Consider the following 57,671-nt stretch of genomic DNA (forward strand, 5'->3'; position numbering starts at 1 on the left):
TTTGCAGCCTTTGTAAAAGGCGTAGTTACGTAAGATGTTCAGGTCACGAGTCGTTTGTTTTGTTTCGGTTTTCCACTCGTACAAGCCCTCAGGAATCTCTGAACGCATAAATAGAGTTAAGCTCATACCTTGGTCAATGTGTTGTTGGGCCGTAGCATAGACATCGATTACTTTACGCATATCCATATCATAAGCAGACGTATAGTAAGGCAAAGTTTCATTGTTCAAGTAAGGTGCTGGATAATAAATTTTCCCGATTTTCTTTTCTTGCCGTTCTTCAATCAAGCGAGTGATTGGATGCAAGCTAGCACTCGTATCGTTAATATAAGAGATCGATCCATTTGGCGCAACAGCTAAACGGTTTTGGTGATACAAGCCGTCTTTTTGAACAGCTGCTTTCAAATTTGCCCAATCTTCAGCAGAAGGGACGAAGATTTCTTTAAATATTTCTTTGACCTTGTCAGTTTTTGGTGCAAATTCGCCGGTCATGTATTTATCAAAATAAGAACCGTTGGCGTAATCAGATTTTTCAAAGTTATGGAAGACGGTCTTGCGTTCTTTCGCCATCGCGTTACTTTCCATTAAGGTCCAATAGTTTAACAACGTGAAATAAACATTGGTGAAGTCGATTGATTCTTCAGAACCATATTCCATCAAATGTTTGGCAAAGAAGCTGTGTAAGCCCATTGCACCAAGGCCGATGGTATGATTCAAGTGATTGCCGTTTTGAATTGAAGGTACTACTTCAATATCGGATTCATCAGTAACAAAAGTTAACGCCCGAGTCATCGTCCGAACTGATTGTCCAAAGTCAGGACTCTCCATTAAGTTAACGATGTTGGTAGAGCCTAGATTACAAGAAATATCCGTTCCTAATACATCGTACTCTTGACGGCCATTAATGGTAGAAGGCGTTTGTACTTGTAAAATTTCGGAACAAAGGTTACTCATCACGATCTTTCCATCGATTGGGTTGGCACGATTGGCGGTATCGATGTTGATGATATATGGATAACCAGATTCTTGCTGCAATTTAGACAGTTCATTTTCTAAATCACGTGCACGAATTTTTTTCTTGCGAATATTAGGGTTCGCTACTAAATTATCATACTCTTTAGTGATGTCTACGTAAGAAAAGGGCACGCCGTATTCACGCTCAACTCCATAAGGGCTGAACAAATACATGTCTTCATTGTTACGGGCCAATTCATAAAATTTATCCGGTACAGTTACACCAAGTGAAAGAGTCTTCACGCGAATTTTTTCATCGGCGTTTTCTTTTTTTGCTGATAAAAACATTTCAATATCAGGATGGAAGACATCTAAATAGACGACACCAGCACCTTGACGTTGACCAAGTTGGTTAGAATAAGAGAAACTGTCTTCGAATAATTTCATGACCGGTACAACCCCACTGGCTGCACCATCATAACCTTTAATGGGGGCGCCAGCTTCGCGTAGATTAGAAAGATTGATTCCAACTCCACCGCCAATCCGAGACAGTTGAAGGGCTGAGTTAATCGAACGGCCGATGCTGTTCATATCATCGGTAACTTGGATCAAGAAACAAGAGACTAATTCGCCACGGCGTTTGCGTCCGGCATTTAAAAATGAAGGGGTTGCTGGTTGGTAACGTTGGTGGATCATTTCATCGGCTAAGGATAAGGCTAATTTTTCATCGCCATCCGCAAAATATAGCGCATTGAAGGCCACTCGATCTTCATAACTTTCTAAATACTCAGTGCCGTCATTACTTTTTAGAGCATACTGAGAATAAAACTTATAAGCCGCCATAAAAGATTTGAAGGTAAAATTCTGCTCCGCTAAATAAGCGTACAACTTCTCGATAAAAGCAGAGGTGTATTTTGCGATAAAGGCTTCTTCTAAAAAATCTTCTTCTATTAAATAGTCGATTTTTTCTTGCACGGAAGCAAATTTATGTGTATTTGGTTCAACATTCTCTTTAAAAAAAGCTGCTAACGCGTCTTTGTCTTTATTTAGTGGAATCTGTCCATTGACTGGACGATTGATTTCATTGTTTAGCTTGAAGTAAGATACTTCACCGAGGTCTTTTAAACTCATTTCGTCACATCTTTCTATTTTATCTTTTGCTATTCATGTTTGGCTTCACGAACGAGATTTTTCAGTCTTGGTCTTCGGCTAATCCCAATTTAGGAAACTCGTTTTTCAAAAAAACGCGAAAAATGAGTTTGATTGTCATAGCGCCAACCAGTCTATTAATCACGCTAAAGCGCGGAATGGAGCTGGTAAAAAGCTGAAGGCGTTCGCTTCCGCCTCTTTTCTATCTATAAAAGAAGAAAACTTTGCAATCGTGGGACCGCAAAGTTTCGAGTTAGGCTAATGCTTTCAATTGATCTGGACGGAAACCGATGATGGCTTGCTGTCCGCCGAAAATAACTGGGACACTTTGGAAACCTTGATCTTTTAAAAAACCTATTGCTTCGGGTTCATTGTCGATATTGACTTCTTCAAATGAAATTTGGTTCTCAGTTAAATAACGTTTTGTCATCTTGCACTGCATGCAATTATTTTTAGAATAGACTTTTACCATAAGACTACCTCCCTTGATTTCTACAATTACTAGTATAAAAGATGTGGGCTAAAAGTCAACGGTTAAACACCATATATTGTGTTGGTCAAATGTTGGTATACTACGTTTTGTGTTTTTTGCAAAAACCTTGAAAGCAGACTGTTTCAAAGGAAAATACCGTTGTGGAATTGAAAAAAGCAATCAACGATGTTTTTTTTCGAGGAAAAAGTTTTTTTAATAACTAATAAATAGCTTTAAAATCAAATGAATCAGTGATTGTCAAACAAACTGCTCGCCAAACTAGAAAATCTTCGACCAATTATTGACTTTGTTGCCAAATGAAGCTATTCTTAGTGAGAAAGATTCTCATTATTGATTAGAGTTAGGTGGAGGGTATATGACGACTTTAGCAGATGTTTCGTTGAACCAAGTAGTTCAAATTGATGAAATGGCACTAGATAATGATCTAAAGCACCGCATGCAAGATCTAGGTATGATTGTGGGTTCGAAGGTTGCGGTTGTAAATCATTCTGGCGATAACGGGATTATTCTGCTACACAATACCCGCTTAGCCTTATCTCAATCTTTATTAAAGAAAATACTTGTGAAAGACCTAACGGAAGCTCAGCAATCGTGGATCTCACTTGACCAATTGAAGGTTGGGGAACAAGGAACTGTTGTGAATGTTCATGGCAGCGGCGCAATTAAACGGCGCTTAATGGACATGGGCTTGACGAAAGGAACGGAGATCAAGGTTGTAAAATTAGCTCCTTTAGGCGATCCGATGGAATTACGGATCCGCGGATATGAATTAAGTTTACGGAAAAATGAATCAGAGATGATTGTTGTCGCGAAGGAGGCGGAATAGATGGCAAAAGTCCATATTGCATTGGCGGGGAATCCTAACAGCGGGAAGACCAGCACCTTTAACGTCTTAACTGGAACGAATCAATTTGTCGGCAATTGGCCAGGGGTAACAGTAGAGCGCAAAGAAGGTATCTACAAAAAGAATTCTGATGTTACTATCGATGATCTGCCAGGTATTTATTCATTGTCACCTTATTCGCCAGAAGAAGTAGTGGCTCGGGATTATTTACTATCTGGGACGCCCAATGCCATCATTAATATTATTGACGGGACCAATCTTGAACGCAATCTTTATTTGACGACGCAATTGATCGAGACCGGTATTCCAGTCGTTGTAGCAGTCAACATGATGGATATCATCAAAAAAAGTGGCAAGCAAATCAATTTGGAAAAACTTTCTTATGCCTTAGGGGTGCCCGTAGTGGGAATCAGCGCATTAAAAAATTGGGGCATTGATAAAGCTGTTAATGAGGCGTTGCATTTAATCAAAAAAGGTGTCGAAGAAGTTAATTTCCCGCACTATGATAAGAAGCTGGAAGCAGCACTTAGCGAGATTGAAGAAGTTTTAGGCAGTACCGTGTTGGAAAAATACAGCCGCTGGTATAGCCTAAAATTATTTGAGCGAGACGAACGAGCACAAAAAGAATTAGATTTAAGTTCAATCCAGCAGAAGGACTTAGCGGAGATTACTAAGATCACGGAAAAGATCTTCGGTGAGGATGCTGAAAGCCTAGTCATCAACGAACGTTATAATTTTATTACCGATTTAAAAACATTATGCGTAGTGGACGAGGATCAATTTAAATTATCTCTTTCAGATAAAATCGACCGAGTCGTAACGAATCGTTTCCTAGCGTTGCCAATTTTTATGTTGGTGATGTGGTTGATTTATTATATTGCGATTCAGACGGTTGGAGCGATGGGAACGGATTGGGTGAATGACAATCTCTTCGGCGATATCGTACCTAATTTTGTCGGCTCTACCTTACAGTCATGGCATGTGGCTGGTTGGATGCAAAGCTTAATCTTAGATGGAATCATTGCCGGTGTCGGAGCCGTATTAGGCTTCTTGCCGCAATTGATGGTGTTGTTCCTTTGTTTGGCATTATTGGAAGACTGCGGCTATATGGCGCGAATCGCTTTTGTAATGGACCGGATCTTTCGCAAGTTCGGCTTGTCAGGTAAATCTTTTATCCCGATGCTGATTGCCACTGGTTGTGGTGTGCCGGGTGTGATGGCAAGTCGCACGATCGAGAATGAAAAGGATCGGCGAATGACGGCGATGCTGACGACCTTTATGCCGTGTTCGGCAAAGTTGCCAATCATTGCGCTAGTAGCTGGAGCCTTTTTCCCAAATAGTAGTTGGGTAGCCCCATCGGCTTATTTTATTGGTATGGGAGCGATTGTTTTATCGGGAATCGCTTTGAAGAAAACCAAACTTTTTGCTGGTGACCCATCGCCCTTTATTATGGAATTGCCGCTGTATCATATGCCTAGAATCGGTAATACGATCCGTTATACGTATGATCACAGTAAAGCCTTTATTAAACGGGCTGGGACGATCATCTTTGTTTCTAGTATCGTGATCTGGTTTATTTCCAGCTATAATTTCTCCTTACAATCAGTCAATGAAAATGACAGTATTTTAGCGGCTTTAGGTGGGTTGATCGCGCCGATTTTTGCGCCATTAGGTTGGGGTGATTGGCGGGGAGCAGTTGCCGCGATCACTGGTTTAGTAGCCAAGGAAAATGTTATCGGAACCTTTGGGATTTTATATCGGCATGCCGAAGTAGCGGAAGACGGAGTAGAAATTTGGAAGTCCTTGCAAGCGGCCTATACACCTGTCGCTGGCTATTCTTTCTTAGTCTTTAATTTATTGTGCGCGCCATGTTTTGCTGCGATGGGTGCGATCCATCGTGAAATGGGCGATATCAAATGGACTTGGCGGGCGATTGGCTACCAATGTGGCTTGGCCTACGTGGTTAGTTTTATTATTTACCAAATCGGTCATGTAGTCTTTGAAGGCGGAGCACTTGGCGTTGGCTTTATCCTTGCAATCGGTTTGATTGTCGCAATGCTGTACTTCATCTTGAGAAAACCAGTGAAACAATCACCGACGATTACGATTGAAGAAATCAAAGAGGTGAAAGAATGGCAACTATAATTTTAAGCGTCTTAATCTTTGGCGGGGCCGGAGTGGTTATTTATCGCAGGATCAAAAATGGCAGCTCCTGTGAAGATTGCGAATGCGGCTGTCCAGTCAAAGAAGAGCAGAATAAAGAATAAAATCAAACACCGACTTTTAAAGCAGATTGCTTTAGAGTCGGTGTTTTTGCGTTTTTAAAAAAAGTTCAACATAATTGTTGACAATAGTTCGGCACCGAACTATAATAGCAAACGAAATGAAGTTAGGTACCGAACTTTAAATGGAAAAGATGAAGGAGTGCTTGATAATGAGTGATTTTACGAAAGATTTGATGCGACAATTACGTTTTATTAGTTCAGCTAGTAATGCGTTCATGAGTAAACGACAAAAATTAAATGGGCAGCAACGTGTCTTAGCCGTTTTGGCAAAAGAAGACGGATTAATTCAAAGCCAATTAGCCGAGATTTTAGATATTCGTCCTAGTTCACTGGCGGAATTGATGAAAAAAATGGAAAAAAGTGGGGATGTTCTGCGGAAAGAAGAAGAGCAGGACAAACGCATCAAACGTGTTTTCTTAACACAACAGGGCCAACAAAAAGCGCAGAAATTTAGTCATGTTAGTGAAGACATGAGTGAAGCTTTTTTTGCCGGTTTAACAGAAGAAGAGCAGGAAAATTTCAGTGCCTACATGCAAAAGATTTCAGCTGGCTGGCAAGAAGAATTTCAAAAGCAAGCGGGGCGCTTCGTTGATCCAATGGATCGTTTACGGCAGATGCAGGCAATGCGTGAACAATTTGCGGAAAATTGGCAGGAAGACTGGCGAAATCTTTCGCGGGAAGAGCAGCACCGAATGCGTAATCAAATGAAGCGAGAAATGCGCAAGGCTTCTCGTGATTTTTCAAGAGACTTCAAACATGATTTTCGTCAGGATTTCTGGGGGAGCCGTGATTTTCCCGAAACACCAGATGAAAAGCAAACAACTAAAGAGACAGAATGGGAAGATTTTTAGCAAAAAATTTTGCTAAAAGAGGAGGAATCGCACATGGATCGCGGAATGGACATGGCAGAGGAAAGACCTGCTGCTAAAAGTAACTATAAATTAAAGGATTTTATTCGATTGATCACGAGTGTTAATCCAAAGAAAGCGTTGTTTATGATCGGCTTATTTTTGAGCTTGTTGACTAGCGGTGCCAGTTTGATCGTACCGCAATTAACCAAAGGCTTGATCGATACGAGTAAATTGGCCCAGATCGATAAGAAGATGTTGATTGTGTTAGTTTTGGCTTTCGTGGCGCAATTAGCTTTTGGTGCAATCGGCAGCTTTTTATTGCGTTTTGTAGGAGAAAGTGCGGTTAAAACACTGCGGGAAAAATTATGGGGTCATTTACTGCAAATGCCCGTTGGTTATTTTGATGACCATAAATCAGGGGAAAGCAGCTCACGGTTAGTCAATGATACAACGGTCATCAAAGATTTGGTGGCAACCCAATTTCCTAACTTTATAACTGGGGCAATCCAGCTAGTCGGCTCCATGGTGATTTTATTCGTAATGGACTGGAAGATGGCGTCACTGATGTTTTTGGCGGTGCCTGTGATGGCTTTGATCATGATGCCGATCGGCCGGGTGATGTCTCGGTTAGGTCGTCAATTACAAGCGGCGACTGCAGACTTCAATGCGGAAGCTAGTGAAAAATTATCGGAGATTCGTTTGATTAAAGCTAGCAACGGTGAAACCTTTGAAAAAGAAAGCGGCGGGTCTTTCATTAACAAAATTTTCAGCTTAGGGATCAAGGATGCTAAAGTCGAGGCTTTGTTGCAACCGATTATTACGACGGTTATGTTAGGTTTATTCGTAGGGATTTTAGGGTATGGTGCAGTTCGCGTTCAAGCTGGCACCTTAACGAGTGGAGAGTTAGTCGCTTTCCTATTATATCTATTTAACATCATGATGCCGGCAGCTAGTTTTGCCATGTTCTTCTCTCAAGTTCAAAAGGCGATGGGCGCAACCGAACGGATCGAACAAATTCTCAAGACGGATTTAGAACCAATTGAAATGGGTAAACGGATCGATGTCACTGGACAAACGATTAAGGCAGAAAATTTATCCTTCCAATATACCGAAGATCATCCGATTTTGAAAAATGTTTCTTTTGAAGCGAAACCTAATACAGTGATCGCTTTTGCTGGACCAAGCGGCGGCGGGAAATCGACTATTTTCGCCTTGCTGGAACGTTTCTACAATCCGGTCAATGGCACGATCAAGATCGGTGCTGAAACCATCGAAGATATCAGTCTAACGAATTGGCGCTCCCAAATCGGTTATGTTTCTCAAGATAGTGCGGTCTTTGCCGGAAGCATTCGCGAAAACTTGCAGTATGGATTAGAACGCACCTTAACGGAAGCCGAATTGTGGCATGGGTTGGAATTAGCCTACGCTGATCAATTTGTTCGTGATTTTCCAGAGCAATTGGAAACAGAGTTAGGCGAACGAGGCGTGAAACTTTCTGGTGGACAAAAACAACGGATCGCCATCGCTCGTGCTTTCTTGCGAGATCCTAAGATTTTAATGCTAGATGAAGCGACAGCCAGCTTGGATTCCCAATCTGAAGAAAAGGTCCAACGGGCATTGGATCAATTGATGGAAGGGCGGACGACGTTGGTAATTGCTCACCGATTGTCCACCATCGTGGATGCCGATCATATTTATTTCATTGAAAAAGGGGAAGTGACCGGACACGGTTCTCATAGTGAATTGATTGCCACGCATCCGCTTTATGCCCAATATGTACAAGAACAGGTGTTAAATTAAAAAAAACTCTTCGAAATTTTTTTCGAAGAGTTTTTTGCTGCTTTAGAAAAAGATTTAATGAGCTCGTGTTGGCTTTAATAAGTTGGCATCTTTTTTTCGTAGGACGTGATCTCGTCTTCATAGCCTAAAGTGATACTGATATCATCCAAGCCTTCCACCAGTTTTTCTTTCCAAGTCGGGTCGATTGAAAAACCATAGCAGGCGTCTTGGGTGCGGACTTCTTGTTTTGGTAGATCAATCGTGATGCTTTGATCAGCTGGTAATTGACTTAGCGTGTCTCGCACAGATTGGGACAATTGAATTGGCAGCAGGCCATTTTTTAAAGCGTTCATGTAAAAAATATCGCTGTAGCTGCCGGCGATCACTGCTTTGAAGCCATAGTCTTGGATCGCCCAAGCTGCATGTTCCCGGGAAGAGCCGGAACCAAAGTTTTCGCCAGAGATCAAAATCGTCGCTTCCTTGCGCTCTGATGCATTTAGAATAAACGCGGGATTCTCTGAACAATCCTCTAAGTAACGCCACTCATCAAAAAGATGTTTACCAAAGCCAGCTTTATCGACTTGCTTCAGGAAACCTTTAGGAATGATTTGATCGGTATCAATATTGTCGTTTATCAACGGAACGGTCTTTCCAGTATAGACGGTAAATTTTTCCATTAGATAACCTCCTTACGACTATCGACAAAGTTTCCGTTAATGGCGGCGAGGGCGGCCATCGCGGGGCTGCACAGATGTGTACGGGCATCTTTTCCTTGGCGTCCTTGGAAGTTTCGATTAGAAGTAGAGGCACAATGAACGCCTGCTGGGACACGGTCCGGATTCATTCCGAGACACATCGAGCAACCCGGCTCACGCCATTCAAAGCCCGCCGCTTTAAAGATTTTATCCAAGCCGATTTCTTCTGCCGCTTTACGAACAGGGCGGGAACCGGGAACCACGATCGCGGTAACTTGGTCATTGACTTTTTTTCCGGCAACGATTTTGGCCGCTTCTTGCAAATCTGAAAGCCGTCCGTTGGTGCAAGAACCAATAAAGACATAGCCAATCGGAATATCCGCCGGGGTTTGTCCGGGCTTCAAACCCATATAATCGTAGGCTTGTTGAATATCCGGCGAGGTGATCGCAGGAAATGTTCCGTCAAAAGGCACCCCCATTTCGGGATTAGTGCCCCAAGTAACGAAAGGAACCAGCTCACCGACTTCTAGCGTCAAGACTTTATCGTATTGTGCGTCTTCGTCTGTGTATAATTGTTTCCAATCTTCAATTGCAGCAGTCATGTTTTTAGGCGCGTATTGGCGATCCGCGACGTATTCAAAGGTTTTTTCATCGGGAGCGATCAAGCCGATCTTGGCGCCTCCTTCAATCGCCATATTGCAAATCGTCATGCGTTCTTCCATCGAGAGACTTTCAATGGTCTCTCCGCAAAATTCAGCAGCATAACCAACTCCAAAATTAGTTCCGTATTTAGCAATCAAGGCTAAAATAATATCTTTGGCATAGACACCTTTTGGCAATGTGCCAGTAATTTTGATGCCCATATTTTTTGGTTTATTTTGCCAAAGGGTTTGAGTCGCAAAAACGTGTTCTACTTCGCTAGTTCCAATTCCAAAGGCTAAGGCACCGAACGCACCGTGAGTAGCTGTATGAGAATCGCCACAAACGATCGTTTTTCCTGGTTGGGTCAAGCCGGTTTCCGGTCCCACCATGTGGACGATCCCTTGTCGTTGACTACCATTATCACAAAGTTGAACGTCGAATTCGTCACAATTAGCTCGCAACGTATCGATCTGTTTTTTCGCGACGAGGTCCGTGAAATTGAAAATATCGACTGTCGGAGTGTTGTGATCCATTGTCGCGAAGGTTCTTTCGGGATGACGCAAGGTTCGTCCCGCTTCACGAATACCAGCAAAGGCTTGCGGTGACGTAACTTCGTGAATCAAATGTAAGTCAATATAAAGCAGTTGTGGTGCGCCTGCTTCACCATGAACAACATGTCGCTGCCAAAGTTTATCAAATAATGTCTGTCTCATCGTTTGTACTCCTTATCGGCTATTTTTTGCTATCTGATTAGCCAGTTTTATTTTTTCGTTAGTTCTTTAACTACAGCGTCGGTAAATTCTGTCGTGGAGGCTTGTCCCCCAAGATCACTAGTAAATACCCCTTGTTTTAAGACGGTATCGCAAGCAGCTTCGATCGCGGCTGCCGCAGCTTCTTCTTGAAAGGACTGACGCAGCATCATGGCTACCGATAAAATCATTGAGATCGGATTGGCAATTCCTTTGCCGGCGATATCAGGGGCAGAGCCATGGATTGGCTCGTAAAGGGAAGGGCCATCAGAGCTATGACTCGCACTTGGTAAGACGCCAAGCGAGCCAGGTAAGACCGAGGCTTCATCACTTAAAATATCCCCAAAAAGATTTTCCGTAACGATCACATCGAAGGCTTTGGGATTTTGAATCAACTTCATCGCTGCGGAGTCTACATATTGATGCTCTAATTGGCAATCAGGATAGTCTTTTGCGACCTCCTCGGCGGTTGCCCGCCACAGTTTACTGGAGGCCAAAACGTTGGCCTTATCAACCGAGGTGACCTTTTTACTGCGGCCCTGAGCGATCGTAAAAGCCGCATGTAAGATCCGCTTAATTTCTGATTTTTGGTACCGAGCAGTATCGAAGGCCATCGTTTCACCTAATTCACGTGGTTCGCCAAAATAAATGCCACTGCTTAATTCCCGAACGATAATCAAATCCGTGCCTTCAATAATTTCTGGCTTCAAAGGTGAGAGGTGCAGCAAAGCAGAAGAAACGGAGACTGGCCGGATATTAGCGAATAAGTTCAGGGCTTTACGTAAAGCCAATAGACCTTTTTCTGGTGTATCGGTCATTTTTTCCCACTTCGGTCCACCGATGGCACCAAGAAGGATTGCATCGGCTGTTTGACAAGCGGCAAGCGTTGCTTCAGGCAAGGAGGCACCCGCATCATCGATTCCGGCACCGCCAAAAGGCTGTTTTTCGATGGTAAATTCGTGAGAACACTGTGCCTTGATCGCGGCTAAGACCGTTAACCCGCTGTCCATGATTTCTGGCCCGATCCCATCACCGGCTAAAATAACAATTTTACTATTCATAAATGCATCTCCTTATTCGATTATCGTTTGAATTAAATGATTACTGGCTTGTACATAAGCTTTAGCTGAGGCATGAAGCACATCGAAATCGACCCCGATCCCGCGGACCTCACGATTGGTTTTTTCATCAAACAGTGTAACTCGAACTTCAGCTTGCGCATCTTCACCACCAGTTAATGCTTGAATTTCATATTCCGTCAGCCGAGGTTCTTGCTGGAACAGCTCATCAATGGCGTTGTAGATCGCTTGAATACTTCCTGATCCGATCCGTGAAGCCACTTTGATATCGCTCTCCTCACTTGAGATAGAAACGATAGCTCCTTGATAACCATTAGAGCTGTATTGGACTTGGACGTCGGCTAGTTTCCATTTTTCAATTTCTTCTCGATATTGGTCGGCTAATAGTGCAACTAAATCTTTATCCGTGATTTGTTTCTTCTTATCCGCTAAATTTTTAAATCGTTTAAAGGCTTCTTTGCTATCTGTCTCGTTCATTTGATAGCCAAGCTCTTCAAGTTTCGTATTAAAAGCATGACGGCCGGACAATTTTCCAAGGGGCAGGGAATTTTGGCTGACACCAACCAAAGTCGGGGTGATGATCTCATACGTCTCGGGATTTTTTAGCACACCGTCTTGATGAATACCTGATTCGTGAGCATAGGCATTTTCGCCAATGATTGCCTTATTTTTTGGAACTGGAATGCCTGAAAGGCGGGAAACTAATTCACTGGTCCGTTTGGTTTCATTTAAAACGATACTTGCTTCACATTGATAAAAATCTTTGCGAATGAATAATGCTAAAGCGACTTCTTCCAAAGCCGTATTGCCGGCCCGTTCACCAATCCCATTAATTGCACCTTCGACTCGATTGGCACCGTTCTCGATCGCTGCCAGGGCATTGGCGGTAGCCATGCCTAGATCGTCATGACAATGGGAAGAAAAGCTGATCTCTGTCTCGCTTTGAATATTTTCGATTAGATAGCGGAAGATCCCGCCATATTCTGTGGGATTCGAATAGCCCACCGTATCCGGTACATTAATAATCGTCGCGCCGGCATCGATCGCCGTTTGGACTGCCTCTAATAGGAAGTCTTTTTCCGTTCGCGAAGCATCTTCTGGTGAAAACTGAACTTTTTTAAATAAGCTGCGGGCATAGCTGACATGCTCTTTAATCGAGGCGAGAACTTCTGCTTTAGTCATTTTCAATTTGTATTGCATATGGACCTCACTTGTAGCTAGGAAAACATGGATTTGCGGATCGACTGCTTCTTTTAGGGCTTCATAGGCGCGATCAATGTCTTTTTTCTGGCAACGTGCCAAACCGGTGACAGTCATTTTTTTTATTTGACGCGCGATACTTTGAACCGCTTCAAAGTCTCCCGGCGAGGCGATCGGAAAGCCAGCTTCGATGACATCAACGCCCCATTTTTCTAATTGCAGGGCAATTTGAATTTTTTCTTTGACATTAAAATTGACTCCTGGTGTTTGTTCGCCATCCCTCAATGTAGTGTCGAAAAATTGGATCTTTCTCATCTTTTTTCCTCCTTAGTCAAAAGCGGGTATAAAAAAAGCACTCCATCGGAGAAGAACCTCTTTCTTCTCCGATGCAATGCTAATAGGGACTCTTTGAAAAAATTTCAAGAAAGAGTCCCTGCTATAATAATAAAGTTGCGTTGAAAGCTGTTTTTGTATTCGTCATTGCAACCACCCGTTTATTGTCAGAATTTTTATAAAATTTGTTGTTAACATCGTATAAGAAAACAAAAAGAATGTCAATGGTATTTATGAAAAAAAGGTGAGAAAGTATTTTAATTTTTAAAGTCTATGATTGCGTTTTAAAAATGAAAAAATGAAAGTTTGCTCTAAAATAGTGGTTATTATTTTTATCTTTAAAAAAGAAGTTAGTTTACATCTTGATGGAAATCAACTAGGAAATAAGCGACATTTAATTGGTTAAGTTAGCTAAGAAAAAAATTTTTCTTAATTAATTGTTGATTTAACAAGATTTATTTGGATTTTTTGCTGAAATTAAAAAAAGTTTAAGCAAATGTATTGATTTATTAAAAAGAAATGATTAAACTACTGCTTAACTCAGAAAAACATAATTATTCTGAAAATTGAAACAAAGGGGAAGAAGATATGAGGAATAAATTTGCTTATGGGATTATCGCAATATGTGGTCTAGTTTTAGCGGGTTGCTATGGCGGAGGGTCGTCATCGGACAGCGAGAGTAGTTCTAGCAGCGGTTCGAAAGACAACAACGGCACCTTCAATTTAGTTGTTCAACAAGAAATGCCTACCGCTGACTTATCAGTTGCTACAGATACAATCAGCTTCACTGCATTAAATAATGTTTATGAAGGAATTTATCGTTTAGACAAAGACAATAAGCCTCAGCCTGCTGGTGCTAGCGAAAAAGTCAAAGTCAGTGATGATGGTAAAACCTATACTGTTAAATTAAGAGAAGATGCAAAATGGTCGAATGGCGATCCTGTAACAGCAAAAGATTATGTCTTTGGATGGCAACGGACAGTGAAACCAGAAACAGCTTCAGAATATGCCTATCTCTTTGAACCAGTTGAAAACGCGGCGGATATCACTGCTGGAAAAAAATCACCTGATGAATTAGGGATCAAAGCAGTGAATGATCACGAATTGGAAATCAAATTAGCAAAGGCAACACCTTATTTTGATTATCTATTGGCTTTTCCTTCATTCTTCCCACAAAACCAAAAAGTGGTTGATGAAAATGGAAAAGACTATGCGACTAAGAGTGACAAATCCGTTTATAACGGACCATTTACCTTAGAAGGCTTCGATGGACCGGGGACGGACACGGAGTGGGAATATAAGAAAAATGATACGTATTGGGACAAAGACGAAGTCAAATTATCGAATATCAAAGTTAATGTCGTGAAAGAATCTTCGACCTCTTTGAACTTATTTAAAGACGGTGAAGCCGATGATATTATCCTTTCAGGTGAATTAGCACAGCAAAATGCCAATGATCCAGCCTACAAATCATTTAAAGAAGCCCGTACTAGCTACCTTGAATTCAATCAACGTAAAGCGGACTCACCATTTAAAAATGAAAACTTGCGTAAAGCAATTTCTTACGCAGTTAATCGTAAATCTTTAGTCAACCAAGTATTAGGTGATGGCTCAGTTGTTTCGACTGGTCTAGTACCATCAGGAATGTCAAAAGATCCTAAGACAGACGAAGATTTCGCGAAAGAAGCGGGTAATTTAGCTCCTTATGATAAAGAAAAAGCCAAAGAATATTGGGATAAAGCCAAAAAGGAATTGAATATCGATTCACTTTCATTCGAATTAATGGCATCAGATACCGATTCATCGAAAAAGGTGATCGAATATATGCAAAGTGCTTTAGAAGAAACCTTGCCAGGTATCACAGTTAAACCGACACCAGTACCATTCTCTGTTCGTTTAGATCGTTCGAATAACGGCGACTTCGATGTTCTTTTAGGCGGGTGGGGAGCTGACTATGCAGACCCATCTAGCTTCACTGATTTATTCGTTACAGGGAATTCATACAACCGTGGACGTTGGAGCAACGAAGAGTATGATAAAGCAGTCGATGATTCTGGCAACAAAGATGCTAGTGATGAAGAAGCTCGTTGGGATGATCTGCAAAAGGCTAACGAAATCATCTCTAAGGAATCAGGGATTGCGCCGCTTTACCAATTATCAGAAGCTCATTTAGTAAACGAGAAAGTCAAAGGCATCGTACATCACCCAGCTGGCGCTTCTTGGGATTACAAATGGACTTACGTAGAAAAATAGTAGAGAAGTAAAAGAACCTGTGGAAAATCAATCGGGAAAGGCTGGTTGATGGGCAAACGGGGGATGATGACTAAAAAAGAAGTTGGAACGTTCCTTGTTCCAACTTCCTTTTAGATCATTGCTAGAATGACACAAAAGATTGATGCGACGATTAAGATCGCTGCAATGATCAACCAAAAGAAATAGCGTCCTTGTCCCACTTCGGAGAGGGTCAAGCCTTCTGATTTTTTCTTTTGTTTTCTATTAACGGCTTGTTTCATAGAATGCTGAAAATAGTCAAAGAAGCCTGAAGAAAAAATCCATAACAAAATGCCGATAATCAAAAAGGGCAGACTAACTAAAAAGAATCGGTTGGATAAGGCTACGGCCGTCAAATCATTCTGAAAAGCAGAATAGACGACAGTCAAGATTAACAGCCCACTACCGATACTGATGGGAAATAATTTATTTTTCATACATACAACTCCAATTTTTAAGTTAAGGACAGCTATTGATACTGTAAAACAAAATGATCTTTAAAGTCAAAGAACAGGCTGTTAAATTCAGTGGGGCTTTTGCTCTATTCATAAAAGTTAGTAAAACAATTCAATGATATTCGATGTATTTAAAATACATATCACGATAGAAATTAGGAGGCACCAGATGAGCGGCTATGTTAAGTATTTATTAAAGCGTGTCTTTTTTATGTTGATTACATTATGGCTGATTGCGACCATCACTTTCTTCTTGATGCAATTATTACCAGGGACACCATATACCAATCAGGAACGTCTAAGTCCAGAAACGATTGCGATGTTAAACAAGCAGGTGGGATTAGACAAACCGGTGATCGTTCAATACGGTATTTATTTATCCAATCTAGTCCAAGGAGACTTTGGGATTTCCTTCCAGTTTAAAAACCAAGCGGTAGCGACTTTATTAGCTGGACGAATCGGACCTTCCTTACAACTTGGGTTACAAGCAATTATCTTTGGTACCCTTGTGGGGATCATTTTAGGAACGGTAGCAGCAATGCGCCAAAACTCTTGGGTGGATACATCCTCAACGCTAGTAGCAATTTTGGGACGTTCAATCCCGAACTTTGTCTTTGCTGTTTTACTACAGTATATCTTTGCCATGAAGCTGCAAGTTCTACCGATCGCCAAATGGGAAGGCTTCGCCTATACCATCTTGCCGACGATCGCCTTGGCGATGTCACCATTAGCCGATTCGGCCCGTTTTATTCGAACCGAGATGGTGGAAGTCCTTCATAGTGATTATGTGGAGTTGGCACGGGCTAAAGGATTAAGTCGTTGGGAAATCGCCTTTAAGCATGGTTTACGAAATAGTTTGATTCCTCTAATGACCTTATTAGGACCTCTAGCAGTGGCCTTGATGACCGGTTCGTTGGTAGTTGAAAATATTTTCGCAATTCCTGGGATCGGCGAACAATTCGTTAAGTCCATTACCACCAATGACTATCCAACAATCATGGCGGTGACGATCCTTTATTCCTTTATGCTAGTCTTCGTTATTTTAGTTGTAGACTTGTTATATGGGCTTGTTGATCCGCGGATTCGTTTATCAGAAGGGAGTAAGAGCTGATGGAAACAATCAAATATTCTTCGATCGTTGATATTCCTGCTGATGAATTTCAACCGTTACAAAAAAATACCGAGAAGGAACGGGAAGAAATTGCTGCGCCTTCCTTGAATTTCTTACAAGATTCTTGGCGCCGTTTGAAAAAAAATAAAGCAGCCGTGATTTCTATGAGTTTACTGGTCGTGATCATCGCGGTTTCAATTTTAACGATTTTTATTTCACCCCAAGATCCTACGAAGCAAAATGTGGATTACAGCAATCTGCCACCACGAATTCCCGGTCTGAACATTAACGGTTTGAACGGAAAAACAATGGTGGCCGGTGAATTGGTCAATAAATACGCTCAAGCGGATGTCCCCAGCAACGTGAATTATTTATTAGGAACAGATAGCTTAGGCCGAGACGTGTTGAGCCGACTATTCATGGGAACACGGATCTCACTATTGATCGCCTTTATCGCCGCTCTCTTTGATATTACGATCGGTGTGGCTTATGGCTTGATCTCAGGTCTTTTAGGCGGAAAAGTCGATAATGCGATGCAGCGTTTCTTGGAAATTCTTTCAGGGATTCCCAACTTAGTGGTAATGATTTTGATGCTGGTAGTTTTTGAACCAGGGATCTTCTCAATCGTAGCTGCGATGGCGATTACCAACTGGATACCGATGGCGCGGATTGTTCGAGCCCAGACGTTGAAATTGAAAGATCAAGAATATGTTTTAGCTGGGATGACCTTAGGAGAATCTAAATGGAAGATTGCCTTCAAGCATATCGTCCCGAATATCTCCAGTGTCATTATTATTCAAATGATGTTCAGTATTCCAACGGCGATCTTCTTTGAAGCTTTCTTGAGTTTCATCGGTCTAGGCTTGATGCCGCCGAATGCTTCTTTAGGTACATTGTTGAACGACGGGTACAAAACCTTCTTATACTTGCCATACTTATTATGGATTCCAGCGGTGACGATTTCCGTCATTATGATCTGTTTTAATCTATTGGCAGACGGTTTGCGAGATGCCTTCGATCCGAAAATGAAAGAGTGACGAGCGTATGACAAAAATTCTGGAAGTAAACAACTTACAAATATCTTTTGATACTTATGCGGGAAAAGTTCGCGCGATTCGCGGTGTCGATTTTGAATTAAATAAAGGTGAGACCTTAGCCATTGTGGGAGAATCTGGTAGCGGGAAATCCGTAACCACCCGGACAATCATGCGGCTACTTTCTAGTAATGCGAATATCGATCAGGGAGAAATAGTATTCAAAGGTGATAATTTAGTCAACAAAACAGAAAAAGAAATGCAAAAAATTCGTGGACGAGAAATCGCTATGATTTTCCAAGATCCTATGACTTCTTTAGATCCAACGATGCCGATCGGCAAACAAGTGGCCGAGTCTTTAAGAAAGCACAAAAAAGTTTCGAAAAAAGAAGGCTTAAAAGCGGCCTTGGATTTGTTGAACTTAGTTGGCATTCCCGATGCCGAGAAACGGTTAAAAAGTTATCCCCATCAATTTTCCGGCGGGCAGCGTCAACGGATCGTGATTGCGATTGCGCTGATTTGTAATCCAGAAATCCTGATTGCCGATGAACCGACGACAGCGTTAGACGTGACGATCCAAGCCCAAATTTTAGAATTACTAAAAGAAATCCAAACAAAGATCGAAACATCGATTATTTTCATTACCCATGATTTAGGGGTAGTAGCCAATGTGGCTGATCGAGTAGCGGTGATGTATGCAGGTAAAATTATTGAAGTTGGGACAGCGGAAGAGATTTTCTACAATCCGCAGCATCCTTATACATGGGGCTTACTAGGCTCAATGCCGACATTAGAAAGTGAAAATGATCGCTTGTATGCGATCCCTGGTTCGCCGCCCGATTTACTAGACCCGCCAAAAGGCGATGCCTTTTATCCTCGAAATGAGTTTGCATTAAAAATCGACGCTGAGCAAGAGCCTCCGTTTTTCGAGCTCTCAGCAACGCATAAAGCCGCGACTTGGTTATTGGCGCCGCAAGCACCTGCAGTTACTCCTCCTGCCGAGATTCAACGGCGCTGGGATATCTTTGCAAAAAAACAAAAACAACATTCTGCGTAACACGAGGAGGATCACTATGACAAAACGGCTGTTAGAAGTCAATAATCTAAAACAATATTTCAATGCCGGCCGAAAAGATGAAGTTCGTGCCGTGAATGATGTCAGTTTTTATATCGAAGAGGGTGAGACCTTTGGATTAGTTGGTGAGTCCGGCAGTGGGAAATCCACGACGGGACGAACAATTATTCGTTTGAACCAGCAGACGGCGGGTGAAGTCTTATTTGATGGACAAGATGTTACTAAAATCCACGGCAAAGAAGCCTCAAAACAATTTCGACGGGATGTTCAAATGATCTTCCAAGATCCGTATGCTTCCTTGAATCCTCGCATGAAAGTCAAAGATATCATTGCAGAAGGGATCGATGTCAACGGATTGGCCAGCACTAGCAAAGAGCGTGATAAAATTGTGAATGATCTGTTGGAGACAGTTGGACTGAATCCAAGTCATGGAACACGTTATCCTCATGAATTTTCTGGTGGACAGCGTCAGCGGATCGGGATTGCCCGAGCGTTGGCGGTGCGTCCTCGCTTTATTATTTGTGATGAACCGATCTCGGCTTTAGACGTATCGATTCAAGCTCAAGTAGTCAATCTATTGCAAGACTTGCAAAAGGAACACAATTTGACTTATTTGTTTATTGCTCATGATCTTTCGATGGTAAAACACATCAGCGATCGGATCGGCGTAATGAATAATGGTCACTTACTAGAAGTAGGTAGCAGTGATGAAATTTATCACTTCGGCGTGCATCCTTATACAGAAAGTCTCTTATCGGCAATTCCGATGCCAGACCCTGATCATGAGCGGCAACGTCGCCGGATCAAATATCAAACCGAGCCACACGATGGCAAAGAACGTTCGTTGCGAGAGATCGGACCGGGACATTTTATTTATGCAGCGGAAGACGAAGTAGCCTACTATAAGAAAAAATTGCAGCATTTAAAAAGTGAAAAAGCTGTAGAAGTTTAATTAAAAAAAACAGCCCAAACAATCGTTGTTTGGGCTGTTTTTGTATGAAGTTAAGAGTTGTTTATAAAAAAGCATCAGCTTATTTTTTTTAGGAATAATCAATGTTCTTTTTATATTTAAATTATTTTTAATAAAAATAAAAAGTGCCACATCAAGCGTCTTTTTCTAAACTACCGAAGTAGCCAAAGACACTTATGTGGCGTGGGTTTGGCACCCAATGGGCCGTGAGGGGCTCGAACCCGCGACCCGCTGATTAAGAGTCAGCTGCTCTACCAACTGAGCTAACGGCCCAAACAAAGTACTTTCATATGTTAGCACTGAGAAAATAAAAATGCAAGAAGAAAAACTAAAATTTTTTTATGAAAGCAATTCAATTATCTGGTCTTAGAAACCACGTTGTATAATTATGATGATTTTGTTAAAATAAGAATGAAAGGAGTTGGACGTTCATGGAAAAAACCAAACTCAAAGCTTGGGCGGAGGAGTTAAAAACAATTCAACTACCTCGCTGGGATGAGTTGCCAGAATTAGAATTGTATATGGATCAAGTGATCACACTTGTTGATCGTTATTTGTCGCCACTGATAGAAGACGAGAAGCATCCGTTGTTATCAAGTGCGATGGTCAACAACTATGTTAAACATAAATTAGTCCCAGCACCTGTTAAAAAGCGTTATAATCGCAATCACTTAGCCTATTTGATAGCGATTACTTTATTAAAGCAGGTGTTCTCTATTCCTGATATCAACGAGCTAATTCGGATGCAGTTGGCTCTATATGAACCACAAGAGGCCTACAACAATTTTTGCATCGTTCAGGAAGAAAAACTGTTACAAATCGCCAAAATCGTTTTAGGCGAAGAGGTCAGCTTAACGAGAAATAGCAATGATTTTTATTATTTGGCGATGGAAGGCGCTGTCGCTTCCTTCACCCAAAAAATGTTAACCGAAAAAATTATCCAATTAGATAAAGAACAGGAGGGCGAAAAGAATGAGTGAGAAAATTGCGATTTTAGTTGATTCGGGAACAGATGTACCGAAAGAAGTCGTGGATAATGGTCCATTCTTTATGGTGCCGTTACGAATTATTTTTAGTGATCGAGAATATAAGGATGGGGTGGATATCAGCTCCGATACGATCTTTCCTTTAATTAAAAAGGAATTGCCAACAACTTCTTTACCAGACGGCGAATTGATCCATGAAGTCTTTGACCAAATCAAGGCGGAAGGCTATACTCACGTAATCATTGTGACGATCTCCAGTGGATTAAGCGGCACGTATAACGCGTTACGTGTTTTAGGAGAGCACTATGAAGGATTGACCTTCCAATCAATCGATACAAAAAATGTCGGGATTGGCGCGGGAATCTTGGCGATTTACGCTGGGGATCTAGTGAAACAAGGAAAATCATTTACCGAGGTTATCCAAGAAGTGGAAAGCAAGATTCCTACTACTAAGATCTATTTCAATGTAGATACCTTAGAATACCTGCAAAAGGGCGGAAGAATTGGGCTAGTTGCTTCATTACTAGGGAGCGCCTTGAAATTAAAACCGATTATTTCCTGCAACCCAGAAGGCATTTATTATACGGTTGCCAAAGTACGGGGATTAAATAAAAGTATTGATAAGACGATCCAATTAGTCAAAGAGCAAATCGGCACTCACAAACGTTTCAATTTAGCCATTACCCAAGCAGATGCGATGGAAACAGCCGAAAAAATGCGTCAGCGGCTGCAGGAATTATTTCCGACTGCCGAAAATATTTACTTTGGAAAAGTTTCACCTGCGCTGTCAGTTCATACTGGTCCAGGTTCATTAGGTGTCGTGTGCCAAGTCTTAGATTAAATATTAAGGAGCGCAGCATTGTTCTGGATTCTTTGTGAATTTTTAATATGAAATACAATAAGTCTATTCTGATTATGATGCAAATTCAATCAGAATAGACTTATTTTTGTGTGCTCAAACTTACACGGTTCAACATCATTAAAGGTAAATAAAAGCTTCTGTGCTGAAATTATTCTTGGCGTCTTCTTCAATACTGGTGTGTGTTTATTAAACTTTTCTTTTTTTCTTGCTTAAAAGCCTGTAAATAAATGGTCATCTAATTGAAAAGATGAAACGCTATTGAAATTATTGTATAATAGTAAAGCGTACATACAATCCTATGAAGGTATGAGGTGACTCTTAGTGAAAAAAATTCTAGTTGTAGATGATGAAAAACCGATCTCGGAGATCGTGAAATTTAATTTAACCAAAGAGGGCTATGAAGTCTTCACTGCATTTGATGGTGAAGAAGCTTTGGAAAAAGTCGAAGAAGTCAATCCAGATTTAATTTTATTGGATCTAATGCTGCCTAAAAAAGACGGTTTGGAAGTGGCTCGTGAAGTACGCAAGACCCATGAGATGCCGATCATTATGGTGACAGCTAAAGATTCTGAAATCGATAAGGTTTTAGGCTTGGAGCTAGGCGCCGATGATTATGTAACGAAACCTTTTTCTAATCGTGAATTAGTTGCACGGGTGAAAGCCAACCTAAGACGTGGCGGTCAAGCGCCGAAGGAAGAAGAATCAACGACTCAAAGCGATTTGACGATCGGTGATTTGACGATTCATCCAGACGCTTACATGGTAACAAAACACGGTCAGACCATCGAGTTGACTCATCGTGAGTTTGAATTATTGCATTATTTAGCGAAGCACATCGGGCAAGTAATGACCCGCGAACATTTATTGCAAACGGTTTGGGGCTACGATTATTTTGGCGATGTTCGTACCGTGGACGTGACGGTTCGTCGTCTCCGTGAGAAAATCGAAGACAACCCGAGTCATCCGACTTATTTAGTAACACGACGTGGCGTAGGCTATTATCTACGCAACCCTGAACAGGAGTAATTATGGAAAAAAAAGTCCGTTTTTATCGTTCAGTCAATTTCAAGATTGCTTTTTCTTTTATCTTGATTTTGTTGATTTCGATTGAAATCATCGGCGCGTATTTTATTCGTGGACTTGAAAAATCAACGATCGATACTTTTACCAAAGATATGAATCAACGAGTGGCTAATTTGAGTACGACATTAGGTGCCACTATGACAGAAGATAGTGACAATGAATCGGATCAGATTCAGCGCATTCTTGAGAACAACAACGCTTCCGATATTACCGATATGTGGGTTGTTGATGACAAGGGAATCGTTCTAGCCACCAATGATGTGGGGCAAAAGGATTCGATTGTCGGTAAAAAGAATGAGTACAGTGATATCGATGATTTTTCAATGAAGCAATATGTAACGCTTGATGACAATAATAAACGGGTATATATCAATGTCCAACCTATTCAGTCCCCGACCGGCGATTCGGCTGTGATCGGGGCTCTTTATGTTAAGAGTGACATTGAACAAAAATATACCGAAATTAGCAACACTGCGTTGATCTTCTTTACCGCCTCGATGATCGCCGGCTTGATTTCCATCGTAGTGGCTTTATTAGTGGCCCGATCGATTACCAAACCAATCAAAGAGATGCAGAAGCAAGCCGTGCGAATCGCCCAAGGGGACTATTCCGAAAAGGTTGAGGTCCACGGGCATGATGAATTGAGTCAATTGGCAGAGACCTTTAACAAGTTGTCCGATCGAATCGAAGACGCTCAAGATACGATGGAAGCCGAGCGGAACCGTTTGGACAGCGTTTTGACCCATATGACTGACGGTGTTATTGCCACGGATCGTCGCGGCAAGGTCATTACGATCAACGAGATGGCGTTGTCTTTATTAGATGTCACGAGTGAATCAGCGATCGGTCAATCGATTTTGACTTTGTTGGAGCTAGATGAAGAATATACCTTGCGGAAATTACTAGAGACACCGGAAGAGATTTTGATCAACCGTTCTAAATCTGAGGCTGATGAAGACCGCATGACCTTGCGTTCTGATTTCGCGATGATTCGTCGTGAATCAGGATTTATTAGTGGATTAGTTGTCGTTTTACACGATGTTACTGAACAGGAGAAGACGGCAGAGGAACGGCGTCATTTCGTATCGAATGTCTCTCATGAATTACGGACCCCATTAACGAGTGTGCGGAGCTATTTGGAAGCCTTAGAAGAAGGCGCTTGGCAAGACGAAAAGATCGCACCTGATTTTATTCGTGTGACCTTAGGCGAGACTGATCGGATGATTCGGATGATTAACGATCTATTGAATCTTTCTCGGATGGATTCCGGTGCACAGCAAATGGATTTGGAATTAGTCAATTTCAATGAGCTAGTCGATTATATTTTAGATCGTTTTGACATGATGGTGACGAGTCAAGAGAAAAAATATCGAATTATTCGTGAGTTTACGGAACGTGACTTATGGGTAGAAATCGATACTGATAAGATCATGCAAGTCATCGATAATATCATGAACAACGCGATTAAGTATTCACCAGATGGTGGGAAGATTGAAGTTCATTTGATGGAAACCCATAACAACGTCGTTTTGGGGATTTCAGATGAAGGACTAGGGATTCCTAAAAAAGATTTGGAAAAAGTCTTCGAACGTTTTTATCGAGTCGACAAGGCAAGAGCTCGGAAACAAGGTGGGACCGGCCTAGGGTTAGCAATCTCAAAAGAAGTGATGAAAGCTCACCAAGGGCAGATTTGGGTTGAAAGTGTCGAAGGAAAAGGCTCGACCTTCTACATTTCTTTACCATATGAACCTTATGAGGAGGATATTTGGGAATGAAACTATCAGAAAAGATCATTCGCGTAGCCCTTCTCCTATTGATCTTAATTAGCTTGGCTTTGACTTATGCTATCTGGCTCAGCCCCACCGCCAAAATTGCCGAGGTAAATACTAGTAAGCAAGCTGTGAAAAATGATCAAAACTACGCGAAAGCGACGGATGCTTTTTTACCGATTCGTGGGATTTGGGATTTAGCAGACGGAAAATATCAGACGAGCAGTGAGAATCTATTAGCGACGACACAAGCTCGTTTGACTGAAAGTACCTTTGGCCAACTGCAGCAAGTAGCAGAAGGCGAAGAAGAAATCCAAAGCTATTATAGTTTGGATCACGGCATCGAATTGAATTATGAAGGCGGGTTTTCACTGACTGAGTACGTTAAAGTTTTCGATATGCCTATCAGTTTAAAAGCCTTGAAGGATGCGGATAGTATCTCTTTTTCGAAAATTCAAATCGATTTTTCAAAGAAAAAGATTCGCTTTTTGAATTATCATAAAAATATGGTTTACGAAGCCTCAATCTCAGCTGATTTTTCCAGCTTGGAAACAATTTATCAAAAAAATCAAAACCGTTACTTGGCGATGACAGAAGAGAATTCATTGATTCCTCGTTTACTGCGGACGAAAGAACAGGTTCGGTTGAAAAAATACAGCTATATTTTAACGACACAATCGTACTCTCTTTTCCGTAATGCCTTTTTCCAAAATCCAGATCAGGCGAAAGGTGAGGAAGAAGAAAGCGGGGCCCGTTCATTTGTCAGTGGTCACGAAGAGATCATGATGGACGAGCAAAAACGATTGGTCACTTTTACAGGCGAGTTGCCAGAAGATTTGGAAGATGAAAGCGTCTATAGCCAGACCTTTAATTATGTCAGTCGACTAGGTACAGCAGTGGGTAATTTGCGCTATTTCGACCATCAAGATGGGAAAATAAATTATCGAATCTTCGTCGAAGGTTATCCGATCTTCAGTCAGTCTTCCAAAGGGAAAATGAGTGTAACGATCGATCCATCAAATACGGCAACGGTTCCGCAAGTCAAAATCGAAACCAGTATGGATACGGTCCAAGTCCCGATCCCTTCAGATGAAGAGGTTGAATTGCCAAGTACCTTGGAAATCGAAACGAATTTAGCGGCGGCCGGGATCGATTTAAGTAAAATAAAAAGTTTTATAATCGGCTATACGTGGCAAGATATCGACGGGGTAAATAAGCTGGTTGCTTTGACTCCAGAGTGGTTCGTCAAATATGAAGATACTTGGTATTCAGCAAATCAAATGATGCTAGGTAATTTTGAAACGGAGGCGAGCTAGATGGATTTTAGAAAAATTGAATGGATCTTCTTTTTCGTTTTCATCGGATTGAATATTTTTCTTTTTAGTATTTTCTGGAGTAATCAACACGAACAAAGCTTAGTCACCAATTCAAACCAGCGGGAAGATATCATTCATCGATTGAAAAATGACGATATCGAGTTAAATGAAAAAATCTCTGATGAACATCGCGAAGGGTATTACTTAAGCGCCGAACAAGATGATTTTCAAGCATTATTATCAGAGCCTTCCAATCAGACAATTGCACAAACCGCCAGTGTTTCTGACAAAATTTTAACGGATTATCCCAGTCAAAATCGGGAGTTCGACTTAAAGACAACGCAGAAAAGTTTTAATCAACTGATGCAGGAAAATACTTTTATTATGGACGGCCAACAGTATTCTTATTTACCGGATATTTCAAAAAAGGAAAATGAGCTCGCTAAAATTGTCGGTGCTCAGTCTTATGAAGGAATTCCCTTTATGGATGAGACTTCACGGGTGACTTTAGACGTCGAGAAATCTGATGGCGAAGTACAAGTCTTGAAATATACGCAAACTCGGTTGAAAGAGATCGAACCATTACGGGAAAAGATGTCGCTTTATTCAGAAAAAGAAATCTTGAACACTTTGTATATCAATAATAATATTCCGGCAAAATCCACGATCACGAATGTTTATCTAGGCTATTTTAGAACCTTGGAAGTACGAGAGAAAAACGTTTATGTGCCTGTCTGGTTTGTTAAAATTAGAACCGCGGACAAGACGACACAGATTGAAAAGGTCAACGCTTTGAACAATCAAGTGATCACGAATAATTTAGTTCCAAAGGTGGAAAATCCATAAAAAGGGTTGTATACTGAGGACAGTTTTAAAAGAGAGGACCAATTGCTCATGTTAGAAATGAATCAGGCCTTCAATGTCAGTGTCTTGGCAAGCGGCAGTACCGGCAATTCTCTATACCTTGAGAGTCCGAAAAAACGAATCTTGGTAGATGCTGGTTTAAGCGGGAAGAAAATCACTTCGTTATTAGCAGAGGTCGATCGAAAACCGGAAGATCTGGATGCAATCTTAGTTACCCACGAACACCGCGACCATATTCATGGCGTTGGGGTCTTAGCAAGAAAATATAAATTACCTGTTTATGCGAATGAAAAAACCTGGGAAGCGATGGCTCCTTTAATCGGGAAAGTTGATGTTGAACAGAAGCAGATCTTTGAAATGGGAAAAGTTTTGACTTTCGGAGATTTAGATATCGAAAGTTTTGGTGTGTCTCACGATGCGGCAGCGCCACAATTTTATCGCTTTTACAAAGATGGTCATTCGTTTGTCATGTTGACGGATACGGGCTATGCCAGTGAACATTTGCGTGGAACGATTCGCGATGCAGATGCTTACTTAGTCGAAAGCAATCACGATTTAGAAATGCTGAGGATGGGGGCGTATCCTTGGAGCTTGAAGCAGCGTATCTTAGGTGATCGCGGACATTTGTCTAACGATGATGGAGCATTAGTCATGACAGACATTCTCGGTGATCGAACCAAACGAATCTACTTAGGGCATTTAAGTAGAGAGAACAATATGAAGGAATTGGCTCATATGACGATGGAGGAGACTTTGACTCGTTACGATCTGGGTGTCAATCATCAATTCCAAATCTTTGATACAGATCCAGATAGTGCCACAGAATTATTTGCTATTTAAAATAGTTACTAAAGTGTTTAGAAGACGGCAAGCCGATCTCCTAAACACTTTTTTTATTTGCTCTTTTCATCTTTTACCAACCAAGTACCTTTAAACAATAAGGTCGGAAAAAAATGAGAATCATACAAATTATTTTTATTTCATGATGATTTTGGTACGAGTAAGAACGATTCTCACTAGAATCGATTGTGAAAGCGCTTTATATAAGGGTATAATAATAACAAATAATAGAGAGGGAAAAATCATTTCTCAAAGGTTAATAGAAATGATTTTCACAAGTAATAATATTGATATTAAGAGATAAAATAAAGTTTAATTCACTAATAAAATAAAGATCGTTCGTTTCTTCACATTACAAAGGAGGATAGTCTATGGATACATTGGTCAAAGCGATTGCAAAATTTAAGGGAGGCGTCAAAGTTCCTCATAATAAAAATACCGCGGAAAACGAGAGCGTTTTTATGGAACCTCCTGAAATTGTGACAATCCCTATGCAGCAACATATTGGTGGTCCTTGTAAACCGATAGTAAAGAAAGGGGATATTGTCACTGTTGGTCAGGTGATTGGTGATTCAGAGGCGTTTGTCTCCGCTCCGATCCATGCTTCGGTATCCGGCAAAGTGAAAGGAATCAAGCCTGTGTTGATGGCAAATGGACAAACCTGTGAAGCAATCCATCTAAAAAGTGACGGCTTACCGGTTGAATTTCCTGAACCACATCCAATTGAGATTCTTTCAAAAGCAGATTTACTAAAAGCCGCTCGCGACAGCGGTCTCGTTGGAATCGGGGGCGCAGGTTTTCCGATGCATGTAAAGCTTGCCGTCAAAGAGGACACGCCAATTGACACGCTGGTTATTAATGGCGCCGAATGCGAGCCCTTTATTACGTCGGATTATCGTGAAAGCCTAGAATATCCAGATCGAATCATTGCTGGAATGCAGTTAGTGATGAAGTATTTGAATATTCGACATGGTGTCATTGGGATCGAAAGCAATAAGCCAAAAGGCCTGAAAAGGCTGCGGGATCATTTGAATGAGCTGGCGGAGCTTGATCCGACAATCGATGTAATGGAGATTCCTTCATTATATCCGCAAGGGGCAGAAAAAATGCTGGTCTATGCCACAACTGGTCGAAAAATCCCACCAGGAAAGCTCCCTTCTGAAGTAGGCTGCTTGATTATGAATATCTCAACGATTTCACTTTTGCAGCGGTATATCGAGATTGGCATGCCCTTGACCCATAAAAGAATCACCATAGATGGAAATGTTGCTCAACCTAAAAATGTTGTTGTACCGATTGGAACGCCAATTGGCGAAGTCATTGACTATTGCGGCGGTTTGGTCGATGAGCCTAGCAAAATAATTCTAGGAGGCCCGATGATGGGGATCGCCCAATTTTCAATGGACTTACCGATCACGAAGCAAACGAATGCTATTACGATTCTATCAGCGGCGCAAAGTTTGCCGGAGGAGTCTCCTTGCATCCGCTGCGGAAGCTGTGTCACTGCTTGTCCAATGTCGCTTCTGCCGGTGCAGATTGAACGTTGTACCCATAATAAGGATGTAGCGGGGCTGAGAAAGCTGAATGTTTCAGCCTGTATGGAGTGCGGTTGCTGTGCATTTGTCTGTCCGGCAGGCCGTAGACTTGTCCAAACAATGAAGCAAGCCAAACAAATGGAAAGGGAGGCTGTTCAATGAACAAATTACCTGTTTCCATCTCGCCTCACCTACACTGCGGGCGCAGTACCCACAATATCATGCTGGATGTGATTATCGCGTTGATTCCAGCAATGATCGCTGCTACCATTATTTTTGGATTTCGCGCACTTATGTTGATTATCGTCACCATGGGGGCTTGTGTTTTAAGTGAATATTTAACGAGGAAAATCTTGAAGCGGTCTGACACGATCCACAATTTAACCGCGGTCGTTACCGGGATTTTACTGGCATTAAACTTGCCGGTAACACTGCCCTTTTGGATGGCTGCTTTAGGTGGAGTGATCGCCATTGTAATTGTGAAGGAATTTTTTGGCGGAGTTGGGCAAAATTTTGTCAATCCCGCGATTACCGCCCGGATCATTTTAATGATGTCCTTTGCGTCACAAATGAGTACGTGGCAGCCGCCGTTAAATTATTATATGTTTCGACCGGATGTGATTTCATCGGCGTCGTATTTTTCAGCTTCGCAAACCGGACAAAAAATTCCTTCGCTGCTGGATATGTTTTTAGGGATTCGTGCCGGGAGCTTAGGTGAGACTTGTGCTTTGGCATTGCTGATTGGAGGAGTCTATTTAGTCGCTCGTAAGGTGATATCACCTGTGATTCCACTTTGTTTTATCGGGACCGTGGTTATCTTAGCTACTTTACTAGGAGGAAATCCGTTGTATCAACTAATGTCCGGCGGGTTATTACTGGGCGCTATTTTTATGGCAACGGACTATACGACTTCTCCAGTCACCAAAAATGGAAAGATCATCTTCGGTGTCGGCTGTGGCATCATAACTGTCTTGATTCGTTTCTTTGCGGCGTTGCCTGAAGGAGTGTCTTACGCGATTTTATTAATGAACATCCTCGTTCCTCATATCGAGCATTTAACGATTCCAAAAGTCTTTGGTGAGGAGGCGAAGGTGAAATGAAGCACTCAAAGGTGATCTTACTAGATACACTGTGTCTCTTTGTGATTTGCCTCGTGGTGACCTTTGCCGTTGCCGGGACTCGCTCAGCTTTCAAGGAGCGAATCGCTAAGCAAGAATGGACACAAACCCAAACGGTCATGAAAAAATTGATCAAAGCGCAGGACTTTCAGGAAGAAAAATTAGCTGGGGGGCAACAGGCGTATAAAGCACTTGATCCAAATGGTAAGATTCTGGGTTACCTTTTTATTACCGAAGCCTATGGTTATGGCAGTGAAGTCAGTGTTATGAGTGCCATAGCCGATGGAAAAGTTGTCGGTGTGGATGTTTTGGATGCGTCAAATGAAACACCTGGATTGGGGCAAAACGTCACAAAAAAAGAGTTTGTTGATCAATTTTCCAATCTCCAAGGTTCACCAGAAATTGTCAAAAGCGCTCCTACTAGTGAAAATCAAGTAGAAGCGGTCACCGGTGCAACCAAATCGTCAACAGCTGTTGTGAAATCAGTCGAGAAAGCACTTGCTCTTTTTGATCAAGTCGCTGACTCAGAGAAATAAGGGGGAGAAGGAATGGAAAACGAAAAGAAATTCGCCATTTTTACTAAAGGATTAATTAAAGAAAATCCGGTTCTTCGCCTAATGTTAGGCACTTGTCCCACCTTGGCTGTGACGACATCGGCAATGAATGGCTTGGGGATGGGGATCGCCGCTACGATTGTCTTGTTAGGTTCCAACATCGTTATTTCGCTTTTACGAAAAGTGATTCCCGATCGGGTAAGAATCCCCGCCTTTATTACGATCATCGCAGGTTTTGTAACAGTGGTTCAATTGCTGGTAAAAGCTTTGGCACCAGCGCTAGATGCGACCTTGGGGATTTATTTGCCGCTGATCGTAGTAAACTGCATCATTCTTGGTCGGGCAGAAGCTTACGCGAAGAATCATCCAGTCATCCAATCTGCTTTAGACGGATTGGGGATGGGAGTGGGCTTCACCATGGCGCTTTTATGCATGGGAGGCATCCGGGAATTATTAGGTAGCGGTACCTTATTAGGTTTTTCCATCACTGCCGGGGTTGTTCCGCCAATGACGATTATGCTGCTGCCGCCAGGAGGATTCTTTGTATTTGGCATGCTTGTCATGGTAGCGAATAAACTTAGCGACCGCGAGAGCAAGGAAATAGATTGCTCCGCCTGTCCAATTGCCGAAGCTTGTACAACGATTTGTGAAGAAAAGGCGGGTGAGGACTAATGCAGGCCTTTGTTACTATTTTAGTTGCTGGAATTCTAACGGATAATTTTGTTTTGTCGCAATTTTTAGGAATCTGCCCTTTTCTAGGTGTATCAAAAAAATTGGATACTGCTGTAGGAATGTCTTTAGCGGTTACTTTTGTTATGGTTTTAGCGACCTTAGTGACGTATCCGATCTACAGCGCTTTGCTGATTCCGATGGGATTGGATTATTTACAAACGATTGTGTTCATCCTGACGATTGCCGCACTTGTTCAGTTGGTGGAAGTCGTGATGAAACGTTATATGACACCTTTGTACAATGCTTTGGGAATCTATCTGCCTTTAATTACAACCAACTGCGCGGTACTAGGCGTAACGATTTTGAACTTTTCGAAAAATTATAGCTTTATTCAATCGATGGTTAACGCTTTTGCTGCTGGCATCGGATTTTTAATCGCAATGGTGATTTTTGCAGGCGTTCGCGGTCGATTAGAGGGCAACGACATTCCTAAATCATTACAAGGATTGCCGATCACTTTGATTGCGGCAGCAATCGTTGCGTTATCATTTTTAGGCTTTGCTGGATTGGCGGAAGGATTGTTCCGATAAATCTGTTGAGTGAAGGAAATTGCAGGAATCATTCAGACAAAATAGGGGGGACGTAAATGACGGAGATCATGTTACCCATCGGCATCGTCAGCGGAATGGGTTTAATCGCAGGAGTGATCCTTTCATTAGCCACGATCATTTTCCATAAGCCTGTCGATGAGAAAGAAGAGGCACTAAGAGAAGTGTTGCCCGGGATTAACTGTGGGGCGTGCGGCTTTTCCGGTTGTGATGGGTATGCAAAAGCCATGGCGCAAGGCCAGGCCGGCGCAACCAACTGTACACCTGGCGGAGCCTCCACACGGACAGCTTTATCCGCGATTTTAGGTGTAGAAGTTGGAGAGGTAGATAGAGTCGCCGCCTTTGTTCGTTGCAATGGAACGTGCGAATTTACGAATAAGAAAATGGATTATGCAGGAACGAGTACTTGTTATGGTGCCAATCAAATCTTTGGTGGTCCGCAAGCCTGTCAATTTGGCTGTATGGGCTTTGGTGATTGCCAGACTGTCTGTGATTATGATGCGATCGAAGTAGTGGATGGGATCGCGAAGATTGATTCAGAAAAATGTGTCGGTTGTCTAAAGTGTATCGCGGTATGTCCGAAAAACTTAATCAAGATGCTGCCCGCCGAAAATACTTCGATCGTGGCTTGCTCCAATCAGGAAAAAGGCGGAGGAGTACGTAAAATCTGTGAGGTCGGCTGTATTACTTGTAATCGTTGTGTGAAGACTTGTCCGCAAAAAGCCATCAAAATGGTCAACAATGTAGCGGTGATTGATCCGGAGCTCTGTATTAATTGTGGCGAGTGCGTAGAAATTTGTCCGCAAAATTGTATTGTAGAGATGACTAAAAAGAAAGTTGTTCACAGTTAATCGCAAAAATGGAAGGAGCATCCTCGATTGGTTGAAGATGCTCCTTCCATTTTTAGGGATATTAATGATAAACGCTGAAGTGCTCTTTCTCGTGTTTTGGCGTGATCACTTCATCGATCATTGCGACCGCGTAATCGGCCATGCTGATTTCGCTTTTTCCAGCAGCGTTTTTTCGTAAATATTCATCACTAACTTGATATTGACCGGTTCGTTCGCCGTCAGGAATAAAATTTGCGGCAGGGCTTAAATAAGTCCAGTCTAAATCTTGCTGCTCTTTTAGCTCAAGAAATGCTTGGTACATATTGTAGGCCGTTGGATAGTAAACCGCGTTAGGATCAGAAAGGTCAATCATGCGATGCTCCTCATCAACGAACAAAGAGGATGTTCCGCCAACGACTAGTAGACGCGTTTGACTGCCCTTTAACAAGTCGGTTAGATGGCGTAATGAAGTTTGATGCAGAAATTCTTTACCCACCGGTGGGCGAAAGGCATCAATGACCACATCAAAATAAGTTAGGTCCTGTGTTGTTAATTCAAATAAATCTTTGACTAAAATGGGAACCTTTACTTCTAACTTTTCTGGATGGCGAACGATCGCAGTTACTGCTAAATCACGATTCAGCGCTTCTTTTAATAGGTGCGAGCCGGCATTACCGGTAGCGCCAATAATTGCTACTTTCATCAAAAAACCTCCTTAAACTGATTGCTTAATATCAGTTTAAGGAGGTTTTTCTAAAAAGGCAAAAGATTAGTGCTGAATCAACTTATCTGAATGAACAGCGAGCTGGGTCAGAATCACTAATAAGTTCATACCGACATGGGTAATCATGGAGGTCCAAATTCGTCCGCTATAACGATACATGCCGCAGAATAAGAAGCCCAGCCCCGCATACAAAAGATAGTGGCCATCGTTATGGGCGAAGGCAAACAACAGCGAACTGAGTAGTGCTGGAATGAGAAAGCCGAATCTTTTTTCTAGTGATCCGAAAATTGCACGCCGGAAAACGAATTCTTCCATAATTGGACCAGCGATAGTAGTAGCGAAAATGAAGACCATATTGTTCATGATCAAATCCACAATATTTTGCGTATTTTGAGAAGTAGCGGATTGACCTAGGAAGCGCTGCTCAATTTGCAAAATAAGCATTTGCAAGAGTAGCGAAGCCGGTATACCAATGACGCCAATCAAAATGGCGATCAGGACTTTTTTTTGTTGAGACTCGATGCCGAAGAGCTGAGACTTGTAACGATAAAAGATCATCAACGCCGCGCCTAAGAAATAAGTCAACGTTGTCAGCTGAATAATTTGCGAGGGATTTGCGCTAAAGACTTGCAAAAAGATCACGGGCGAGAACAAAACTAAGCCATAAGTAAAGATCGTAATAAAGCTATATTTTTTTGCGTTCATTATTTTTCCTTTCTAAACTCTTATTGTTCCCAAGTATACCATAATTCCTATAAAAACTTAGCGGGAGAAAAATCGAAAAAGACAAACGAAGGACTTGCAAAAAGAATCGAAAATGAGTATGATAATAACTGTGAGTTAGCACTCTAAGTTATCGAGTGCTAACAACTTGAATATCATTACTAGTTGGAGGGATTTATCGTGTTAAAACCATTAGGTGATCGTGTCATTCTTGAAGTAACTCAAGAAGAAGAAAAAACAGTTGGAGGTTTAGTCTTAGCTTCTGCAGCCAAAGAAAAACCACAAACAGCAAAAGTTGTCGCTGTCGGTGAAGGCAATGTACTAGAAAACGGTCAAAAAAGTCCAATGCCAGTAGCTGTTGGTGATATGGTAATGTTTGAAAAATATTCTGGGACAGAAGTAAAATATGACGGCAGTGAATACTTGATTATCGCTGCAAAAGATATTATGGCAATCGTCGAATAAAAATAATGAGGTGAAGAAATTATGGCAAAAGAAATCAAATTTTCTGAAGACGCACGCGCAGCAATGCTTCGTGGGGTAGACAAATTAGCAGATACAGTGAAAGTAACATTAGGGCCAAAAGGACGTAATGTTGTTTTAGAAAAATCATATGGTTCTCCATTGATCACAAATGATGGGGTCACTATCGCAAAAGATATCGAATTAGAAGACCACTTCGAAAACATGGGCGCTAAGCTTGTTTCTGAAGTTGCTTCAAAAACCAACGATATCGCTGGTGACGGAACAACTACAGCCACCGTTTTGACTCAAGCAATCGTTCGTGAAGGCTTGAAAAACGTGACTGCCGGCGCAAACCCAATGGGAATTCGTCGCGGGATCGAAATGGCAACCAAAGCAGCTGTTGAAGAATTACACAGCATTTCTAAAGTCGTTGACTCAAAAGATGCTATTGCACAAGTTGCGGCCGTTTCATCTGGCAGTGAAGAAGTCGGTAAATTGATCGCTGAAGCAATGGAAAAAGTTGGTAACGATGGCGTTATTACCATTGAAGAATCTAAAGGGATCGATACAGAATTAGATGTTGTTGAAGGGATGCAATTCGATCGAGGTTACTTATCTCAATATATGGTAACTGACAACGATAAAATGGAAGCTGCTTTAGAAAATCCATACATCTTGATCACTGACAAGAAAATCTCGAACATCCAAGATATCTTGCCATTGTTAGAACAAGTGTTGCAACAATCTCGTTCATTATTGATCATCGCTGACGATGTTGATGGCGAAGCATTACCAACCTTAGTCTTGAACAAGATCCGTGGAACATTTAACGTTGTGGCAGTGAAAGCTCCTGGTTTTGGTGATCGTCGTAAAGCAATGCTTGAAGACATCGCGATCTTGACTGGTGCAACAGTTATTACTGAAGACTTAGGTTTAGATCTTAAAGAAGCTACAATCGAAAACTTAGGGACTGCTGGAAAAGTTGTTGTCGATAAAGACAATACAACGATCGTTGAAGGCTCAGGTGACAAAGAACGCTTGACTGAACGAGTAGAATTAATTAAACGTCAAATCAGTGAAACAACTTCTGATTTTGACCGTGAAAAATTACAAGAACGTCTAGCAAAACTTGCTGGCGGAGTTGCCGTCGTTAAAGTTGGTGCGGCGACTGAAACAGAATTAAAAGAATTAAAATTACGAATCGAAGACGCTTTGAATTCAACCCGTGCGGCTGTTGAAGAAGGAATCGTTGCCGGCGGTGGTACTGCCTTAGTCAACGTGATTAAGAAGGTCGCAGATTTAGATGCTGAAGGCGATGCCGCTACTGGTATCAAGATCGTGGTTCGAGCATTAGAAGAACCCGTTCGTCAAATCGCTGAAAATGCTGGCTTTGAAGGCTCAGTCGTTATCGACAAATTGAAAAATGCTGATCGTGGCACTGGTTTCAATGCAGCCTCTGGTGAATATGTTGATATGATCGATGCCGGAATCGTTGACCCAACGAAAGTAACTCGTTCAGCATTACAAAATGCGGCTTCTGTCTCAGCGCTATTATTAACAACTGAAGCAGTTGTTGCTGACAAACCTGTTGAAGGTGGCGCGGCAGCCCCTGCAATGGACCCATCAATGATGGGCGGCATGATGTAAGCATAGCCGAATAATTTAGCGTCATCGGAAAATTCCGGTGATGCTTTTTTGCTCTTTGATTGGTCGTTAGTGCTTTTTTTGAAAGTGAACGATTATGTTCGAGCGTTTAAAAAATAATCATGATTTTTTACTTATTTTTTAGGAAAAAAATCTTTTTGTTTATCAAAAATGCTTCCATTCCTATGTTAAAATTAGACTGTTGACGATGAATAAAATATCAAAGGAGCTAATTGTATGAAATTAATTGAGACACCTTTAAATAGCAATGTAAATTTAGAAACACTGTATCCAAATCTTATGCAGCATATGTTTAATAATCGTAAGGCAATCAAATTATTGAAATTGTATGCCTATGACCGGACAAAAATCATTTACGCAGATCGCTTTGACACGATCACGTTGTTACTTTTGAATCGCCAGCGGAAGATCAGTCATCAAGAGGTAGATACGATTATTCATCGCTTATTGAAAGTTGATCGTCAAGCGGTAACTGTTGATGTCGGCTATAAAAAACAAATCTTAGAAGCTGGCATGCGGCCGAAGGAAAGCTACAAAGACATTATCGCAATAGAATACCAAGTTCCACAACAATAGTTTCGAAAAGAAAGACTGGCGGTCTTTCTTTTTTTTTATGAATGCAAGCTTTGGTCAGGAAAGCTTGTAATCCCGAGTTAGCTCCTCTTGTGATATAATATTTAAAATAGTTTAGATTACTAAAACAAATAAGGAGCATGATTATGAAAAAGTTGTACGAAGATGACAGTTTGACCCTCCATACGGACCTTTATCAAATCAATATGATGAAAACCTATTGGGAGACTGGACGTGCCGATCTTCATGCGGTATTCGAATGTTATTTCCGTAATATGCCATTCGATAACGGTTATGTCATCTTTGCGGGATTGGAACGATTGGTTAATTATTTGGAAGAATTAAGCTTTAGTGAAAGTGATTTGGCGTATTTAAAAGAGGTCGAAGGCTATCCAGATGCTTTTATTGATTACCTGCGAGAGTTTAAATTCACTTGTACCGTACGTTCAGCGATCGAAGGCGAGTTGGTTTTTAGTAATGAGCCGATCATTCAAGTGGAAGGTTCATTATTACAATGCCAACTAGTTGAGACAGCGTTGTTAAATATTGTTAATTTCCAAACGTTGATCGCTACGAAATCAGCCCGAATTAAATCTGTGATTGGCGATGATCCTTTATTAGAATTTGGAACACGGCGGGCGCAAGAATTAGATGCGGCGCTTTGGGGGACACGAGCAGCTTACATTGGTGGAGCAGATGCTACTAGTAACGTGCGAGCAGGCAAGATTTTTGGTATTCCTGACAGTGGGACCCACGCCCATTCTTTAGTCCAATCTTACGGCAATGACTATGATGCCTTTAAAGCCTATGCACAAACGCATCGTGATTGTGTCTTTTTAGTGGATACTTATGATACGTTAAATTCAGGTGTTCCAAACGCCATCAAAGTGGCGAAAGAAATGGGGGACCAGATTAATTTCTTAGGTGTTCGTATCGACAGCGGCGATATGGCGTACATTTCTAAACGCGTCCGTCAACAATTAGACGAAGCTGGTTTTCCTGATGCGAAAGTCTATGCTTCAAATGATTTAGATGAAAGTACGATTCTGAATTTAAAAATGCAGCATGCGAAGATTGATGTTTGGGGTGTAGGAACTAAACTGATCACCGCTTACGACCAGCCGGCATTAGGCGCAGTCTTTAAACTTGTCTCGATCGAAAACGAGAAGGGTGAAATGATGGATACCATCAAGCTTTCCAGCAACGCCGAAAAAGTCACGACACCAGGTAAAAAACAAGTTTGGCGGATCACCCGTAATTCTGACGGCAAATCAGAAGGGGATTATGTGACTTTATGGGATGAAGACCCACGAGAAGAAAGTGAAATCTTCATGTTCCATCCGGTCTATACCTACATCAATAAGACGGTGCGTAATTTCGAAGCACGGCCAATTTTACAAGATATTTTTGTCGATGGGAAATTGGTGTATGAATTGCCAGATTTGGAAGTGGTGAAACAAACTGCCAAAGATAGCTTGGATTCATTGTGGGAAGAATATAAACGTGATTTGAATCCGCAAAAATATCCAGTGGACCTTTCAACAGATTGCTGGAACCATAAAAATAAAATCATGGATCAAGTTCGCAATTCTGTGAAGAAAATGCAGCAAGACGATTAGGAGTTGATAGTTTATGACAGTACAAACAACGATTATTAAAGAACTAGGTGTAAAACCGACGATCGATCCTAAAGCTGAGATTCGGACGAGCATTGAATTTTTGAAGGCTTACTTAACTAAAAATCCTTTTTTAAAAACACTTGTGTTAGGAATCAGTGGCGGACAAGATTCTTCATTAGCAGGTCGTCTAGCGCAATTAGCGATTGAAGAACTACGAGCTGAGACTGATGACGATAGCTATAAATTTATTGCTGTTCGTTTGCCTTATGGCGAGCAAGCTGATGAGGCGGACGCGAAACGAGCCTTGGACTTTATCCAACCCGATGTCAGCTTACGGGTAAATATCAAAGGAGCGGTCGATGCGCAAGTCGCTGCACTTGAAGAAGCGGGTATCACAATCAGCGACTTCAATAAAGGCAATATCAAAGCGCGGCAACGGATGATTACTCAATACGGCATCGCTGGTGACAATCAAGGAGCCGTAGTGGGTACGGACCATGCCGCAGAAAATGTGACTGGCTTCTTTACTAAATTTGGCGACGGCGGAGCGGATATCTTACCGTTGTTCCGCTTGAACAAACGGCAAGGGAAAATGCTGCTACAAGAACTAGGCGCCGATGAAGCGTTGTATTTGAAGGTTCCAACCGCCGACTTAGAAGATGGCAAGCCATTAGTTGCCGATGAAGTCGCCTTAGGTGTCACGTATGACAATATTGATGACTACCTTGAAGGAAAAAATATTGATCCAAAAGCCCAAACAACGATTGAAAATTGGTGGAATAAAACCCAACACAAACGCCATTTACCAATTTCCGTCTTTGATGATTTTTGGAAATAATCAATAAGCTTAGTAGGGATGATTCCCCGCTAAGCTTATTTTTGTCAGTCCAACTTTTTGCAGGATATTGAGTTCAGGTGTACGATCATTGCTTATTTGAATTATGAAGTGAGTAGTTTAGTTGGATGATATGCGTACGAAGATAAAAAAATTTTTTCGTGGTTTCCGAAAAAAGAATCCTATTGTCTGAGTTAGCTGCCAGTCCAACTTTTCGCTCTGTGTGGATATACTTTTTTTAAATTACGAAGTCAGCTTTTTATTTAGCGGCTAGATATGTGCACGAAGATAATTTTCCCATCCACCAATCTCAAACTATTTATTCATTTAAAATAAAAGTAGATTCCCTTTAGCGCCTTTACTTTCTATGGAATTCTCGTTAAAATACCTAGTGATTCATGGATGGGAGCGACTTATGGAAAAAATACGAAAGATTCCTTGGGGGCTAGTGGGAAAAGTTTTAGGTGTAGTCCTGTTTATTATTTGTTCAAATTTATTTTTACAATTAACACAAAATGATTTTTCCTTTGACTTAGCTTTTAAATTCGCGTTTTCTTGGCATACGGAAAAATTTTTCTTGGGATGTTTGGTATTATTGATCTTCTTTGGCTGGATCAGTAGCTTCTTGGGGTCTTTACGGATTGGCGGGCTTTTTTACTCGCTATTGCTGATTGGGATCGGGATCGCTAATTATTTAAAAATGACCTATCGAATGGAGCCAATTTATCCCAATGATTTGAAAATGGTGATCGAATTTGGCATGATCCGGGATATGGTCAGCACGCCTTTATTTCTTTTGTTCTTGCTGCTGTTAGCCGCTGGCGTGGTTTTGATTTTAGTGAGTTTGAAAAAAAGTATTCGCTTAAAAAAACAGCGACAATGGGTGCGAGTCGGTATCTTTCTATTAACGAGCGGCTTGCTTTTTTATATTGGTGGTTTCAATAATCAAAATAATCTTTTACGTAAAGCCTACAATCAAACCGCGTTGTGGATTCCTTATAGTCAAAAAATGAATTATTACAATACTGGCTTCATGGGTGGCTTTTTGTATAACTTACCGGTGGAAGCGATGAATCAGCCACAAGGCTATTCAGCGAGTGAAATCAAAAAAATTACTAAAAGCTATCAACCGGCTGAATCAGAGACAACGACCGACAAGCCGAATATTGTGTATGTCATGAGTGAAAGCTTTTCTGATCCTAGTCGTTTGAAGGGGTTGGAAATCTTAGGTGGCGATCCTTTACAGGCATATCGTGAAGTCGCGGATCAAACTTATAGCGGCCAAATGTTGTCGCAAAATTATGGCGGTGGGACGGCTAATATTGAATTCGAAGCATTGACTGGTTTTTCAATGGAATTGTTCAATGCACAAATGTCTACCCCGTATACGATGCTAGTACCAAAGTTCGAGCGTTTTCCTTCATTGGTCAGCACGTTGGAAAAAAGAGGCTACCAAACGACTGCGATTCATCCTTACAATACATCGATGTATAAACGTAAAGATGTGTATCAAACTTTTGGCTTCGATCAATTTTTAGATGAAGAGACGATGAAGCATCAAGCTAAGATCGAAGACAATCCGTATATTTCAGATGAGGCGGCCTATAATGAAGTTTACGATCATTTAACGAATCAGAAAAAACCGCAGTTTCTTCATTTGGTCACGATGCAGACCCATATGCCTTATGAAAATAAATACAGCGAACTGCCTTACCTGGCTCGCGGAGAGAATACCACCGCTTTGCGTAGTTATATGCAGGACATTGCATACAGCAGTCAAGCGCTACAAGCCTTTCTAAAAAAATTAGATGATCTGCCAGAGCGGACGCTAGTAGTTTTTTGGGGAGATCATTTGCCGGGGATCTACTCAGACGAGATTCAGGCGAAAAATCAAGGACCACGCTTACATGAGACCGAATTTTTAATGTATGACAATCGTCATCAATTGAATAATCAACGAACGGTCACGAGTCCTTTTTATTTTGGCGCAGATCTGTTCCAGCAAGGACGCCTGCAAATGACTGGCTTCCAAGAACTATTGGTTCATTTACAAAAAGAGCTTCCAGCTTTTGAAAAAGGTATGTATTACCAAGCGGGGAATTGGAATAAAGAAGTCAAATTGAATCAAAAGCAGGAGAAAATTTACCAAGACTATCAAATGATTCAGTATGATATCACGACGGGAAAACAGTATAGTTTGAAGGAGAATTTCTTTGACTAGAATGAAGGAGCAGCTATGTCATTTAAAAAGAAAGACAATCAGAGTTATTACAATCCAATGCGGCGCGCAATTTTAAATCATCAGATGATCGAGCCTGGCGACAAAGTGGCGATCGGTATGAGCGGCGGCAAAGACAGCACTACCTTACTGGTATTGCTAGATCGCATCCGCCGTCAGCGCCGCTTAGGTTTTGATTTTGAGATTGTGCCGATCACACTTGATATGGGCTTTGAGGATTGCGATATTACGCCGATGCAGGAATTTGTGGAAAGCATGGGTTATGACCTTGAAATTGTTCCGACGAATATCGCTAAGGTGGTCTTTGAGATTCGTGAAGAAAAATCGCCTTGTTCTCTTTGCGCCAAGCTGCGTCGCGGGATTTTATATAATCGCGCCAGCGAATTGGGTTGTCAAAAAGTGGCGTTAGGTCATCATGTGGATGATGCCCTTGAAACCTATTTTATGAACTTTTTGTTTCACGGACGACTGAACAGCTTTGAACCGAAAAGCTATTTAACGAAGACAAAAGTAACACTGATCCGGCCAATGATCTATTTGGAAGAAAAACAAATTATCCGTTTTGTGAAACGCGAGGAGCTGCCGGTGATTTTTAATCCGTGTCCTGTGGATAAAAAAACTAAGCGAGAAGAGATCAAAAAACTCGTGACCAATTTGGCTCAAGAGTACCCAGCGATTCGGGAAAAATTCATAATGGGCATGGAGCAAGTATCTGCTGAAGATTTCTGGGTAAAAACCTGTCATGAAAGCCTTTTAAATTGATGGATTCTAGAATAAAAGACTGTATTTCTCTCTTTCCTCATGATATAATTTCTCTTGTATTCATGAGGGAGTAACTAGCAGCGATCGCTGTGGCAACGCCACCAACAAGAAAGAATATTTCTGGTGTTGTCTTAAATAGTGAGACTTATGTATGTGTTTTTCGCATACACAAGTCCTTTTTTTTTACTTCCAACAGAAACACGAATAAAAAGAATGTCCATTGAACTTAGATTATGGTGACATTCGAATCGAATAAGGAGGAAAAAGATGTCAGAGGAAAAAAAGCAACAACTAATAAAACCTTTCTACACAGAAGAAACAGACCAGGTTTTAGCAGAAGTTCAAACGACTGAAGAAGGATTGACTTCAGCAGAAGCGCAAAAGCGTTTAACTGAATTTGGTTTGAACGAGCTAGAAGAAGGCGAAAAGAAAAGTATGCTTGTGCGGTTCTTTGAACAGTTCAAGGATCTAATGATTATCGTCTTGTTATTTGCAGCGGTGATTTCCGCAGTCGTTTCCCACGAAGTCGTCGATTCATTCATTATCTTAGCGGTAGTGATTATTAACGCGGTGATGGGTGTCGTGCAGGAGTCAAAAGCGGAGCAAGCGATCGAAGCGTTACGAGAAATGTCAACACCGAATGCCAATGTGCTTCGAGATGGACATGTCAGCTCAATCAAATCGACTGAGCTTGTACCGGGAGATATCGTGATGCTAGAAGCCGGTGATGTGGTACCTGCTGATTTACGATTGATCGAAGTGGCTTCATTAAAGATCGAAGAAGCGGCTTTGACTGGTGAATCTGTTCCCGTTGAAAAAGAGCTAATCGTCATTAACGAAGGCGAGGTTGGTATCGGGGATCGCGTCAATATGGCTTACTCAAATAGTAATGTCACTTACGGTCGCGGAAAAGGTGTGGTAGTCAATACCGGAATGACGACTGAAGTCGGAAAAATCGCCGGGATGTTGGCTCAAGCTGATGAAACAGAGACACCGCTAAAAAACAATTTGAACCAATTAGGTAAATTTTTAACCCTAGCAATTATTATTATCGCTGTGGTGATGTTTTTCGTTGGAACGGTCTTTAATGACACCTCTTGGGTCGATATGTTATTGACTTCAATCTCATTAGCCGTTGCCGCTATTCCAGAAGGCTTGCCAGCGATTGTAACGATTATTCTGGCTTTAGGAACACAAGTCATGGCCAAACGAAACTCGGTGATTCGTAAATTACCAGCCGTTGAAACCTTGGGCTCAACCGACATTATCGCCTCAGATAAGACCGGTACGTTGACTTTGAACCAAATGACGGTGGAAAAATTATACGTCGACAATCATCAATATGACGCAAATGGTGAAGTGCCTGTAGACAGCATGGCGATGAAAGTCATGAACTATGCCAATGATACAAAAATTGCCCAAGACGGTAGCTTGATTGGAGATCCAACGGAAACGGCACTGGTTCAATTTGGGTTGAACAACGGCTTTGATGTCCGTGAAAAAGTAGCCGAACAACCCCGCGTGGCAGAGCTGCCATTTGATTCCGATCGTAAATTAATGAGTACGCTCCATGAAGAAGCAGCAGGTAAAATTTTGGTTGCTGTCAAAGGAGCGCCTGATGTTTTATTGGATCGAGCGTCACAAATCTTGTTAAACGGTCAAGTCGTACCAATGACTGAAAAAGAAAAACAAGATATTCTAGCGAATAATAAAGACATGGCTCAACAAGCGTTGCGTGTCTTGGGAATGGCTTATAAGTATGTTGATCAAGTTCCAGCTGAATTGGAAGCGGAAGTCATTGAAAATGATTTGATTTTCGCAGGACTTGTCGGCATGATCGATCCAGAGCGTGCTGAAGCAGCTGAAGCGGTACGAGTAGCAAAAGATGCTGGTGTTCGTCCAATCATGATCACTGGAGACCACAAAGATACGGCAGAAGCCATCGCTGCTCGTTTAGGCATCATTGAAAAAGGGGACGATGCGTCCGTTTTAACGGGTGCCCAATTAAACGAAATGTCCGATGAAGAGTTCGCGCAAAAAGTGGAACATTATTCTGTTTATGCTCGTGTGTCGCCGGAACATAAAGTTCGGATCGTTAAAGCTTGGCAAAAAGAAGGCAAGGTCGTTGCCATGACCGGTGACGGTGTCAATGATGCGCCTGCTTTGAAACAAGCGGATATCGGCATCGGCATGGGGATCACTGGAACAGAAGTTTCCAAAGGTGCCTCTGATATGGTTCTTGCCGATGACAACTTTGCGACGATTGTCGTGGCCGTTGAAGAAGGACGGAAAGTCTTCTCGAACATCCAAAAAGCGGTTCAATATTTACTAGCTGCTAACCTTGGGGAAGTCTTAACCCTATTTATTGCGACTTTACTTGGTTGGGACACCTTGTTGCCGATTCATTTATTATGGATTAACCTAGTGACCGATACCTTCCCAGCGATTGCACTTGGGATGGAGCCGGCCGAAAAAGATTTGATGCAGCATAAGCCTCGCGGTCGCAGCTCAAACTTATTCTCTGGCGGTGTTTTCTCAAGTATTATTTATCAAGGGATTTTAGAAGCTGCTACTGTATTATTCGTCTATTGGTCAGCGATTCAGTGGCCGGTTCATACTGCCTACGCTGAAGTTCATTCAGATGCGTTGACGATGGCTTTTGCAACTTTAGGCTTGATGCAATTGTTCCATGCCTTTAACGTGAAGTCTGTTCATCAATCATTATTCAAAGTCGGAGCATTCCGCAATAAGAGCTTTAACTGGGCGATCTTATTATCCTTCGCTTTGATGATGGTGATCATTGTCGTGCCAGGATTGAATGACGTTTTCCGGGTGGCTCATCTAGATTTATATCAATGGGGAATCGTGATCGGTGCTTCCTTTGCGATTATTCCAATCGTTGAGATCGTAAAAGCCTTCCAACGTGGAGCAATGAAAAATAAAGATTAATTAATGTAGCGGGTAATGCTTGACGGATTTGTCAGCCTTGCCCGCTTTTTTTAATGGATTTTTTCAACACGGATATGATGGGTGATTCTAAATATTTTCATAACCGCTTTGCATAATGTAAGAAAATCAGTAAAATGGAAGTATCATACCAAAGAAAGTAGGAATATAAGAATGCGACCAAATACAGGCTTTTATGCTGGAGAAATTAACGAAATTGTTCAAAATACAGAAAAAATGGGTGAACGTTTACACCCAAGCTATGAAGAAATTCGAAAAGCTTTAGACGAAAAGAAAATCAACGAATTTGATGAGGAACGTTTGTCAGAGATTCATGATCTATTCGAGGAAGGTACTCATTTTTACCAATTGAATTTAGAAAAAATCGGTATGATGAAACCACCGGCTAAAGTAATGGGAAATCATAAGAGCTTCCAAAAAGCGTATGTTCAATATGTTGCCGGTTGCCAAGAAATGACCGATAGCTTGTTGCCAGAAGTCAACGAAGAGGCATTCAACGCAGCTGAAAAAAAACAAGATGAAGCAACCGATATAATCTATAAAACGATTCAAAAAATTACAAATCTGTTATTGAAATAGTAAACAATATAAACTTTAAACACAACAAAGGTTTTTTAATTTTATTATAACGTTATTTTAAATACAGCAGAGAAAGAATCAGGTATGATTACTTCATAACCAATAACAACCTTTTCTTTTTCATTGCATTTAGGTAATACTCCTTTAGCACCGATTTGCCGATCGGTGCTTTTTTTTGCGAGTTCCACTTCACGCTTCAGCGTGATTAGTGGAATCGTATGTGTGATGAGAGTTAAACGCATTTTTCGTCGGTTTCGAAAAATGCATTCCTAAATTTGAACTAGCTGTCAGTTTTTCTTCCTGCTTTAGCATGTTAGAAAAATGATATGCCGACGAGAATGAGCGTAAATTTTGAAAAAATTTACTTTCTTTTTTATTGAGTCGCTTGCGAGCTTTAGCGTGATTAGTGGAATCGTATGCGTGATGAGAGTTAAACGCATTTTTCGTGGGTTTCGCAAAATGCATTCCTAAATTTGAACTAGCTGTCAGTTTTTCTTCCTGCTTCAGCAGGTTAGAAAAATGATATGTCGACTAGAATGAGCGTAAATCTTGAAAAAATTTACTTTCTTTTTTATTGAGTCGCCTGCGAGTTTTAGCGGAATCGTATGCGTGGTGAGAGTCAACCGCATTTTTCGTGGGTTTCGCANCTGCGAGTTTTAGCGGAATCGTATGCGTGGTGAGAGTCAACCGCATTTTTCGTGGGTTTCGCAAAATGAATCCCATAAATCAATCTAGCCAATGGTAGTTAAATCAATTTTTTTAACATACTCAATAGAATCATACATATAAAATAAAAAAGCTGAGGTCCGCGTGAAGTATTCACGTGGGCCTCAGACTTTTAGATCTCGATATTTCTTACGTAATCTTCGAAATAGTCATTCAGATCTTTTTTAATTTTTTGATATTCTTCTTCGGTGTATTCTTTTTCCTCAAGCCGGCCTTTAAAATTCGGCAAGTCCAAGTCTTTTTTTAGCCGCTCGATGACTTCTTCTTTATTCATTTCAGAATCCTCTCAAATTGACTTAATCAAAATATACGCAAACGGATTCTGGCGCGTAGACATCTTTTTGGATCATGACTAAAAGGCCAGTTTCAGCATCGCGACGGTATAAAGTTAGGTTGTCGCTATTTTGATTGGCAGCTACTACATAGGCATCGTCGGAACTTAAAGCGAAATCTCTAGGGAAATCGCCTTCTGTTGAGATGGATTGGATCATTTCGATCGTCGTTCCGGCTTCATCAATGGCAAAGACTGCGATGGAGTTATGGCCACGATTTGATGCATACAAGTGGCGTCCGTCGGTTGAGATTCGAATGGCTGCACCGCCGTTGTCGCCGTCAAAATCTGCTGGTAAGGTCGAAACTTTTTGTTTTTGAGTGAAGCTGCCGTCGGTCTTGTCGTATTCTAAGACACTCACGCTGCTGTCTAATTCACCAAACAGATAGGCCAAGGCTTTATTCGGATGGAAAACAAGATGACGTGGCCCCGTGCCAGGTTCAGCCACATAAACTGCGACCTCTTCAATTTCGCCTGTCTCAGCGACATCGTAGGTATAAATGCGATCTGTTCCAAGGTCACAAACAACTAGCCGCTGATCAGGGGTTAAATCGCTGTAATGGGCATGGGCATGATCTTGGTTTTTATGGGGACCAGTTGGCTCTGTATGAATAATAGAAGCAACGGCTTTTAGTGAGCCATCGTTTTGGATGGCGTAAGTATTTACTTCACCTTTATGGTAGTTGGCACCATAGACTAATTGTCGGTTATCGTCTACGGCAACGTAACAAGGAGGCGCACCTTCTTCTGTTACGATGTTTAATAATTTACTTTGCGGATCATAACTAGAGACGCCGCCTTCGCCTTCATGACTTGTTACGGAGTACAGATAGTTTTCTTTGCTTTTGGCAAGGTAGGTAGGACTCGTTTCCTTAGTAACCAATTGCAAATTGTTCAGCGTTTCAGTGGTAGTATCTAATTCGATTTGATAGATGCCCTCACTTACACGGCGTGTATATGTTCCTAAGATTATCTTTTGAATCATTTGAAAACCTCCTTCAATGTACCTCCTATTTTAGCAAGTTTATTCCTTCTTGGATAGCGCTAACTTTGTGATATAATTGGAAAATAAACTAAGAAAGAGCGTGAATTATGACAGTAACGGAAATAACTCAAATTGGCAAAGAAGCAGTTAATGACGAAAATATTATCGTACTTTTTGGTGAAACCATCACACCAGATTTGTTGGATGTCTCTGTCGTTCAAAAAAAAATCAGCGATGAGACGATTGCATTAAAAGCAGGCAGTCGCATCATTTTTGGCGACCAAAGCTATCAAGTGCAGGGCGTGGGCCCGGTGGCAAATCAAAATTTAAATGAGATCGGTCACGCGACAATTTTCTTTCAAGCAGAAGTTGGAACAATTGCGAATGCGGTCTATGTGAGTCCAGAAAAACTTCCAGAATTAGAAGTCGGAATGAAGATTACGTTTCAGTAGGGATGTGAGAGTATGGATAAAAAGAAATTAGGTGAACGCACCTCGTGGTTTTGGAAATGGTTTTTAAATAGCCAAGTGGTGGTGGCCCTGATCATCGTTTTATTGCTCCTATTGATTACGTTAGTATTTACAAAAGTTTCCTATCTCTTTGAACCAATAGGGCAATTTTTTGCGATCGTCGGGTTACCAGTAGTGATCGCCGGAATTTTGTATTACTTAATGAATCCGGTCGTAAACTTTTTGGAAAGTAAGGGAATCAAGCGATCAATCGGAATTATTTTACTATTCATTGTCGTTGTCGCATTGATTGCTTGGGGCATCGTTGTGATCGTGCCGATGATCCGGGAGCAAGTCGGCTCGTTGATTAAAAGTATGCCTGGCTACTTCGATACGATTACAGACAAAGCAAATGAAATCTTTAAAGATCGATCATTTCAACCCTTCCAAGAACATATTGAAAGCAGTTTGCAAAAATTATTAGAATCTTTGACGGAGATTACGCAAAATGTTTCTCGCGTAACGTTGCAAGGATTAGGAAGTGTTGTTTCTACATTGGCGACCGTCGTGATTGCTTTAGTTACAGCACCGATCATTCTCTTTTTCTTATTGAAGGATGGCGACAAACTGGCCCCGTATTTGCTCAAATTTTTACCAGATAAGACGAGAGAGCCGACGTTACGGGTATTGACGGAAATGAACTCGCAGCTGGCTTCTTATATTCGAGGGCAATTGACTGTGGCCTTTACCGTGGCAGTGATGTTCATCATTGGTTTTTCCATTGCGGGATTGAATTACGCGATCACATTAGGGATCTTAGCTGGCTTTTTAAATTTGGTTCCTTATCTAGGTTCCTTTTTAGCGATGATTCCAGTCATTTTTATTGCGATTGTCACGAGTCCTTTCATGCTCGTGAAGGTGATCATTGTTTTTGCGATTGAGCAAACGATCGAAGGACGAATTGTTTCACCATTAGTTTTAGGCAATCAATTAGAAATACATCCAGTAACGATCATGTTTGTCTTATTGACGGCTGGGAAAATTTTTGGAATTTCTGGTGTAATTTTGGGGATCCCATTTTATGCGGTTGCAAAAGTGGTCGTGATCCACGTATTTGAATGGTATAAGCGTGTATCTCCCTTATATGAAAACGAAGAAAAAGGACCTGTCGATCAATGATCGACAGGTCCTTTTTTACAATGTGGATAGATTAAAATTGTGCGGCTAAAACTTTTGCTTTTTCCTTCGCTGCGGCCATAATTTCAGGGGCTTTTTCAGGAGCATAATCGGCACCTTCAATATAAATAGAATCAAAATCAGTGATTCCGATAAAATTCAAGATTCCTTTGACATATTGTGCTGAAAAATCTTGCCCATTATATGTACCACCACTTGATTGGATATGGATTGCCTTTTTATCAGTAATTAAACCAACAGGTCCTTCGGCAGTATATCTAAACGTTTTACCTGCAACGTTGATTGTATCGAACCAAGATTTTAATTTTGAAGGAATATTCAAATTCCATAAAGCATTTGCAATAACAATTTTTTCACTTGCTAAAAATTGATCAGTGAATTCATTAAAAATTCGAACCTTTTCTTGTTGGGCGTCATTTAAATCAGTGAATTCAGCACCTTTTTGCAAGGTTTTCCAAGCTAATAAGAGATCACCATCAATTTCAGGTAGATCAGTATAATACAAATCCAGCATAGTGATAACATCTTCCGGATGACGTAATTGATGTTCCTCAATAAATGTATCTAAAATGGTAACAGTTTGTGAATCTTCTGCTGATAACGGGTGGGCATTTACGACTAAAACATTTGCCACGACGAACACTCCTTATAATATTTACTTTTTACTATTGACAATCCTACACAAAAAAGTTATAATGCGCAATTTATCTGCTCTAAATAATCGAAACGCTCACTTTTTGATTAGCTTGCCATATATTTTTGATAAGCTGAGGCTCCACCAATGACATTAATGACTTGGTAGCCCTGATCTCTTAAAAATTGTGCCATTGTTTTTGAACGACCGCCAAATTGAGTGAAAAGGTAATACGTTTTACCTTTGTTTAATTGGCCTAATTGATTCGGTAATTGAGTCAAAGGAATTTGCAGGACACTGGAGCCCTTCAATAAATCAAAGCTATCATAAAATTCAGGGTCTCTTAAGTCTAAAACATCCACGGATTCTTTTGCGGCAAGCGACATAAATTCTTTTGTAGTTACTGAGTTATTCATTTTTTTCAAAACCTTTTCTTTCTTAATATAGATTTCAATTTAATCTATTTGTACTGCGATTACAAGTGTTATCCAGTATTTTTTTATTCAATTTGACGAATATAAAAGAAAATACTCGAAAAATTTTCAAAAATGACCTAGTTGTTTCAAAAGATCAAATTTTTCTGTAGATTGAAGAGTTTACTAAAGTTTAGCCTGCTGAAAAAGGAATGTCTCTAAACGTCCGACAGCAATAGGTTTCACTTGCGTGATTCAGATTCCCTCGTTAAAATAGAAGTGACGGAGGGAAGACGACCATGGATAATTTTCATTTAGGGAAACTTAATTTAAAAACAATCGCCATTCGTGTGAAAGATCGGGACGGCATGATTCATTTTTATCGTGATATCATTGGTTTACATTTGTTGCGGGAAGAAAACGAATTAGCGATTTTAGGATACAAAGATCCAGCTAGCGAATTGCTTTGGTTGGAAGAAAGCCCACGAGCAAGTGAACATCGTGGAGAAATCAAAAAAATGCAGCGTGTCTCATTAGTTGTACCGAATATTGAAGAATTAGCGAACGTTTACTATCGTGCAGAAAAAGAAAAATATCCCGTGAAGTCTGCTTTACAGGCAGATGCTGAAAAGGGCTTGCTGTTTGAAGATCCTGAGGGAAATGAAATTGAAATCTTCTACGCTCCTAGTAATGAACGTTCAACAGCGGAACCGATCAGTCTTGATTTTAAGGAATTAGAAAAAAAGGCGACAAAACGGGAGAAAATCCACGACGCTTATTTTGACAAGATCCATTTGAATATTAGTGATATAGCTCGTCAGCAGGATTTTTTGGCGGATATTTTAGGTTTAGAGGTTCATGATGAGACTGAAGAAGAGCTGCTTTTAAACCGCGGCGAATTTAATGTTGGTTTAACTGTTGCTACGGGTGGAACGATTGATGAACCAACGGACAAAGTTTTAGGATTAGACTTTTTACAATTTCTTGTTTCAAAAGAAATGCTGACGGAATTAAGCAGCCACTTAGATGAGAAAGAGCGGGAATATTTCCGTGATAAGAAGCAATCATTGATTACGATTTACGATCCAGCTGGACTTGAATGGTGGTTTGTATTGAAATAGTAAAAAGCCGCGAGCAATCGCGGCTTTTTTTTGATTTATAAAGAAGGTATAAAGTTTTCATATGAATAAATCGCTTTACAGCAGGTCGAGCCATGTTCGGATTCACGAACTAGCTTTATCGGCAATAAGCAAAAAGCTGAGCGAGTTCGCGAAAGCCTTTCTCAAAGACTATAATAGAAAAAGCACTAAGAGTTGAAAATAAACAATAGGAAAGTCAAACAATTGAAGCTTTTCACCGTCATTAGTGACATAGAGGATCAAACAGAGGAAGGCCTGACAAATCAAAAAGCTAACCAGATTATACAGTGGCTCGGAAAATATCCCTTTTTCGGGAAAATCGTCGGTATAGTGATAGATGAAAAGGCTGCAGGCGGCAAAAATAACAAACAGACCGATGACTTGAATCCGCAAATCTGAAATGAATGTCTGCAATCCCCAGAGTAAACAAAACGAACCGAGAAATATGAGCCATCTTTGCGGCTGGCAAAAACGGGCAAGCAACTGCTTCATTCTTTGCTTCATTTTTTTGCTCCTTTTTAAAATGTGATTTCCTTCTGTTTATTTTACAGGAAAATTCTCATTTGGGAGATCCATATTTTTTAAAGGTTCAAAAGTTTTCGTTTTCTGATTGTGCTATACTTTTGGGGAACTATTTTTGAAAGAGGGGCTGAGATGTATCCAGAGACACGTCACTTAATTGAAGCAAAGATGAAGCAGAAGATTTTTCCCGGTGCAGTTTTTCAATTCATCGAAGATCAACAAGAAGATGTACAAGTACTAGGCAACGCGCAAATTGAACCGACCGTCATCCCGATGGCAGAAGATTTTCTTTTCGATGTGGCGTCGCTAACTAAAGTTGTTTGTACTACGACTGTTATGCTGAGACTTTTTGAAGCAGGCAAGCTCACTTGGGATCAACCGCTGCATGACTTATTGCCGAATTTTCAAAATCGCCGAATTACGTTGCGTCACTTATTGACTCATACATCAGATATCCAGACTTATATCCCCAATCGTAATCAACTGAATGCGGCAGAATTACGAGAGGCTTATCTGAAATTAGAACCGGGTGAGCGGCTTGGAGAAGTTGTACAATATACGGACGCGGGAACGATTTTGCTTGGTTTTCTGATTGAAGAGCTCTATCAAAAAGACGTGATCGAGGTTTTCAGACAAGAAGTGCTACAGCCATTACAGATGTCAGCGAGTCTTTTTTTACCAGAACCATCTTATGATCGAATCGTTCCGACGCAAAAGCAAAGTGATGGAAGGATTCTAAAGGGCATTACTCATGATCCGAAGGCGCGCATTTTAGCGGAACATGCTGGCAACGCAGGACTGTTTACGAATCTGAAAGATTTAAGTAAATTTGCAAAAATGTATTTGAATCTTGGTCGAGTTCAGGATAAAATTTATTTACATGACAAGACAATTCGTGAATTGCTAAAGGATCAGACACCAACGAAAGCTGGCGAGCGTTCGCTAGGTTGGGATTTGAAATTCAGTCCGAAAGATCAAGCACCGTTGCTTTTTCACACTGGCTACACAGGGACATTTCTGATGTTGGATATAAAAAAGCAATCGGCCTTTATTTTTTTGTCAAATCGTGTTCATCTAGAAGATCATCGAGCTCGTTATGTAGCAGAGCGTGATGAAATTTTAGCCTGCTATTTAAAGGAAAGAAGCAACATTTATCAAAAATAACGATAGTTAGAAGGAGTAACAACTCATGGAACCATTATTTTTAAAACCCGTATTTCAAGAAAAAATTTGGGGTGGAGATCAACTCCACACCGTTTTCGGTTTTGATATCCCGAACGACAAGATCGGTGAAGATTGGGCCATCAGCGGACATCCTCATGGGGTAAGTATCGTAGAGAACGGACCACACAAAGGCAAAACCGTCAGTGAGCTTTGGCAAGATCATCGGGAACTGTTCGGCAACGCTGAAGGAGATGTTTTCCCATTATTAACGAAAATTTTGGATGCGGAAGATGATCTATCTGTCCAAGTTCATCCAGATGACAGCTACGGCTTAAAACACGAAGGCGAATTAGGCAAGACCGAATGCTGGTATATTATTAATGCGAAGCCCGGCTCAGAAATTGTTTATGGCCACAATGCCAAGACTCGTGAAGAATTAGCGGAAATGATCGAAGCAGGCCGGTGGGATGATTTATTACGCCGTGTGCCGGTTAAGGCGGGAGACTTTTTCTATGTACCAAGTGGAACCATCCACGCGATCGGAAAAGGCATCATGATTTTGGAGACCCAACAAAGTTCTGATACGACTTATCGGGTATACGACTACGATCGCAAAGACGATCAAGGAAATACGCGTGAATTACACATTCAGCAATCGATCGACGTAACGACCGTCCCAGCAATCAGCCCTGAGTTAGAAGTAACGGAAAGCAAAAAAGGCACATCTTCTGTAATCACTTACCTAAAGACCGAATTCTTTAATGTTTACGAATGGGATGTTGTCGGTGAACTTTCGTTGAAAAAATCTGGTGACTATACGTTAGTGACTGTGATCGAAGGCTATGGCAATTTGATCGTTGACGGCCAGAGCTATGAAATGAAGCCTGGCACAAGCTGCATCTTACCAGCGGAAATTACGGAATGGAAAGTCGAAGGCGAAATGAAGATCATCGCTTCAACGCCGGGAACAAAATAAGAATAAAAAAAGAATCATTCGCAAAATTGCGGATGATTCTTTTTTGTTAAGCGATTTCCGGTAGTTCAACTGCTTCGCCGTATTTATTTTTTAAGGCAGTGTGAAGCAAGCGAATGGCTAAAGATTTATTCCGAGCTAAGATCGGTCCGTGGAAATAAGAACCATAGACGTTTTTATAAATGACGCCTTCGCCTTGATCTTCGCCATTATTGCCATTGCCTTTGACGATCGTACCAAGCGGACGCTCGCCTTTCCCTAAGAAGGTGCGGCCGTTATGGTTTTCAAAGCCGTAATAAGTCTCGCCAAATTCTTGGTTATGAATCTCGATGTCACCGATAAAGCGGTGATTGTCTTGGCTTAATGTGTAATGATCCAACGCGCCGATGCCTTCAATTTTTTGACCGTCGGCACCCACATAGTAATGGCCTAATAATTGGTAGCCGCCGCAGATCGCTAGCATGACGCCATCATTTTCGATGTATTCTTTCAGTGCAGCTTTTTTTTCTTGGATATCCTTTGAAACGATCATTTGCTCGTAATCTTGACCGCCGCCGAAAAAGATCATGTCATATTTATCAGGATCAAAGTCTTGATAAATGCTGACGATTTCCGAGTTTAGCTCGATACCCATTTGTTTTGCATAATAGTTCAGGGTCAATAGATTTCCGTTATCCCCGTAAGTGTTGAGTAAATTGCCGTATAAATGTGCTAAGTTCAATTCGTAATTAGCCACGATCCATACCTCCATCAATGTAGCCTTTTTGGGCTAGTTCTTTCCGTAGTTGTAAGACGGCGGTGTACGTCGCTAAGATATACACGTGTTCCGTCGGCAATAGTTTGATCTTTTCAATGGTTTCCGTCAAGCTTTCTGTCTCGGTCAGCTTGTCGTCAGGAATACCTGCAACCCGGAAACGTAAAGCCATATCGGTGTGGCGGTCGCCACCTGCAATCACCGCCGGTACATCCATTTCAGCGAAGGCTTCATGATTGCCGTCCCAGATCCAACTGATGTCGATTCCATCGGCGTAATTCGCATTCAATAATGAAACTAATGAAAAAGGATAGGGTGCTAAACCAATCATATCGATCACTTGGTTCAAACCAACAGGATTTTTGACTAAGACTAACGTACATTTTTTACCGTCAATTACAAACTCTTCTTGCCGCCCAAAAACTTTTTCATCGTAGCCTAAGCCGCGTTTGATTTTTTCTTGCGGGACACCATAATATTCCGCTACCGCCGTTGCTGCCAATGCGTTGTAAACATTATACATGCCACCAACTTCGATCTTATACTCTTGTCCGTCAATCACAAACTCAGAGGATTGATTGTCCATGGCCTTCATTTCAGTTAATTTGTAATCCAATTCAGGACGGTGGAAGCCGCAGTTAGGGCAATAATATTTTCCAAGGTTAGCATAAGTGATCATTTTATATTTCAAGATATGTTGGCATTTTGGACAAAGTAAACCGTCCGTATTATAGTGAGCGTCTTGCTCTTTATCTGGCAAATGATCGAAGCCGTAATATTTTCTAGGGTTGATGGTTTCCAATGAATTAAAGATTGGCGAATCACCGTTACACAAGATGGGGGCCTGTGGTGATTTTGCCGCTCCATCAACGATTAATTTATAAGTAGTGTAGATTTCACCGTAGCGATCCATTTGGTCGCGGAAAATATTGGTGAATAAGAACAGCTCAGGTTTGATATATTCCGTAACCTTGCTTAGGCTTGCCTCATCGATTTCAAGAACGGCAATTTTTTTATCGTCTTTCTTGCCTTTGGCATTTAAGAAAGTCGAGACGATTCCTTGGGCCATGTTGGCACCGGTTGGGTTCGTCAAAACATAATCAAATTCTTGTTTTAAAATGTTAACAGTCAAGGCCGTGGTCAATGTCTTCCCGTTTGTTCCAGTGACGACGACGACTTTGTAATCTTTCACTAATGTATCTAAAATATTGGGATCTAACTTTAAAGCTAATTGCCCGGGATAGCTTGATCCACCTTTAAAGAAAGTTTTTAATCCCCATTGCGCGGTCTTTCCGGCGGCAATCGCCAGATGACTTCGTAAACCCATCGCACATCCTCCATGTCTCTAACAAATTTAATTCATCTTATCATATTTGAAAAAAAATTTTAAACAGCTTTTCCTTTTCTTAATCTTTCCGTCTATAAATCCAGTAGAAAATCGAGTTTCTAACCAATAATAATCTTTTCTTCAGGAAATTCATAACCTAAGTCCCGGGTTTCTTTTGGTACGAAAAGCATCAACGTATAAAGCATACCGACGCGTCCGATAAACATTAAGATCGCAATCATAATTTTTCCTGTATTAGACAAGTCGTGAGTGATGCCTAATGAAAGCCCGGTTGTTCCGAAAGCGGAAGTCACTTCGACAATGATCGAGATCAAGGAATGATCTTCGGTGGCGGTCAGAAAGAGAATACTAAAGAGACACATGCCGGCGGAGAGCATAAAGACGACCACCGATTTTCGCACATCCTCTTGGGCGATCTTGCGTCCAAAAATATTGATGTCATTTTCATTTTTTAAGAAGGAATACAGGTATAAGCCGATAATAGCGATAGTCGTCGTACGAATCCCACCACCGACCGAACTTGGTGAACAGCCAATGAACATCAATAAAGAAAAAATAATCAAGGTAGTATTCTGGAAAATATTCAGATCATGGATCTGCAAGCCGGCGTTTCTCGTCGTCATGGAATAAAAGGAAGAGTTCAGCCATTGATCAAACAGATTCATCTGAGCGAAGCTATGGTCTTTTTCTAAAAGCCAAATCGCTAACGTTCCGCCAATAAATAGTACAAAGAAAGCGAGTAGGGCGATCTTCGAGAATAAGCTAAACCGAAAAGGAATTTTTGATTTTGACCGTTTGTGGTAAAGCCAACCATGAAAATCCATTAAGACCGGAAAACCGATCCCACCGATGAAAATCAACAGCATGATCGTAAGAATGAAA

55 protein-coding genes and 1 tRNA gene (2 of these 56 only partly in view) are annotated in these 57,671 nt (G+C 41.2%); 37 read left to right on the forward strand and 19 right to left on the reverse strand.

Annotation, left to right across the window (positions count from 1 at the left end):
• Window positions 1-2,082: the 5' portion of a class 1b ribonucleoside-diphosphate reductase subunit alpha gene (gene nrdE / locus RV00_RS00995; protein ID WP_071860739.1), read on the reverse strand. The gene continues 78 nt to the left of window position 1, outside the view; the window shows 2,082 of its 2,160 coding nt (coding positions 1-2,082); its start codon is at window positions 2,080-2,082; its stop codon lies beyond the left edge, outside the window.
• Window positions 2,083-2,353: 271 nt separating this feature from the next.
• Window positions 2,354-2,572, reverse strand: a complete 219-nt coding sequence (nrdH, locus tag RV00_RS01000) for a glutaredoxin-like protein NrdH (protein WP_071860740.1) — start codon at window positions 2,570-2,572, stop codon at window positions 2,354-2,356.
• Between the two features lie 376 nt (window positions 2,573-2,948).
• Here nrdH and RV00_RS01005 point away from each other — a divergent pair, with 376 nt between their 5' ends.
• The 5 genes from RV00_RS01005 (at window position 2,949) to RV00_RS01025 (ending at window position 8,373) form a co-directional block, all read left to right on the forward strand.
• Entirely contained in the window at window positions 2,949-3,419 is a 471-nt protein-coding gene (locus tag RV00_RS01005) for a FeoA family protein (RefSeq protein ID WP_071860741.1), read from the forward strand.
• The gene (gene feoB / locus RV00_RS01010) at window positions 3,420-5,582 is read left to right on the forward strand and encodes a ferrous iron transport protein B (protein ID WP_071860742.1); all 2,163 of its coding nucleotides are present in this window, start codon (window positions 3,420-3,422) and stop codon (window positions 5,580-5,582) included. It abuts the gene before it with no gap.
• Window positions 5,570-5,704 (forward strand): FeoB-associated Cys-rich membrane protein, encoded by a 135-nt coding sequence (locus RV00_RS01015; RefSeq protein WP_071860743.1) that lies wholly within the window; start codon window positions 5,570-5,572, stop codon window positions 5,702-5,704. Before feoB ends, RV00_RS01015 begins: the two co-directional genes overlap by 13 nt.
• A 167-nt stretch (window positions 5,705-5,871) precedes the next feature.
• On the forward strand, window positions 5,872-6,573 hold the full coding sequence (locus RV00_RS01020) for a MarR family winged helix-turn-helix transcriptional regulator (protein ID WP_071860744.1): 702 nt from the start codon (window positions 5,872-5,874) through the stop codon (window positions 6,571-6,573).
• A 33-nt stretch (window positions 6,574-6,606) separates the two neighbouring features.
• Entirely contained in the window at window positions 6,607-8,373 is a 1,767-nt protein-coding gene (locus tag RV00_RS01025; RefSeq protein WP_071860745.1) for an ABC transporter ATP-binding protein, read from the forward strand.
• Between the two features lie 74 nt (window positions 8,374-8,447).
• Here RV00_RS01025 and leuD read toward each other — a convergent pair whose 3' ends face one another.
• Genes leuD through RV00_RS01045 form a run of 4 tightly spaced genes read right to left on the reverse strand, consistent with a single transcriptional unit; the run spans window position 8,448 to window position 13,032 of the window.
• Window positions 8,448-9,029: a 3-isopropylmalate dehydratase small subunit gene (gene leuD / locus RV00_RS01030; RefSeq protein WP_071860746.1), complete on the reverse strand. Its 582-nt coding sequence runs from the start codon at window positions 9,027-9,029 to the stop codon at window positions 8,448-8,450.
• Entirely contained in the window at window positions 9,029-10,402 is a 1,374-nt protein-coding gene (leuC, locus tag RV00_RS01035) for a 3-isopropylmalate dehydratase large subunit (protein ID WP_071860747.1), read from the reverse strand. Before leuC ends, leuD begins: the two co-directional genes overlap by 1 nt.
• A 47-nt stretch (window positions 10,403-10,449) precedes the next feature.
• The gene (gene leuB / locus RV00_RS01040) at window positions 10,450-11,499 is read right to left on the reverse strand and encodes a 3-isopropylmalate dehydrogenase (protein ID WP_071860748.1); all 1,050 of its coding nucleotides are present in this window, start codon (window positions 11,497-11,499) and stop codon (window positions 10,450-10,452) included.
• 12 nt (window positions 11,500-11,511) lie between these two features.
• The gene (locus RV00_RS01045; protein ID WP_071860749.1) at window positions 11,512-13,032 is read right to left on the reverse strand and encodes a 2-isopropylmalate synthase; all 1,521 of its coding nucleotides are present in this window, start codon (window positions 13,030-13,032) and stop codon (window positions 11,512-11,514) included.
• A gap of 606 nt (window positions 13,033-13,638) precedes the next feature.
• Between RV00_RS01045 and RV00_RS01050 the strand changes: the two genes are divergently transcribed.
• On the forward strand, window positions 13,639-15,303 hold the full coding sequence (locus RV00_RS01050) for a peptide ABC transporter substrate-binding protein (protein ID WP_071860750.1): 1,665 nt from the start codon (window positions 13,639-13,641) through the stop codon (window positions 15,301-15,303).
• Between the two features lie 110 nt (window positions 15,304-15,413).
• On the opposite strand, the gene RV00_RS01055 is transcribed toward RV00_RS01050, so the two are convergent.
• Window positions 15,414-15,758: a DUF3899 domain-containing protein gene (locus RV00_RS01055; protein WP_071860751.1), complete on the reverse strand. Its 345-nt coding sequence runs from the start codon at window positions 15,756-15,758 to the stop codon at window positions 15,414-15,416.
• Window positions 15,759-15,945: 187 nt separating this feature from the next.
• Here RV00_RS01055 and opp3b point away from each other — a divergent pair, with 187 nt between their 5' ends.
• From opp3b to RV00_RS01075, 4 genes are read left to right on the forward strand one after another with little or no spacing between them, the layout of a single operon-like run.
• The gene (opp3b, locus tag RV00_RS01060) at window positions 15,946-16,887 is read left to right on the forward strand and encodes an oligopeptide ABC transporter permease (protein ID WP_071860752.1); all 942 of its coding nucleotides are present in this window, start codon (window positions 15,946-15,948) and stop codon (window positions 16,885-16,887) included.
• Window positions 16,887-17,924: an oligopeptide ABC transporter permease gene (gene opp3C / locus RV00_RS01065; RefSeq protein ID WP_071860753.1), complete on the forward strand. Its 1,038-nt coding sequence runs from the start codon at window positions 16,887-16,889 to the stop codon at window positions 17,922-17,924. Before opp3b ends, opp3C begins: the two co-directional genes overlap by 1 nt.
• 7 nt (window positions 17,925-17,931) lie before the next feature.
• Entirely contained in the window at window positions 17,932-18,978 is a 1,047-nt protein-coding gene (locus RV00_RS01070; protein WP_071860754.1) for an ABC transporter ATP-binding protein, read from the forward strand.
• A 16-nt stretch (window positions 18,979-18,994) separates the two neighbouring features.
• The gene (locus RV00_RS01075; protein ID WP_071860755.1) at window positions 18,995-19,948 is read left to right on the forward strand and encodes an ABC transporter ATP-binding protein; all 954 of its coding nucleotides are present in this window, start codon (window positions 18,995-18,997) and stop codon (window positions 19,946-19,948) included.
• A 218-nt stretch (window positions 19,949-20,166) separates the two neighbouring features.
• Here the strand turns inward: RV00_RS01075 and RV00_RS01080 are convergent.
• Window positions 20,167-20,239 (reverse strand) — tRNA-Lys (locus RV00_RS01080).
• A gap of 158 nt (window positions 20,240-20,397) precedes the next feature.
• On the opposite strand from RV00_RS01080, the gene RV00_RS01085 reads away from it, so the two are divergent.
• The 13 genes from RV00_RS01085 (at window position 20,398) to RV00_RS01145 (ending at window position 33,024) form a co-directional block, all read left to right on the forward strand.
• Window positions 20,398-20,946 (forward strand): DUF1836 domain-containing protein, encoded by a 549-nt coding sequence (locus RV00_RS01085; RefSeq protein WP_071860756.1) that lies wholly within the window; start codon window positions 20,398-20,400, stop codon window positions 20,944-20,946.
• Window positions 20,939-21,793 carry a DegV family protein gene (locus RV00_RS01090; RefSeq protein ID WP_071860757.1) on the forward strand — a complete coding sequence of 285 codons (855 nt, stop codon included), beginning with the start codon at window positions 20,939-20,941 and terminating at the stop codon, window positions 21,791-21,793. Before RV00_RS01085 ends, RV00_RS01090 begins: the two co-directional genes overlap by 8 nt.
• A 342-nt stretch (window positions 21,794-22,135) precedes the next feature.
• Window positions 22,136-22,840 carry a response regulator YycF gene (gene yycF, locus RV00_RS01095; protein ID WP_071860758.1) on the forward strand — a complete coding sequence of 235 codons (705 nt, stop codon included), beginning with the start codon at window positions 22,136-22,138 and terminating at the stop codon, window positions 22,838-22,840.
• 2 nt (window positions 22,841-22,842) lie between these two features.
• A complete protein-coding gene (gene walK / locus RV00_RS01100) occupies window positions 22,843-24,672 on the forward strand; it encodes a cell wall metabolism sensor histidine kinase WalK (protein ID WP_071860759.1) in 1,830 nt (609 codons plus the stop codon).
• Window positions 24,669-25,982 carry a YycH family regulatory protein gene (locus RV00_RS01105; RefSeq protein ID WP_071860760.1) on the forward strand — a complete coding sequence of 438 codons (1,314 nt, stop codon included), beginning with the start codon at window positions 24,669-24,671 and terminating at the stop codon, window positions 25,980-25,982. Before walK ends, RV00_RS01105 begins: the two co-directional genes overlap by 4 nt.
• Window positions 25,983-26,828 (forward strand): two-component system regulatory protein YycI, encoded by an 846-nt coding sequence (locus tag RV00_RS01110; protein ID WP_071860761.1) that lies wholly within the window; start codon window positions 25,983-25,985, stop codon window positions 26,826-26,828.
• Between the two features lie 48 nt (window positions 26,829-26,876).
• Window positions 26,877-27,686 (forward strand): MBL fold metallo-hydrolase, encoded by an 810-nt coding sequence (locus RV00_RS01115; protein ID WP_071860762.1) that lies wholly within the window; start codon window positions 26,877-26,879, stop codon window positions 27,684-27,686.
• A gap of 371 nt (window positions 27,687-28,057) precedes the next feature.
• Window positions 28,058-29,383, forward strand: coding sequence for an electron transport complex subunit RsxC (gene rsxC / locus RV00_RS01120; protein WP_071860763.1), 1,326 nt, complete (start codon window positions 28,058-28,060; stop codon window positions 29,381-29,383).
• A complete protein-coding gene (locus RV00_RS01125; protein ID WP_071860764.1) occupies window positions 29,380-30,321 on the forward strand; it encodes an RnfABCDGE type electron transport complex subunit D in 942 nt (313 codons plus the stop codon). Before rsxC ends, RV00_RS01125 begins: the two co-directional genes overlap by 4 nt.
• A complete protein-coding gene (locus tag RV00_RS01130) occupies window positions 30,318-30,875 on the forward strand; it encodes an RnfABCDGE type electron transport complex subunit G (RefSeq protein WP_071860765.1) in 558 nt (185 codons plus the stop codon). The genes RV00_RS01125 and RV00_RS01130 overlap by 4 nt, the downstream gene beginning before the upstream one ends.
• Window positions 30,876-30,887: 12 nt before the next feature.
• Window positions 30,888-31,565 carry an electron transport complex subunit RsxE gene (gene rsxE / locus RV00_RS01135; RefSeq protein WP_071860766.1) on the forward strand — a complete coding sequence of 226 codons (678 nt, stop codon included), beginning with the start codon at window positions 30,888-30,890 and terminating at the stop codon, window positions 31,563-31,565.
• The gene (locus RV00_RS01140) at window positions 31,565-32,155 is read left to right on the forward strand and encodes an electron transport complex protein RnfA (protein ID WP_071860767.1); all 591 of its coding nucleotides are present in this window, start codon (window positions 31,565-31,567) and stop codon (window positions 32,153-32,155) included. The genes rsxE and RV00_RS01140 overlap by 1 nt, the downstream gene beginning before the upstream one ends.
• A gap of 56 nt (window positions 32,156-32,211) precedes the next feature.
• On the forward strand, window positions 32,212-33,024 hold the full coding sequence (locus tag RV00_RS01145; protein ID WP_071860768.1) for an RnfABCDGE type electron transport complex subunit B: 813 nt from the start codon (window positions 32,212-32,214) through the stop codon (window positions 33,022-33,024).
• A gap of 61 nt (window positions 33,025-33,085) precedes the next feature.
• Here the strand turns inward: RV00_RS01145 and RV00_RS01150 are convergent, their stop codons facing one another.
• Entirely contained in the window at window positions 33,086-33,706 is a 621-nt protein-coding gene (locus RV00_RS01150) for an NAD(P)-dependent oxidoreductase (RefSeq protein ID WP_071860769.1), read from the reverse strand.
• A 66-nt stretch (window positions 33,707-33,772) separates the two neighbouring features.
• Complete coding sequence (locus RV00_RS01155) at window positions 33,773-34,432, reverse strand: CPBP family intramembrane glutamic endopeptidase (protein ID WP_071860770.1); 660 nt, start codon at window positions 34,430-34,432, stop codon at window positions 33,773-33,775.
• A gap of 198 nt (window positions 34,433-34,630) precedes the next feature.
• Between RV00_RS01155 and groES the strand changes: the two genes are divergently transcribed.
• The 9 genes from groES (at window position 34,631) to RV00_RS01200 (ending at window position 46,154) form a co-directional block, all read left to right on the forward strand.
• Complete coding sequence (gene groES, locus RV00_RS01160) at window positions 34,631-34,915, forward strand: co-chaperone GroES (protein WP_071860771.1); 285 nt, start codon at window positions 34,631-34,633, stop codon at window positions 34,913-34,915.
• A gap of 21 nt (window positions 34,916-34,936) precedes the next feature.
• Window positions 34,937-36,562 carry a chaperonin GroEL gene (groL, locus tag RV00_RS01165; RefSeq protein WP_071860772.1) on the forward strand — a complete coding sequence of 542 codons (1,626 nt, stop codon included), beginning with the start codon at window positions 34,937-34,939 and terminating at the stop codon, window positions 36,560-36,562.
• 234 nt (window positions 36,563-36,796) lie between these two features.
• Window positions 36,797-37,156, forward strand: coding sequence for a DUF1827 family protein (locus tag RV00_RS01170; RefSeq protein WP_071860773.1), 360 nt, complete (start codon window positions 36,797-36,799; stop codon window positions 37,154-37,156).
• A 143-nt stretch (window positions 37,157-37,299) separates the two neighbouring features.
• The gene (locus tag RV00_RS01175; protein ID WP_071860774.1) at window positions 37,300-38,772 is read left to right on the forward strand and encodes a nicotinate phosphoribosyltransferase; all 1,473 of its coding nucleotides are present in this window, start codon (window positions 37,300-37,302) and stop codon (window positions 38,770-38,772) included.
• A 13-nt stretch (window positions 38,773-38,785) separates the two neighbouring features.
• Window positions 38,786-39,610 (forward strand): ammonia-dependent NAD(+) synthetase, encoded by an 825-nt coding sequence (nadE, locus tag RV00_RS01180; RefSeq protein WP_071860775.1) that lies wholly within the window; start codon window positions 38,786-38,788, stop codon window positions 39,608-39,610.
• Between the two features lie 412 nt (window positions 39,611-40,022).
• Window positions 40,023-41,828, forward strand: coding sequence for an LTA synthase family protein (locus RV00_RS01185; protein ID WP_071860776.1), 1,806 nt, complete (start codon window positions 40,023-40,025; stop codon window positions 41,826-41,828).
• A gap of 15 nt (window positions 41,829-41,843) precedes the next feature.
• Window positions 41,844-42,608: a tRNA 2-thiocytidine biosynthesis TtcA family protein gene (locus RV00_RS01190; protein WP_071860777.1), complete on the forward strand. Its 765-nt coding sequence runs from the start codon at window positions 41,844-41,846 to the stop codon at window positions 42,606-42,608.
• Between the two features lie 267 nt (window positions 42,609-42,875).
• Window positions 42,876-45,557, forward strand: a complete 2,682-nt coding sequence (locus RV00_RS01195) for a cation-translocating P-type ATPase (RefSeq protein ID WP_071860778.1) — start codon at window positions 42,876-42,878, stop codon at window positions 45,555-45,557.
• Between the two features lie 171 nt (window positions 45,558-45,728).
• Window positions 45,729-46,154 carry a hypothetical protein gene (locus RV00_RS01200; protein ID WP_071860779.1) on the forward strand — a complete coding sequence of 142 codons (426 nt, stop codon included), beginning with the start codon at window positions 45,729-45,731 and terminating at the stop codon, window positions 46,152-46,154.
• Window positions 46,155-46,198: 44 nt separating this feature from the next.
• On the opposite strand, the gene RV00_RS16335 is transcribed toward RV00_RS01200, so the two are convergent.
• The 3 genes from RV00_RS16335 to RV00_RS01210 all read right to left on the reverse strand — a co-directional run bounded on the left by RV00_RS16335 (window position 46,199) and on the right by RV00_RS01210 (window position 48,196).
• Window positions 46,199-46,342, reverse strand: coding sequence for a hypothetical protein (locus RV00_RS16335; protein ID WP_169818917.1), 144 nt, complete (start codon window positions 46,340-46,342; stop codon window positions 46,199-46,201).
• A gap of 650 nt (window positions 46,343-46,992) precedes the next feature.
• Window positions 46,993-47,154, reverse strand: a complete 162-nt coding sequence (locus RV00_RS16340) for a hypothetical protein (RefSeq protein WP_169818918.1) — start codon at window positions 47,152-47,154, stop codon at window positions 46,993-46,995.
• A gap of 22 nt (window positions 47,155-47,176) precedes the next feature.
• The gene (locus RV00_RS01210; RefSeq protein ID WP_071860781.1) at window positions 47,177-48,196 is read right to left on the reverse strand and encodes a lactonase family protein; all 1,020 of its coding nucleotides are present in this window, start codon (window positions 48,194-48,196) and stop codon (window positions 47,177-47,179) included.
• 107 nt (window positions 48,197-48,303) lie between these two features.
• Between RV00_RS01210 and RV00_RS01215 the strand changes: the two genes are divergently transcribed.
• Both RV00_RS01215 and RV00_RS01220 read left to right on the forward strand, forming a co-directional pair.
• Window positions 48,304-48,648 (forward strand): PTS glucitol/sorbitol transporter subunit IIA, encoded by a 345-nt coding sequence (locus RV00_RS01215; RefSeq protein WP_071860782.1) that lies wholly within the window; start codon window positions 48,304-48,306, stop codon window positions 48,646-48,648.
• Between the two features lie 12 nt (window positions 48,649-48,660).
• Window positions 48,661-49,824 carry an AI-2E family transporter gene (locus RV00_RS01220; protein WP_071860783.1) on the forward strand — a complete coding sequence of 388 codons (1,164 nt, stop codon included), beginning with the start codon at window positions 48,661-48,663 and terminating at the stop codon, window positions 49,822-49,824.
• A gap of 31 nt (window positions 49,825-49,855) precedes the next feature.
• On the opposite strand, the gene RV00_RS01225 is transcribed toward RV00_RS01220, so the two are convergent.
• Window positions 49,856-50,476: an FMN-dependent NADH-azoreductase gene (locus RV00_RS01225; protein ID WP_071860784.1), complete on the reverse strand. Its 621-nt coding sequence runs from the start codon at window positions 50,474-50,476 to the stop codon at window positions 49,856-49,858.
• Window positions 50,477-50,583: 107 nt separating this feature from the next.
• Entirely contained in the window at window positions 50,584-50,892 is a 309-nt protein-coding gene (locus tag RV00_RS01230) for a rhodanese-like domain-containing protein (RefSeq protein ID WP_071861036.1), read from the reverse strand.
• A gap of 296 nt (window positions 50,893-51,188) precedes the next feature.
• Between RV00_RS01230 and RV00_RS01235 the strand changes: the two genes are divergently transcribed.
• Complete coding sequence (locus tag RV00_RS01235) at window positions 51,189-52,010, forward strand: VOC family protein (protein WP_071860785.1); 822 nt, start codon at window positions 51,189-51,191, stop codon at window positions 52,008-52,010.
• A gap of 168 nt (window positions 52,011-52,178) precedes the next feature.
• Here the strand turns inward: RV00_RS01235 and RV00_RS16215 are convergent, their stop codons facing one another.
• Window positions 52,179-52,532, reverse strand: a complete 354-nt coding sequence (locus RV00_RS16215; RefSeq protein ID WP_143141759.1) for a hypothetical protein — start codon at window positions 52,530-52,532, stop codon at window positions 52,179-52,181.
• 150 nt (window positions 52,533-52,682) lie between these two features.
• On the opposite strand from RV00_RS16215, the gene RV00_RS01245 reads away from it, so the two are divergent.
• A complete protein-coding gene (locus RV00_RS01245) occupies window positions 52,683-53,714 on the forward strand; it encodes a serine hydrolase domain-containing protein (RefSeq protein ID WP_071860787.1) in 1,032 nt (343 codons plus the stop codon).
• A 25-nt stretch (window positions 53,715-53,739) separates the two neighbouring features.
• Entirely contained in the window at window positions 53,740-54,690 is a 951-nt protein-coding gene (manA, locus tag RV00_RS01250; protein ID WP_071860788.1) for a mannose-6-phosphate isomerase, class I, read from the forward strand.
• 46 nt (window positions 54,691-54,736) lie between these two features.
• On the opposite strand, the gene RV00_RS01255 is transcribed toward manA, so the two are convergent.
• From RV00_RS01255 to RV00_RS01265, 3 genes are all read right to left on the reverse strand, one after another.
• Window positions 54,737-55,423: a type 1 glutamine amidotransferase gene (locus tag RV00_RS01255; RefSeq protein ID WP_071860789.1), complete on the reverse strand. Its 687-nt coding sequence runs from the start codon at window positions 55,421-55,423 to the stop codon at window positions 54,737-54,739.
• The gene (locus RV00_RS01260; protein ID WP_071860790.1) at window positions 55,416-56,768 is read right to left on the reverse strand and encodes a Mur ligase family protein; all 1,353 of its coding nucleotides are present in this window, start codon (window positions 56,766-56,768) and stop codon (window positions 55,416-55,418) included. Before RV00_RS01260 ends, RV00_RS01255 begins: the two co-directional genes overlap by 8 nt.
• Before the next feature lie 119 nt (window positions 56,769-56,887).
• A protein-coding gene (locus RV00_RS01265; protein WP_071860791.1) for a TrkH family potassium uptake protein crosses the window boundary here: on the reverse strand, window positions 56,888-57,671 show its 3' portion. Its footprint extends 614 nt past the window's final position; 784 of the gene's 1,398 nt are visible here — the last part of the coding sequence; its start codon lies beyond the right edge, outside the window — the gene reads right to left on this strand; the stop codon is at window positions 56,888-56,890.

It is taken from the genome of Enterococcus devriesei, from assembly GCF_001885905.1.
GTDB classification, from domain to species: domain Bacteria; phylum Bacillota; class Bacilli; order Lactobacillales; family Enterococcaceae; genus Enterococcus_A; species Enterococcus_A devriesei.

What these genes read in the sequence shown, in the direction of transcription:
- nrdH (WP_071860740.1), bottom strand. Translation starts at nt 2,572, where the DNA reads ATGGTAAAAGTCTATTCTAAAAATAATTGCATGCAGTGCAAGATGACA.
- RV00_RS01005 (WP_071860741.1), top strand. Translation starts at nt 2,949, where the DNA reads ATGACGACTTTAGCAGATGTTTCGTTGAACCAAGTAGTTCAAATTGAT.
- feoB (WP_071860742.1), top strand. Translation starts at nt 3,420, where the DNA reads ATGGCAAAAGTCCATATTGCATTGGCGGGGAATCCTAACAGCGGGAAG.
- RV00_RS01015 (WP_071860743.1), top strand. Translation starts at nt 5,570, where the DNA reads ATGGCAACTATAATTTTAAGCGTCTTAATCTTTGGCGGGGCCGGAGTG.
- RV00_RS01020 (WP_071860744.1), top strand. Translation starts at nt 5,872, where the DNA reads ATGAGTGATTTTACGAAAGATTTGATGCGACAATTACGTTTTATTAGT.
- RV00_RS01025 (WP_071860745.1), top strand. Translation starts at nt 6,607, where the DNA reads ATGGATCGCGGAATGGACATGGCAGAGGAAAGACCTGCTGCTAAAAGT.
- leuD (WP_071860746.1), bottom strand. Translation starts at nt 9,029, where the DNA reads ATGGAAAAATTTACCGTCTATACTGGAAAGACCGTTCCGTTGATAAAC.
- leuC (WP_071860747.1), bottom strand. Translation starts at nt 10,402, where the DNA reads ATGAGACAGACATTATTTGATAAACTTTGGCAGCGACATGTTGTTCAT.
- leuB (WP_071860748.1), bottom strand. Translation starts at nt 11,499, where the DNA reads ATGAATAGTAAAATTGTTATTTTAGCCGGTGATGGGATCGGGCCAGAA.
- RV00_RS01045 (WP_071860749.1), bottom strand. Translation starts at nt 13,032, where the DNA reads ATGAGAAAGATCCAATTTTTCGACACTACATTGAGGGATGGCGAACAA.
- RV00_RS01050 (WP_071860750.1), top strand. Translation starts at nt 13,639, where the DNA reads ATGAGGAATAAATTTGCTTATGGGATTATCGCAATATGTGGTCTAGTT.
- RV00_RS01055 (WP_071860751.1), bottom strand. Translation starts at nt 15,758, where the DNA reads ATGAAAAATAAATTATTTCCCATCAGTATCGGTAGTGGGCTGTTAATC.
- opp3b (WP_071860752.1), top strand. Translation starts at nt 15,946, where the DNA reads ATGAGCGGCTATGTTAAGTATTTATTAAAGCGTGTCTTTTTTATGTTG.
- opp3C (WP_071860753.1), top strand. Translation starts at nt 16,887, where the DNA reads ATGGAAACAATCAAATATTCTTCGATCGTTGATATTCCTGCTGATGAA.
- RV00_RS01070 (WP_071860754.1), top strand. Translation starts at nt 17,932, where the DNA reads ATGACAAAAATTCTGGAAGTAAACAACTTACAAATATCTTTTGATACT.
- RV00_RS01075 (WP_071860755.1), top strand. Translation starts at nt 18,995, where the DNA reads ATGACAAAACGGCTGTTAGAAGTCAATAATCTAAAACAATATTTCAAT.
- RV00_RS01085 (WP_071860756.1), top strand. Translation starts at nt 20,398, where the DNA reads ATGGAAAAAACCAAACTCAAAGCTTGGGCGGAGGAGTTAAAAACAATT.
- RV00_RS01090 (WP_071860757.1), top strand. Translation starts at nt 20,939, where the DNA reads ATGAGTGAGAAAATTGCGATTTTAGTTGATTCGGGAACAGATGTACCG.
- walK (WP_071860759.1), top strand. Translation starts at nt 22,843, where the DNA reads ATGGAAAAAAAAGTCCGTTTTTATCGTTCAGTCAATTTCAAGATTGCT.
- RV00_RS01105 (WP_071860760.1), top strand. Translation starts at nt 24,669, where the DNA reads ATGAAACTATCAGAAAAGATCATTCGCGTAGCCCTTCTCCTATTGATC.
- RV00_RS01110 (WP_071860761.1), top strand. Translation starts at nt 25,983, where the DNA reads ATGGATTTTAGAAAAATTGAATGGATCTTCTTTTTCGTTTTCATCGGA.
- RV00_RS01115 (WP_071860762.1), top strand. Translation starts at nt 26,877, where the DNA reads ATGTTAGAAATGAATCAGGCCTTCAATGTCAGTGTCTTGGCAAGCGGC.
- rsxC (WP_071860763.1), top strand. Translation starts at nt 28,058, where the DNA reads ATGGATACATTGGTCAAAGCGATTGCAAAATTTAAGGGAGGCGTCAAA.
- RV00_RS01125 (WP_071860764.1), top strand. Translation starts at nt 29,380, where the DNA reads ATGAACAAATTACCTGTTTCCATCTCGCCTCACCTACACTGCGGGCGC.
- RV00_RS01130 (WP_071860765.1), top strand. Translation starts at nt 30,318, where the DNA reads ATGAAGCACTCAAAGGTGATCTTACTAGATACACTGTGTCTCTTTGTG.
- rsxE (WP_071860766.1), top strand. Translation starts at nt 30,888, where the DNA reads ATGGAAAACGAAAAGAAATTCGCCATTTTTACTAAAGGATTAATTAAA.
- RV00_RS01140 (WP_071860767.1), top strand. Translation starts at nt 31,565, where the DNA reads ATGCAGGCCTTTGTTACTATTTTAGTTGCTGGAATTCTAACGGATAAT.
- RV00_RS01145 (WP_071860768.1), top strand. Translation starts at nt 32,212, where the DNA reads ATGACGGAGATCATGTTACCCATCGGCATCGTCAGCGGAATGGGTTTA.
- RV00_RS01150 (WP_071860769.1), bottom strand. Translation starts at nt 33,706, where the DNA reads ATGAAAGTAGCAATTATTGGCGCTACCGGTAATGCCGGCTCGCACCTA.
- RV00_RS01155 (WP_071860770.1), bottom strand. Translation starts at nt 34,432, where the DNA reads ATGAACGCAAAAAAATATAGCTTTATTACGATCTTTACTTATGGCTTA.
- groL (WP_071860772.1), top strand. Translation starts at nt 34,937, where the DNA reads ATGGCAAAAGAAATCAAATTTTCTGAAGACGCACGCGCAGCAATGCTT.
- RV00_RS01170 (WP_071860773.1), top strand. Translation starts at nt 36,797, where the DNA reads ATGAAATTAATTGAGACACCTTTAAATAGCAATGTAAATTTAGAAACA.
- RV00_RS01175 (WP_071860774.1), top strand. Translation starts at nt 37,300, where the DNA reads ATGAAAAAGTTGTACGAAGATGACAGTTTGACCCTCCATACGGACCTT.
- nadE (WP_071860775.1), top strand. Translation starts at nt 38,786, where the DNA reads ATGACAGTACAAACAACGATTATTAAAGAACTAGGTGTAAAACCGACG.
- RV00_RS01185 (WP_071860776.1), top strand. Translation starts at nt 40,023, where the DNA reads ATGGAAAAAATACGAAAGATTCCTTGGGGGCTAGTGGGAAAAGTTTTA.
- RV00_RS01190 (WP_071860777.1), top strand. Translation starts at nt 41,844, where the DNA reads ATGTCATTTAAAAAGAAAGACAATCAGAGTTATTACAATCCAATGCGG.
- RV00_RS01195 (WP_071860778.1), top strand. Translation starts at nt 42,876, where the DNA reads ATGTCAGAGGAAAAAAAGCAACAACTAATAAAACCTTTCTACACAGAA.
- RV00_RS01200 (WP_071860779.1), top strand. Translation starts at nt 45,729, where the DNA reads ATGCGACCAAATACAGGCTTTTATGCTGGAGAAATTAACGAAATTGTT.
- RV00_RS16340 (WP_169818918.1), bottom strand. Translation starts at nt 47,154, where the DNA reads ATGAATAAAGAAGAAGTCATCGAGCGGCTAAAAAAAGACTTGGACTTG.
- RV00_RS01210 (WP_071860781.1), bottom strand. Translation starts at nt 48,196, where the DNA reads ATGATTCAAAAGATAATCTTAGGAACATATACACGCCGTGTAAGTGAG.
- RV00_RS01215 (WP_071860782.1), top strand. Translation starts at nt 48,304, where the DNA reads ATGACAGTAACGGAAATAACTCAAATTGGCAAAGAAGCAGTTAATGAC.
- RV00_RS01220 (WP_071860783.1), top strand. Translation starts at nt 48,661, where the DNA reads ATGGATAAAAAGAAATTAGGTGAACGCACCTCGTGGTTTTGGAAATGG.
- RV00_RS01230 (WP_071861036.1), bottom strand. Translation starts at nt 50,892, where the DNA reads ATGAATAACTCAGTAACTACAAAAGAATTTATGTCGCTTGCCGCAAAA.
- RV00_RS01235 (WP_071860785.1), top strand. Translation starts at nt 51,189, where the DNA reads ATGGATAATTTTCATTTAGGGAAACTTAATTTAAAAACAATCGCCATT.
- RV00_RS16215 (WP_143141759.1), bottom strand. Translation starts at nt 52,532, where the DNA reads ATGAAGCAAAGAATGAAGCAGTTGCTTGCCCGTTTTTGCCAGCCGCAA.
- RV00_RS01245 (WP_071860787.1), top strand. Translation starts at nt 52,683, where the DNA reads ATGTATCCAGAGACACGTCACTTAATTGAAGCAAAGATGAAGCAGAAG.
- manA (WP_071860788.1), top strand. Translation starts at nt 53,740, where the DNA reads ATGGAACCATTATTTTTAAAACCCGTATTTCAAGAAAAAATTTGGGGT.
- RV00_RS01260 (WP_071860790.1), bottom strand. Translation starts at nt 56,768, where the DNA reads ATGGGTTTACGAAGTCATCTGGCGATTGCCGCCGGAAAGACCGCGCAA.